Source organism: bacterium, from assembly GCA_037147175.1.
Classification (GTDB): Bacteria; Cyanobacteriota; Vampirovibrionia; order Gastranaerophilales; family UBA9971; genus UBA9971.
In genome coordinates, this window is the sequence record JBAWVS010000020.1 from 1 (window position 1) to 44568 (window position 44568).

A 44568-nucleotide genomic window follows, 5' to 3' on the forward strand; every position below is an offset into this window, starting at 1 on the left:
AATCGCCAAAATCGTCATTGCGAGCATAGCGAAGCAATCTATAAAAAATAAAATGGATTGCCAGGTTGAGTTTAAAACCTCTCTTCGTAACGAAGCGTAAATTTAATAAGCAATTCGAGTTAATTAGCAATTTCATTAGAAGGTATTTATGGTTATAAAAAAAATTATAAAAAAATTTTTAGATCCGGTTGATTTAGAAGTTTATCCTGATGCAATCATCATCATAAATGCAATCAATGATATTATAGGCTGGAATAGCAATGCTGAAAAGATTTTTGGTTATCTTGAAAGTGAAATTGCGGGTAGAAATATAGCTATCCTGTTTGATAATTGTGTTGAAAAAATTCATGATGCGCTTGATCAAAATACGAGCCAGATTATAACCGCAAAAAACAGGAACGGTGAAGATATAATAGTTGAAATTTCCTGTAGTCCGTTCAATAAAAATGGAAAAAATATAATTTCCGTAAAAGATATAACTAAAAATCAGAAAGTAATAGAAAAACTTCTTTTAGAATATGAAAAAGTTTCCAAAATAGCGCAAAACAAAAACGGTTTTATCGCAGCGCACTCAAATGAACTAAAAAAGCCTATCCATTCTATTATTGGTTTTTCGCAGGGGATGATTGACGGAGTTTGCGGACAAATAGACGAAAAGCAGGAAAAATATATTTCAATTATTAACAAAAACGCTATTAACCTGCTTACTTTGGTAGAAAATATGATTATTCTCTCCAAAATAGAAGCTGAGCAAATTCAAACGGAGTATAAAGTTTTTGATGTTACAGAACTCCTTGTATCTATTAAAAATGATATTGAACATTTAATTAAGGAAAAAAATATCAACTTTGACATTGATTTTAGCGAACTGGAAAGAAAAAATATTTATTCCGATGAAAGCCTGCTAAGGCAAATTCTGTTAAATCTTTACACAAATGCAGTCAAGTTTACTGATGTCGGTCAGGTGCAAATATCAATGAAACACCCTGACATGGAAACAGTCAAAAATTTGGGAATTCATAGAGTTCCTTATTTTACCGAAAAATCATATATTATGTTTTCAATATCAGACACGGGCATAGGCATTTCAGAAGAAGACCAGCAGGGAATTTTTGATGAATATAGTCCATCAGGTAAAATAATGACAAGAAAGTATGGCGGAACGGGTTTAGGTCTGGCTATAACAAAAAAATTGACTGATATTCTGGGCGGAAATGTTTTTTTAACAAGTAAGTTGAGCCATGGTTCAACATTTTACTTTATAATTCCGGTAGAAAAAATCATAACCCCTTTAATTAACAAAACAGAAGAATAAAAATCAAATAATTTTAATTTAAAATTATTTAAAGGCTTGTTAAAGTAGTGCGGTTTGGTTTCTGGAATTTAACTGTTTACGATAAAACCTGTCTGGGATTTAATTGTTTCATCATTAAATCCATAAAGCCTTGCAGGGCGCTTGGACGAAGCTTTAGTAAATTCTTCGTATTCATTTAGAATTTCAAGAGAAATCATTTTTTTTCTGAAATTTCTTTTATCAAGATCTGTATTTAAGATAACTTCATAAGTTTTTTGAAGCTGTGTTAAAGTAAATTTCTTGGACAGCAGCTGGAAGGCTATAGGTGTGTATTCCAGTCTTTCTCTAAGTCTTTTTATTGCATAATCAATAATATCTTTGTGGTCAAATGCAAGTTCAGGCAAACTATATACAGAATGCCAGTTGATTTGTTGAATATTAAGTCCTGCTTCTGCTTCAAGCTTTAAATCATCCGATCTTATGAGTGCAAAATAACTTACTGTTATAACCCTTGCGTTTGGATAACGGTAAGGATCACCGAAAGTGTATAATTGTTCAAGATAAACGTCTTTGACGTGAGTTTTTTCATAAAGAACACGTTTAGCCGCATCATCAAGGTTTTCGGACAACCTGACAAAACCTCCCGGGATTGCCCATTTGTCTTTATACGGTTCTAAGCCCCTTTGAATCAGAAGAACTTCAAGTTTTTTCTTTCTGATGGTAAAGATGACTATGTCGACCGTAACTTCATGTGTTTTTGATTCAAACATAAACCCGCTCTTTTTTGATACACTTAGAGGTAAGTTATATTATACTTTTCATTTGAATTAAAAGTTAATACTCTGTTTGATTTAAATTACCATAAACCTTTTTTATATAATATAATCATAATTATAAGAAGTAATTGTAAAAATTGTTAAAATTAAGTTATTCAAGACTTTTAATAAATTATGTAAAATAATTTTTACGTATACAAAAATTATTTGGAGCGTTCTTATATGTTGGAATCAATGTTTTTAGATCAACCCGTAGAGTTGGCTTTAGAAAATTATTTAAAAGAATATTCACAATTTAATATTGAACCGGAAATTATAAATGTTGAAAATTCTTTATCAAGAATATTATATGAAGATATTCTTGTAAAATATGATATTCCTTGTGCAGACAAAGCTTTAATTGATGGATATGCCGTTAACTCAAAAGATATATCCGAAGCAGAGGTTAATAATCCTGTAACTCTAAGGATTATCGGGGAGGCAAATGTTGAAAGTCCAAACACATTTGTTGTTTCAAAAAATGAAGCTGTAAGAATTTCAAAAGGGGCAATAATGCCTGAAAATGCAGACTCTGTGATTAAGCCTGAAGACACTTTGACAGAAACAGATAAACCCTCGTCAAAAGGGAATAATCACGCAGGGAAAAAATTAAAGGTGTTTGCAAGTGTAATAACAGGTTTTGAGGTCGCAAAAAAAGCTGAAGATTCCAAAGCAGGCGATGTTTTTATACTTAAACAAAGAAAAATACGCCCTCAGGATATTGGCGGAATCCTCGGACTGGGGTACAGGCAGATAAAAGTTTTTAAAAAACCTGTAGTAGCAATTATTCCGACAGGTAATGAACTTGTTTCTATTGATATTGAGCCTGATCCTACACAAATTATATCCTCAAACAGTTATGTCTTAACCGGATTTATAGAGCAATTAGGCGGCATTGGAAAAATAGCAAATATTGTTAAAGATGATTTAAAACAAGTTAAGAAAGCTGTTTTAAAAGCGCTGGAAGTTTCTAATATGGTAATTGTTTCCGGTGGTTGCTCTACAGGTGTAAAAGATTATACTTTGAAAGCTATACAAAGTATCGAAGGTGCAAAAATTCTTTCACACAGCGTAGCAATGAAACCCGGAGGTCATGTTTTGCTTGCGATAGTTAATGGCAAGCCTGTGATAGGGTTGCCTGGTCATCCTGTCTCTAATCTTACAAGCTTTCATGTGTTTGCGAAGCCTGTTCTCAGGAAAATTTCGGGAGATCCGAGATCTTTTTGGCAAATAACCAAAGACACTCCATCAATGCAAGCAACTCTTACAAAAAATATTAAATCTCCTGAAGATAAAGAAGATTATGTAAGAGTAAGGCTCAAAGAACTTGGAAACGGTAAAATTTCCGCATATCCATTTACAGGAAGGTCATCTTTTCTTTCAACGCTTGTAAAATCGCACGGAATTATAAAAATCCCTTCTGACTGCACTGCTTTGTACGAAGGTGACGTTGTAGAAGTAATGTTGTTTTAATATCTCAAAAAGGTTGGATATGCGATGAAAAAAACAATTTTAATATGTTTATTGTCTTTACTAATAATTAATTTTGCCTGCGCTCAGGAATCAGGACAACTTAATCAGAAAGTTATTGCAAACGTTATAACTGATGCAAAAAACACACTTGGTACAACTTATTCGGAAAATTCCATAAAAAAAGCCGAAGCCTTAATAAAATCAAATAATTATGCAGCGGCTAAGCAAACGGTTGATTCTGTCAGTCAATGGGTTTCTGATGCAGCAGAGTATCATACAGCTCTTTTTAAAACACTGAAAAAAGTAGAAAACTCGGATGTACAGGCAAATATTGAAAGAGATCTCGCAATAAAATTTGCGACTATGCGTGATAAGCTTTTATTTTTGCAGGCTCAAATTTTTATTCATAACGGACAAAAAAGAGAAGCTGTAGACAATCTTTCTGCTGTAGTAAACTCTCAACCTACTTCTGAACTGGGTTTTAAGGCTTATAAGCTATTGCAGAATATTGGTTTTACTTATGGGGTCGAGATATTGCCTATAAAAACAGATGCAATTCAGCCTTAGTCTTGAGTGTTGTTTTAAGGAGAAAAAAATGGTCTTAAATGAAATACAGGAAAGATTTTCGATAAGAAATTTTGCGGATAAACAAATTTCCGATGAAGTGCTGAAAGAAATTCTGGAAGCGGGAAGGCTTGCTCCTTCCTGGATAAATACACAGCCATGGCATTTTATAGCAGTAAAAGATGCAAGAAATAAATTGCTTTTGTCTCAACTGGCTCACGGGCAGAAACATGTTGAATTTGCGCCTGTTGTTGTAGTTTGTTGTGGAGATAAAAGTGCGTGGGAAAAAGAAAATTTCAGGGAAACAATGCAAAAACGAGGATTTCTTGAAGAAAGAATAGAAATCCTGCTGAATAATCCTATTTTTAACCCGACTTTGATTAGTGAAGATGCAGTTATGACAAGAACCCTTGAAGAATTGACATACGCTATAGCTTATATGACTCTGGAAGCAAAGGCTCATGGTGTAGGAAGCTGTATAATCGGTGCAATAGGAAATGATTTGACAGGTTCAGTACCGGAAGTTTACGAACTGACAAAGAAAACTCTTGATTTGCCGGAGGATTTAACTATTATGACTTTGCTGCTTCTGGGATATCCTGCTGAAACTCAAGAAATACCCGTTAGAATTCGCAAATCCTTTGATGAAGTTGTTTCGTATGAGATTTATGGAAGATAAAAAAGCGTGGTGTCCTTTAAATTCCTTTGAATTCAGGTTTTCTTTTCTCTATAAAAGCTTGCATACCTTCTTTTCTGTCTTCGCTTGCAAAAGAAAGTCCGAACAAAATTTGTTCTTTTCTGTCAGCAGAGTCTTTATCAAGAGAAATTCCTGCTTTTAATGCTTCTTTTGCGTATTCCAAAATCAAAGGTGATTTTTGAAGCAATTCTTTTGCAAGTTCAGTAGCAGAATTTAAAAGATTTTCCTGAGTTGTGATTTTGTCAATCAAACCTATTTTTAGAGCTTCTTGCGTATCAATAAGTTTTCCCGTCAAAATCATATCTCTTGCATTATTATAACCGACAAGGCGCGGCAATCTGTAACAACCTCCCCAACCGGGGATTGCACCGATAGATATTTCCGGCTGTCCTAATTTTGCTTCTTCAACTGCAATTCTGTAATCACATGCTAAGGATAATTCGCATCCTCCACCAACTGCAACTCCATTTATCGCAGCTATGGTAATGCATTTCAGGCTATCAACTTTATTAAACACCGACTGACCAAGTTTGGAAAACTCTTCTGCTTCAAACTGTCCCATATTTATCATTTGTTTTATATCTGCACCTGCAACAAAAGCTTTCCCGTTTCCTGTAAAAATTAAAACATTTATAGATTTATCTTTGTTTATTTCATCAAGAATTGCAGAAAGTTCGTTTAAAGCTTCTATGCTGAATTGGTTGATTTTTTCAGAGGTTTTTATGGTTAGTACCGCTATATTATCTTGTTTTTCAAGAGAAAATTTTCTTGTTTCCTGTGATATTTCTGTCATTTGAATCTCCATATTTTTAGTAAATTTTATTTTGTATAATCGTAAAAGCCTGAGCCTGATTTTTTACCAAGTTTTCCCTGTTCTGTCATTTTTTTAAAAATAGGGGCAGGTTGATATTTTTCCGAGTTGAAATCATTCTTTAAGGTTTCCATTATTGCCTGACAAACGTCTATCCCTATCATATCAGCTAATGCAAGTGGTCCGACAGGATGATTTGCCCCTAACATCATTGCTTTGTCAATGTCTTCTGCGGAAGATACACCTTCTTCAAAAATCAGAGCGGCTTCGTTTATCATAGGAATTAAAACCCTGTTTACTATAAAACCGGGGGATTCTTTAACTTCAACGGGTTCTTTGTTCAAGGAAATAACAAATTCTTTTGAAATATTATATATTTTTTCGCATGTTTGCTCTGTTTTAATTAATTCTACAAGCTTCATTACGACAGGGGGGTTAAAAAAGTGCATTCCTATGACATTTTCAGGCTTTTTATACAGATTTGCAAGGTCTGTAATCCTAAGTGCCGAAGTGTTTGAGGCAACTATTGCGTCTTCTGAAGCAAATTCACAGAGCTGAGAGAAAAGTTTTTTCTTGATTTCGATATTTTCACTAATAGCCTCAATAATAAGCTGGGAATCTTTAATTTCACTAAATTCAGTTGACAGTTCTAAGTTCTGGAGAATTTCTATGCGTGTTTCATCAGTTATAACTTCTTTTTCTACGCTTTTCAGAAGATTTTTTTCGATTTTAGATTTTGCTTTATTCAAAAAATCTAGGGAAATATCCGTAAGCTTTACTTTATATCCTGATAAAAGGGCTACTGTGGCTATGCCGGAACCCATTATACCAGCACCTATTACTGAAATATTTTTAATTTTCATTTTATTAGTTCTCCGTTTTTATACTCATTGCAATACCCATTCCTCCTCCTATGCACAGAGAAGCTATGCCTGTGTGTAAATCCCGTTTTTTAAGAGCATGTAGAAGGGTTACAACTATTCTTGCTCCGGACGCGCCTATGGGATGACCTAGAGCGACCGCTCCTCCGTTTACATTCACAATATCAGGATTTATGTTTAAATCTTTTAAAACAGCTAAAGATTGAACTGCAAAAGCTTCGTTAAGTTCGAAAAGTTCAATATCTTTTATATTCTGATTTGTTTTAAGCAGGAGCTTTTTTATTGCTTCGACAGGTCCAATGCCCATAACTGAAGGATCAACGCCTGTAGAAGCAAAGCCGGTAATTTCAGCAAGCGGTTTTAGGTTATTTTCTTTTACAAATTTTTCGCCTGCAAGAAGTAAAACTGCTGCTCCGTCATTTATTCCGGAAGAATTTCCTGCCGTAACTGTTCCCCTTCCGTCAGTTTTAAATGCCGCTCTTAATCCTGAGAGTTTCTCAGCTGTGGTTTCAGGTTTTATGTATTCGTCAGTTTTAAAATTTTCGGTTGATTTGCCTTTTTTAATCTGTACAGGTACAATTTCTGTTTCGTATTCTTTTTCCGAAGCAAAAGCAGCTTTCTTTTGGCTTATTGCCGCAAAATTATCCTGTTCTTCTCTTGAAATATTATATTTTTCAGCAATGTTTTCGGCGGTTATTCCCATATGATAATCATTAGCAGCACACCATAGACCGTCATTAATCATTGAATCAATTAAATTAGAATTGCCAAGCTTTAAACCCTCTCTTGCACCTTTTAAAATAAACGGTGATTGGGTCATGTTTTCAGTTCCGCCTGCGATAATTGCATCAGCTTCGCAGAGAACTATGCTCTGATAAGCAAGTTGAAGTGCTTTCATTCCCGAACCGCAGACTTTATTTATTGTAAAGGAAGGTACGCTCTCAGGAATTGCGCACTTTAAAGCTATTTGTCTGGAAACATTTTGACCCAGTCCGGCAGAAAGAACATTTCCGAAAATTACTTCATCAATTTTTTCGGGAGAAATCCCGGAATCTTCCAGAACTGCTTTTGTAACGACAGTTCCTAATTCAACAGCGGAAGTATTTGCTAAAGAGCCTAAAAACGAACCTATTGCCGTTCTTTTTGCAGAGATTATATAAACTTTTTGCATGTTTCACCTTTATTTATAGTCATTATGTACAGGAGCATAAAACTGAACTCCTAATTAAACCTGCATTACAGGCTTCTTTTGCGAGCTGCTCCCTAAAATCGGGATGAGCTATGTTTATCAACAATTTAGCTCTTTCTTCTACGTTTCTTCCTCTTAGGTTTGCCACTCCGTATTCTGTTACTACGTAGTGAACATCATTTCGTGAAGTAGTAACACAAGCACCTTCATCAAGTTTTAATACGATTTTTGAAATTGTATCGTTTTTTGTAGTCGAAGGCATAGCGATTATTGATTTTCCCCCCGGAGAAATACTTGCCGCTCTCACAAAGTCGACTTGTCCTCCAACAGCGGAATACTGCTTGTAACCTATGGTATCTGCGCATACTTGCCCGAAAAGATCAACTTGAATGGCCGAGTTTATTGACATAAGTTTATCTACCCTGCCTGCAACAAGAATATGATTTGTGTAATCAACAGGCTGCATATTTATAAGATCATTTTTATGAACAAAATCATAAAGTCTTTTTGTCCCCATAAGGAAAGAGGCTGTAAACTTGCCAGGATTAAGATTATTAAGTTTGTTAGTAATTATTCCTTTTTTATATAACTCAAGTACTCCATCAGAAAACATTTCTGTATGAATGCCCAGGTCTTTTTTATCCGTCAAAAAATTAATTACCGCATCGGGAATTGCTCCTATTCCAAGTTGTAAATTAGCTCCATCAGGAACTAAAGAAGCAACATTTTTTCCGATTTTCTTTTCTACTTCCGTAATGGAAGGAGGCTGTAATTCAAATAGTTCCCTGTCAGTTTCTACAATATAATCAAGTTCGGAAATATGCACCGTTGAACCGTAAGTAAACGGCATTTGTTTATTTACTTCCGCTATTACTGTCTTTGCATTTTCAACAGCAGCTTTTGTGTAATCAACAGAAACGCCGTAGCTTAAATATCCGTTTTCATCAGGAGGAGAAAGCTGTACGAGCGCAACATCCACAGGAAGAATTTTTTCCTGAAACAGTCGGGGTATTTCGGAGAAAAAAACAGGAGTATAATCTGCCCTGTTTTCAGAAATCGCTTTTCTCGAGCCCGGCCCAGCAAAAAGAGAATTGTGCCTAAAGTGAGAATCCATACCGTCTTTGCAATATTCTGATTTGCCTAGTGCAACCATGTGGACAATTTCAACGTCTTTTAACCGGTCTTTCTGACTTGAAAGATTTTCGGTAAAATGAAACGGTTCTCCTGCCGCATGACCCACTACTACCCTGTCTCCGGAGTTTATTGTATTTATAGCCTCATCAAGAGTTACTTTTTTACTTTCGTATAAATTTTTCCAGCTCATTATAAACCTTTCTTACTCATCAATACAGGCAAGCTTTTTAGCAAAAGTTCTTTTGGCTTCCATATTTGCTAAACGGCTTATCATAATTCTTTGCGCCTGTGGAGAGCCTGCCCCATGCATTGATTCGGTGAGGTATCCGACAGCCGCCCTTCCAAGAGTGAGGTTTTCTATGAGTCTTAAAAGTTTCATTTTGTTTTTTACATTAATACCTTCGGCTCCTGCGAGGTATTTTTCAACCCATTTTGAAGTTTCAGGATTTGTTAAGTCTTTAGCCGAAGGAAGAGTCACCATAAGTCCGCCTGCTATATCTTGCAGAAGCCTCGCAATTTCATAAGGAAATCTTGTTACGTTCTGTTTGCATACATTTGCAAGCAGTAAGTCTATTAAATAGTTTCCTGCTTCAGTTTTTTTACCGCAGGCAGAACATGCCATTCCGCAGGAAAAAAGAGTTTCATTCAGATGATTCATTTCGACAATTTTATCTTTTATATGAGAAACTTTTTCAACTCCGTTATATTCAGCGATTACAGAGGCAGCACCAATTAATACATCACCGACACCGACTTTGCAGCCGCCATAACTTTGTCTGTGATAGCCTGCAAAATATTCGACAAGCACTCCGCTGAAATCATACTCGCCGTCCATATAAATATTTTCGTTTGGGACAAATACATCATCTAAAATCACCAGACATTCTTGTCCGCCATAACAAGCATTTCCTGAATCAATTTGACCTTCTTCGCTTTCATCAAGCTTTCTAAGATCACATGATTGTCTTCCGTAAACATAAATGACACCTTCCGCATCAGCAGGAAGAGAACAGCAGACAGCATAATCTTTATCATCTTCTCTCATTGCCACTGTAGGCATTATAAGCATGTCATGAGAATTTATTGCACCTGTCTGATGGGCTTTTGCTCCTCTTATTACGATTCCGTCAGGTCTTCTTTCGACAATCCTTACATACATGTCGGGGTCTTTTTGTTCGGAAGGGCGTTTGCTTCTGTCGCCTTTTACGTCTGTCATACAGCCGTCAACAACCCAATCGTTGTCTTCGACTTTTTTCATGTAATTAATGAATCTTTTATGATATTCAGTGCCGTATTTTTGGTCTATCAAATGCGTTGTGGCAAATACAGCGTTGAAAGAGTCCATCCCGACGCATCTCTGGAAGCATGTTCCTGTTTTTTGCCCGAGAATTCTTTGCATTCTTATTTTATTCATCAGATCTTCCGTACTCTGGTGAAGATGGCAAAAACGGTTTATAGTTCTTCCTGTAATGCAGGATTTTGCAGTCATAATTTCTTTATATTGAGGATCGTGCGCAAGGTCATAAGTTAAAGCGACAGAATTTATAGAAGGTCTGATTATCGGGTGGTCAACAGGATTTTTAATTTTTTCACCGTTAAAATATACATTTAAAGGTCTTCTTTTTCTAAGGCTTTTAATATATTCTTCGCCTGTCATAAGTTTATTTTCTGCAGTTAAAGTCATTTTCTCTCTATACCCTTTATTAATAGTGAATTAGTTTATTTTAAAATAAAATTTTTTAAAAATCGATTAAATATATTTCGAGTCAAATTTTTTATTCAAACCTGAACTTGATTTTAACTTTAAATTCTTCTTCAAAAAGGTCTTTTTTGCTTTCAGCTTTGTCAATTTCAAGAGAAAAATCAGGCATATTAAGTTTTAACATAACAAAAAGATTTTGAGAAAAAAGATCATAAATACAATCTAAATCAGTAACCAGCGAAAGATGGGAGTTATCAAGAGCATCTGCAAATCTGACAAATGCACTTAATTTTCGGGTGAGTGCTTTTGCGGGTTCAGATAAAGCGGCATAATTTTCATGGCTTTCTTTTGGTTTTTTTCCGCGGTGATAACGGGCTATATTTGCGATTATTTCTATTTCTTCATCAGAAAAACCCTGCGGTTTCTCTTCTTTTATTATTTTAGCTGAATTTTTATGGTGACCTTTTGCAGAAATATAATAGCCAATATCATGAAGAACCGCACCTGCCTCCAGCAAATCTCTTTCTCTTTCAAAGAAATCGTGCAGAACGCCTTGTGTTTTATCAAAAAGGGTTAATGCAAGTTTTTTAACCTGATTGGAGTGATCAGGATTGAGTTCGTATTTTCTTAAAATATATAAGATGCTTTTTTGTTTTGTTGTATCAAGCATTTTTAAGCTCTTCATTTTCTCTTTGGTATATGATAGCCTAAAAAGCTGTTTTCTTAAAATATATTTATTTTTCTGCGATGATTGCAACCCAGGTATCTTCCTGCAAAACTTCAACAATTTTTAATCCGTTTTGAATGCAGGAATCCTGTACATCTTTTGATTTTCCCAATATTATTCCGCTCAAAATTAATTTTCCGCTTTGTTTCATAAGCGCAACAAGTTCCGGCATGGCTTCAATAAGGACATGAGCAAGTATATTTGCCACGACTATTTCGTATTCGCCTGATATATCAGTCGCTACACCTGTATAAAATGTGCATTTGTCAGCTAAATCATTTTTTTTAGCGTTTTCTTCTGCCACATAAATTACAGAAGCATCATTATCAACCCCTACAGCAAAATCAGCACCGAGTTTGATTCCTGCAATGGCAAGAATCCCCGAGCCTGTGCCTACATCAGCTATTTTTATCAGGCTGTCTGTTGATGGGTTTGACGTTTTAATAGTTTGCTCTAATGCCTGAACGCAAAGTCTTGTTGTCGGGTGAGTTCCTGTTCCAAATGCACTTCCGGGGTCTAAGTTTATAATTATTTCGTCATTATTGGCTTTGTATTCTTCCCAACTTGGACAAATTACCACTTTCTTGGAAATTTTTAGAGGATGCCAGTATTGTTTCCAGCTGTGAGCCCATTCATCATCAGAAATTTCCGCCAGAGAAACCGTCCATTCGCCTAAATTTTGTGCTTCAATTCCTAGAGAAACAAGTTTGGTTCTTTCTTGAAGTAATGTATCTTGAATAAAATCCTGATTTACAGGCATATTTTCAATAAAAGTCTTATAACCTTTGATTATGCCTGTATTTTCTCTGGTCAAAATTTCGTCATCATAATATTTTTCGTCTGTTACAACACCGCTACATCCTAATTTTTCAATTAAAACGTCAGAAACATATTCTACCCACGCAGGATTTACTTTGACAGTCAGTTCTATTGATTTACTCATTCAACAAATACGCCCATTCTGCGGAATTTTTCATGCCTGTCGGCTTTAGTTTCTTTTCCTGACAGTGCACTCAATTCGTTAATACTTTTAAGGACAGTATTTTTCAATTCTGTGGCGGTAAAATCCCAATCATAGTGCGCTCCGCCAAGAGGCTCCTGAATAATTCCATCAATTATTTCCATTTTTAATAAATCATTTGCAGTTATTTTAAGGTTTTCTGCTGCCGTGCTTGCCATATCAGCACTTCTCCAGAGAATAGAAGCGCAACCTTCAGGGGAAATTACTGTATAAAGAGAATGTTCAAACATATAAACCCTGTTTGAAACTGCTAAACCAAGCGCACCGCCTGAGCAGCCTTCGCCTAAAATCACCGAAATAATAGGAGTTTCTAATTTAGCCATTTCTCTTAAGTTAACAGCAATAGCCGTGCCCTGACCTGTTTGTTCGGCTTTTATCCCGGGATAAGCCCCAGGTGTATCAATAAGGGTTATGATAGGCAAATTAAATCTGTCTGCGTGATAAAAAAGTCTTAATGCTTTGCGGTATCCTTCCGGCTGAGGCATTCCAAAGTTGTATTCAATGTTTTCTTTGGTTGTTCTGCCTTTTTGTGTACCAATAAGCATAACAGATTTGCCTTCTATCTGGGCAACTCCTCCTATAATAGCTCTGTCATCTGTTCCTGCTCTGTCTCCGTGAAGTTCAACCCAGTCTGTTGTTATTAAAGAAACATAGTCAAGAAACGTAGGTCTTTTTGGATGTCTTGCAATTTGAAGCTTTTGAGAAGGCGTAAGACTCGAATAAAGCTGTTTTTTGAATTCAAGAGCCTGAGCTGTAAGTATTTTTATCTGGTCATCAAGATTTATGCCTGTTTCTGAACTTAATGTTTCAAGTTCTTCTATTTTATCTTCTATTTGATATATTGATTTTTCAAATTCTAAAGGGGTAAATTGTTTATTCATTTTTTATTTTTTCCTCAAATTTTATAGACGAGATATCATTTGCGAGTGGGCAGGATGATATAAAGTTTAGACTTTGACACGTACAGGAGCGTGTATTTTTAATAATTTTTCCAATGTTTCTTTTAGCTCTTTTCTGTGAGAAACCATATCCACATGTCCGTATTTAAGCAGATATTCGGCTGTCTGGAAATCAGGCGGAAGTTTTTGTCTTATGGTCTGTTCAATAACTCTTCTTCCGGCAAAACCTATTCTTGCGCCCTGTTCTGCAATTATTATATCGCCAAGAGTACCAAAGCTGGCAGTAACACCGCCAAAAGTAGGTTCTGTCAGTACAGTGATATAAAGAACCTTTTGCTCATTGGCTCTTGCAACAGCGCAGCTGGTTTTAGCCATTTGCATAAGACTAAGACAGCTTTCCTGCATCCTCGCACCACCTGAAGACGTTAAGGCAATAATAGGAATATTTCTTTTTATGCCTTCTTCTATAAGCCGTGTAATTTTCTCTCCGACAACACTTCCCATACTTCCGCCCATATAGGCAAAATCCATAACGGCAAGTGCTACTTCCCAATCGGAAATTTCCCCAATGCCGGTAACAACAGCTTCATTAAGATTTGATTTCTTTTTTGCATCCACCTGTCTGGTTTTATAACGCATTGTATCTACAAAATCCAGAGGATCAGAAGGAAGCATGTTACTGTTTATTTCTTTGAATGTATCTTCATCCAATAACTGCTCTATGCGGTCTCTTGCTCCAATCCTGAAATGATAATCACATTTGGGGCATACCAGCATATTTTGTTCCAATTCCTTTTGAGGAAGGCTTGTATTGCAGTTATAACATTTTTCCCATAGTTTTAATAAATCATCTCCCGATATCTTTGATTCAACAAGGTCTGCATTTAGCTGTTTATTTCTTCTATTTTCAAACCAGTCTCGTAAGCTCATAATTATATAATTCCTCTCTCATTATTTTTAAATTTGTCGATTAATAAATTTTTATTAATTAATTTTCCGTAACGTGCAATTTATCAAATTCAAGTTTAGATCGGTCTGATCCTAATAACATGTTAAGATCAAAAGTTGATGTACTTCTTTTTGTATCATAACCTATTCTTACTTTTATATCATCGGGGCCAAACCAGCAAAATAATTGATTTTCTGCAAGAAGCTTGCTATCCCAGTTATCTTTTGACAGATTTAAACTTGTTTCATAGCCTATAGTTGCATATTTGTTAAGTTTATATCTTGTTTTTAAAGTGACATTGCTTTTTCCATAATAATATCTGTCGGCTAATAATGGTGTCTTCCCGTAAATGCCGCCCTGATAATAAGTTACCCATGCGTATAGCGGACCATTTTCCACAGTGACTGTAGGACCTGCCCTTAGTACTCCATAAGTATCGCCTGTTCCGTAGACAGCTATATCAAACTGGGAATTTGCTCCTATGGATGCATGTTCTCCAAGCTTGTATAGGGGAACATTGTTGTATAGATTACCCTGTACCTGATATCTGCCTGTACTCCAACGATGATCAGCCTGTATATATGCTGCGCTTGATCTTAAGTCAAAATCAAAATTATTAGCAGAAACCAGTTTTCTGTTATCAACCGCTTCAATAATAAAATCAGGTAATTGTCTTCCAAAAAAGCCATTTTCTATATAAGTATTTTTTCCGTACTGAATTTTTGTTGTAGGACTAAAAGGAAGCTGCTGCTCACCTTCTATAACAAATTTCTTTTTTAATGAAGCGTATGCCAGTTCTGTCCTGTTTGTATCGGAGGTAAATCTTGTCAAAACCCCTGCTCCTGCACCCCTATCAAGTGCTATGATCGGAACAAGCTTAAGAGTTTTTCCGTTTGGCAAATTAAATAAAGGCCCCCAACCTCCATATCCGCCCAAGTTTGGCTTTCTGCCTAATTCAGGGAAATTTGTCTCAACCTGATTTGTTTCTTTGTTTGATGTCAGAGTCAAGCATGGAATTTGAGCTATTTTGTATTTATTAATGGTTACAGTAGAATTCAACAGGGTTATTATATCTACATCTTTGTCTCTTTTAACAAGAACTTTTTTGGAATGAATAATGTATTTATTTTTAAATCCTGATTCGGAATTTTTATTTATGGGTTTTGAAACAATAGAAGGGTCGGTTATGTATTTTGTTCCCGAAGTGGAAAGAACATAACTCAGGCTTTTATCGCTAAAAGTAGCTTTTCCTGTGTAAACATCAGTATCTTTTTTGCTTTCGTCACCTTTTTTGGGGTAGATGTTTGCTGTTTTTGAATCAATTTGTATCTGGCTTATGATGGTCTTGGGGTGATTAATAAGGACAGAGTCCTGTGTAAGGTCAATCCTTGCAAAATCCCCATTAATTACATTTTTTCTGTTTATTATTTTAACGTTTTTTTCGGCGATAATTAAGTCGTTATCTCTGTCATAAGTGACTTTATCAGCTTCAAGAACTGTTTCTTCCCCATCAATATGAATTTTTACATTTCCGGTTGCAACAATCTCGTCTTTTTCCTGATAATAATTCATAAAATCACTGCTAATATTAACGGCAGCATTTCCTTTTAAAGGTTGTGCCGTTGTTTCAGCAGCCGCTTTTTTTGGTTTTTCTTTTGCAAAAGAACTTCCTGTAAAAGAAAATCCGAGAAAAAATAGCAATAATATTATTAAAAACTTTTTAATCAAAGTATGGTGCATCCTTTATTAAAGATTACGTTATAAAATTATTTAAGTTTAATTTAAATCATGTAAAAATTTAATCATGTCTATTAAAATATAGTCATGATTAAATTTCCACATAATTTTCAATAATTTTATTCAATTATTAAGTATTATACATATATGATTAATAAAACAGATATGTTTAATCGCCTCATTTACTTAGAAAACAAGAGATATTAGTCGTATTTAATCTTATAAACAAGTATAGTTATATTCATAATCATACTTGCAAGGTTTGCAGCAATTACCGGCGGTGATTTTATCAACAGACCGTAAATAAACCAGCAGGTAACTCCTGCTAAAAACATTGCAAACATTTCAAAAGAGATATCTTTGACAGATTTTGTCTTTATAATCTGCAATAATTGCGGAACAAAACCGCTTGTTGTAAGTATTGCAGCAATAAAACCTAAAATGTTAATAATCGTAGTGTTCATAATTTACATTCTTTTTTTGTTTTGAAATTATTAATAATATTATACCTTTATTAACGTACATGTTAAAAGACCTTGCAAAATATTTTGCAAGGTCTTTTACTATTGAAAACTTCAGTAATATACCTAAATATATAAAATTCGGTTATTAGCTTTCACTTGTTGAAGGTCTTCTATTTCCAAATCTGGTATTTTTTGGTCTTTTTTTGAATTTTTCTGCATTTGCTCTGTTGCGTTCAGCTTTTTCTTTTTTCTGATTATTTTTAGCCAAAATATTATCCTTAATAATTATTTCTGTAACAATCAGAACAGTAAACAGGTCTGTCACTTTTTGGTTCAAAAGGAACAGTTGTTTCTATACCGCACGCCGCACAAACAGCTTTGAATTGAGGTCTTGGACCTCTTCCGCCGCCGCCACCGCTTCTTCCGCCGCCGCCTCTGGTGTCTTGCATTTTTCTGTTTGCTCTACATACAGGACATCTTTTTGGGGTGGAATATCTTTTTTGTTGATAAAATTCCTGATCTTCACCACTGAAGATAAAGCCTTGACCACATTCTACACATTGTAATTCTTGGTCTTCGAAGTTTTGCTTGAACATTTTGATTCTCTTTCCTTAAAGTTAAAATATTTTTTACCAGTTCTATTATTAACCATCTACAAAATAAAGTAAAATCAAAATTATTTCATTAATAATTTTTTAATATAATTTTTTATATATTTATTGTGGAAAAACTTTTACCCTTCTGGAAAAATCGCTATTTTTGTCAGATATATTATTGTAACAAAATCGTTACAATTTTAAATATATTTTATTTATTCAATATATTATTAGTTCTTAAACTGACAATAATTTAATTTTTTTTAAGATATTAAATCTTGATAAACTAGTTATACTGTGGAGAAAAGAGTAATGGTAAACCAAATTATATGAATAACTTGAACTTAAGAAAAAATTATCAGGTATACTGGTCTATAGTACCTAAAATTGCTGTAAAAGACTCGTATTCACTAAGCCTTGTGTATACTCCGGGTGTAGGCAGAGTCAGCATGGAAATTGCAGAAAACATTGAAAAATCTTTTGAACTCACTAACAGAGCAAATTCTGTAGCTGTTATTGGAGTTGCCGATAGCAAATTCCAGAAAGAAAAGATAGATTCTTTTTCTGAAATTCCCTCTATTGTGATGAAAGCAGCTCTTTATAATAAATTTTCCGGCATTGATGCCCATCCCCTTCTTTTAGAAAGTTCTGAAATTAGTGAAATCGCTGAAATTATAATAAATCTTGCACCAACTTTTGCAGGATTTGTTTTGACAGGACTTTCAGCAAATTATTCGGCTCAAATTAAGGAATTACTAAAAAACGAAAAATTCAATCTGCCTGTTGTCGATGATTTAGAAGATGATAAAAAAACAGCCATGCTTTTAAGATCATTAATTGGTGAAAAAACTACAGAAAACTTCGAACTCCCTGCTGAAACAGAAAAACTTTCGCTTGAGGAAAAATCTGTTGAGCTTCATAAAAGAGCAAAAGGGGTTATTAAAATTGAAAATAACTTTAATAATGAAAATATTTCTGATGAAACAAAACGAATTTCTGAAGAAATAAGCAAAAATCCGGATGCAGCGTACCAATTAACACCAAAAGGAAATTTAGTAGCTGTTATAAGCGATGGTTCTGCCGTGCTTGGATTGGGGAATATAGGAGCAGAAGCTGCATTACCGGTTATGGAGGGAAAGTCAGTACTTTTCAAAACTCTTGGCGATGTTGACGCCATGCCAATTTGTTTAAAAACTCAAAATACAGATGAATTAATCAAAATTATAAGTAAATTAAGTCCGATTTTGGGTGGGATAAACCTTGAAGATATTTCTGCCCCGAGATGTTTCGAGATAGAAAACGCTCTTATTGAGAAGTTAAATATACCGGTATTTCATGACGACCAGCATGGGACTGCGGTTGTTGTGCTTGCAGGATTTATAAATTCTCTTAAGCTCGTAGGTAAAAAGGCTGAAGAAATTAAAGTTGTTGTAAATGGAGCAGGTGCAGGAGCAACAGCAGTTGCAAAGCTTTTGCTCAACTATGGCGTGAAAAATCTCATTCTTTGCGACAGAACAGGCGCTATCTATAATGGAAGAACCGAAGGCATGAACTTCTTCAAACAGGAAATGGCTGAAATTACTAATCCTTGCAAAGAAAAAGGGCTATTTAAAGACGTTATAAAAAATGCAGACTTTTTTATCGGGCTTTCGTCAGGAAATATTGTTAATCAGGAAATGATAAAATCTATGGCAAAAAAAGCCGTTGTTTTCGCTCTTGCAAACCCTATTCCCGAAATTATGCCAGAAGAAGCACTTAAAGCGGGAGCTTTTATTGTTGCAACAGGGCGTTCAGATTACAAGAATCAGGTGAATAATTCTCTGGCATTTCCGGGAATATTTAGAGGAGTTCTGGATGTCAGAGCGGAAAAAATTACTGATGAAATGAAAATAAGTGCAGCTCACGCAATAGCAAATTTAATTCAGGAGCATGAGCTTAACTCCGAATATATAATTCCGCATGCGCTGGATTTAAAAGTTCCTCCTGCTGTTGCAAAAGCAGTTGCCGAAACAGCCATAAAAGCAAATATCGCAGGGATTAAAATTTAAGATTTGTCTACATCAAACAAATGAGATTGTTAAAAAAAATTAAGAAATATTAAAGTTTCTTAACAGAATACCGATTATACAACTATAGCCTGTATTCTGAGAATTTTTTAAGGATCGGTATAGAAATTTATGAATTTGTGTTTGACTAATTTAAGAAAAAACATATCTCTGGTTAAGCCCGTAAAATCAGGAAATAGAGATATTAATTGTCTTATTACCCAGATTAAGATGCTGATGTCTGAGAGTTCTGATAAAAATATTATTCTGGATCTTACAGAAATTAATTTTCTTGATTGTATCAAAGTAAGCGCAATTATTGGTACATATCATTTTTTGGATTTGAATAATAAAAAAATATATATAATAGTAGGAAATAAAGAAGTTAAAGATTCTATTAAAACACTTAGCTTTGATAATATTGAAATAATCTACAGCAGAAATAATTTTGCTCTTGAAAGCATTGCTTAATAAAAAAATAAATCCTTACAGATGCTGCTTTTGCACCTGAATAATAAAAAAATCTAAAATTGTTTTTATAAAAATAGCAATTTTAGAAGGCTCGGTGTTTTTATATATATATGAGAGGTGAATAAAAAAGGGTATCAAAAAGGTATAAAGTTTTTTAATCAGGGATTAACGGAAAGAGTTACAAAGTTTATTAAAAACCATCAAATACTAAACATTAACTATCTTAAATTATAGTTTAGTTCTTATTTTTTACATCAAAAAACTAAGACTAAAGGCTAATTTCGGGGGAACTTTAGCAAAAACGATTTAAGGTAAATTGGGGAAAGAAAGAGGAGAGGCAGATTATGACAACGATTACAAGAATTTTTTCAACATTTAACTCAAGCGGCGGATCTTATTACGGAAAAGGAAACGAACAAAAAGAACAAGCAAATATCGATTCGATTTGGGGTATCCCATCATTCAAATCAAATTTTTTGGTAGATAATTTTGAAGGAAATAACAACGGAGTCAACGGAATTAAGTCCTTTCAAAAGGCTGCTTTTGCCGACTCTATACCGGCTCCGTTTGGTGCTAATATCGATCTGCTAAAAACCGAAGGTAAAAATAATAATCCATTTGCCTCACTAAATCAAAATAATGCGATGCTTCTTTCAAATTTGATGCACGGAGTTGATTCAAATAGAAATAGAAACTTTTTATCTTTAACAGGAAATCATCATGAACATAAACGCGGTAATCATATAAATCAACAATTTGGCAGTCAGACAGCAGGTCTTCATATTATTTCTCCAAATGGAATGTTAGGCAACATTCGTTAGGTCATAAAAATCTCAAATAAAATTTAAGCAAATAAACTACTCCTCAGGAAAGAGGCTGTGATAGCCGGTAGTTATCGGTGGGTAATAAGGTAAAATTTTTAATCTCCTCAATACCTCACATACCTCTTTCATCTCTAAAAGTAAAGGTCCCCCCTTTACTTTTTTTTTGCAGTTTTTAAAAAACGTAAAAGTTTAACAAAGAATTTTTAATTCCGTTTACTAAAATTTGCATTTCATAATTACCTTCAGGCCAGCCTTTGGTGGGGCTTTTTATTGAGAGAAGAATTGTTTTAGACCCTGATTCATTAAATTTCGCTGAATTGACAGGAAGAATTTCTCCTTTATTATCAATAAAACTCCATTTAACATCAATATTATCTGTTTTTTGGGTATTAATCAGCTCAACAGAAGCAAAAATCATTGGAGTCTCGCTATTAAAGGCTTGCATAATCCCAATAGCAGAATTTTTTACAATATCGGCTCTGTCAGTGAGCGAAAATCTTCCGATAATATCGTTTCCCAGACAAGGCTCAGCCCATTTGTTTAATTTGTTTCTTATCTCATTATTTTTAGAAGTATCATTACTGTTAAAAACATAATTTACATAATTTTCTGCGGCTTTATTTTTTATATTTGCCTTTTCATAAGATTCTGCAATGTTTAAAAATAAATCATTCCTGCTGTTATCAAGAGTTAAAGCTTTTTCAAAAACGCCTGAAGCTTTAAGATATAAGCCTTTTTTAAAATAAGCCTGCCCTAAATAGAGATAAAATTTTGGATTTTTCAAGAAAAAATCTTCGTATTCATTAAAAAACTTTATAGCTCCGTCTACATTACCGGACTCCAACAAATCAATACCTGTTGATAAAGATAAAGTTTTGTTAATTTTTATAAATTTGTTTGCTGCCGAACTTTCAGAAGTTATTTTGATAACATCATTCGAATTGTTTTTTAACAAACACCCTGATAATAAAAATGCTGCCACTGTCAGAAAAATTAAAATCTTTTTCATTTATCACCGATCATTTATTTTATATTAATTTTAGCAAACAATTCAGATATAGTTTTAATTTTTTAATGATTGTATTATATTATAATATATTATTGTATTATTATAACTATAGACATACTGAAAGTGGGAAATTTTGACAGTCGCAATTTATCCTGGAAGCTTTGATCCTATAACAAACGGGCATCTTGATGTTCTTGAAAGAGCTTCCAAAATATTTAATAAAGTAATAATTGCAGTGCTGGGAAATCCAAACAAAAATTCCTTCTTATCTGTTGAAACAAGAGTAGAACTTATAAAAAATTCCGTTTCACACCTGAAAAATGTTGAAGTGGATAATTTTGTAGGTTTAACAGTAGAGTATGCTAAAAGTAAAGGTGCAAATGTACTTATAAGAGGATTAAGAGCTGTATCTGACTTTGAGTACGAAATGCAGATGGCTCAAATAAACCAAAATCTCGGTCCGCAGCTTGACAGTATTTTTCTTGTGCCAAAGGTGGAAAACAACTTTGTATCATCCAGCATAGTAAAAGAAGTTGCTTTATTAGGCGGAGATATTTCACAATTCGTACCGGAACCCGTTAACAAATATTTTAAGATGATAAACAACAAATAAAAAAGGTAGGATCTAATTATGGCTATAGGAAGTATTTACAAATTATTAGACAAACTGGAAATGATGGTTCTTAAAGGCATACCAATTCCTTTTACACCATTTGTGATTGTAAATCATGAAAAAATTATTGATGTACTTGATAAAATCAGAGCCTGTATCCCCAGCGAAATACAAGAAGCTCACAGCATAATCAAAAGAAGCGAAGACATCCAAACAGAAGCTCAAAGAAGAGCTGAAAATATCCTCATCGAAGCTAAAGAAAAAGCTGAACGCATTCTTAGTGAATCAGAACTTTTGAAAGCTGTTCATTCAGAAGCTGATAGAGTAAGAGGAGAAGTGATTTCCGAGGCTGAAGCACTCAGAAAGAGATCAGTGGAAGAATCTGAAGCAATAAGAGCTAAAGCTTTAGCTGAGTCTGCGGCTATCAGAGATGGTTCCGACAGATATGCAGAGTCTATTTTATTAAAGCTTGATAAAGATCTAAGCGAAATGTATTCAGTTGTAAAAAATGCGCAAAACCATCTTTCAAGAACAAAAATAGAATCTATAGACTACACAAGCCCTCAACACGTTATTGATGATGAAGAAGAGCATCTCATTTCTTATAAAAGTAGAAGATAAATTCGTTAAATCCCCGTTTTAAACCAAAAACGGGGATTTAACTATAATTTCATTTATTTAAACTATCTATTATTTAAATAATCTGCTTCATTGTTTTATGTAAATCATGTAAAATATCAAATAGGAATATAATATTATTGATTTTATAAAATATATTATATGTTTAAAATGGAGATTCCCAGCAGCTATGTTAAATGATTATATTTTAAGGAAACAGTTTTAACTTATGAATGAGATGATAATATTTGGAATATTTGGGATATTTGGAATTGGCTTAATTATTACACTTTTATATAAGTTTATTGTCCCTGTATCTGAAAAGAACGGAAGCCTTTATGATGTGGAAGGCAATTTGAGCCAGGATAAAGTCATTGAAAAGGCAAATATGTATTATGAAATGGGGCAATTAAGCAAAGCAATATCTTTGCTTGAAGATTACATAAAGAAAAGTCCTGATGATTTGACAATAAGAGCTGTACTTGGAGATTATTTAATAGAAAAAAATCTTATAAGCAAAGCTGAGAAGCACTTTAACCATATAGTAAAAAATGATCCAAAAGACAGAAATGCATTAGAAAAATTGGCTGATTGTTATTATTATGAAGAAAAAAATAATAAAGCAATTGAACTTTATTCAGTAATCCTATCAGCGTTTCCTGATAATCAGGAAGTAAGATACAAATTTGCGGATTCTCTGGCAAAAGCAGGAAAAGTTGATAATGCAATAAAAGAATTAAGAAAAATATTAACAAAAGATCACTTTAATATTGAAGCAAGAAAAAAACTTTCAAGTCTTTTCTATAATAATGGTGAATTTAAAAGAGCCATTTCTGAATTGGAAGAAATATCCAGGATAGATGGACGAGATATTGATCTATTTAAAAGAATAGGTCATATATATTTAAAAATTGGAGACTATATAAACGCAGCGTTTATATACAGAAAAATTATAGATCTTGATGATTCTGAAATAAATATCCATTTTGATCTGGCAAATATTTATATGAAACTCCAAAACTACGATAAAGCAGCAAAAATTTACAATGATTTAATAGAAAAAGGTTATGAAGTTACACCTGAAATGAGTTATGACCTTGCAAACATTTATTTTGCAGCGGCTAATTATGATAAAGTAATTTCAATGTGCAGACAATTATTAATGATGCATCCTGATTTTGAAAAAGCTTCTTTCCTAATAGCACTTTCTTATAAAAATCTCAAAAAATATGATGAAGCAATTAGTGCCTATAAAAAATTAATCAGAGAAGCCGGCACTGCTGAAAAAGAAGAAAAATACAAATATGAAATAAGTGACCTTCTTTGTGAATTGGGTCAGGAAGTCTTTAAGAGAAGAGACTATCAGACGGCGCTTGATAAGTATATTGAGGCTGTAAATTTTAATCCTAAAAATCCGGAAATTTATTATAATCTTGGAAAAATAAATCATGCCGTAAAAAATTATGAGGTGGCAATTTCTCATTTTAATAAAGCTCTTGAATTATCTAATTCTGATATAAAAATCTTACTGAATATAGGTGAGATTTATGAAGAAATCGGTGAACATAATACGGCAATTAATTATTATTATGATGCGGTAAAACTTTATCCTGAAGATTATAAGGCAAGGCATTCTCTCGGAGTGGCTCTAGGGACAGCAGGATTTAGCGATAAGGCACAAGAAGAACTGCAAAAAGCTATTGAAATTGAACCGGATAATCCTGACTCTTATTATCATCTGGCACTGGTTTGTGAAGCAAAAGGAAGTTATGTAGAAGCTAAATCAAACTATAAAAAAGCTCTTGAGATAAATCCGAATCATATCGAAGCAAAAAATAATCTGGGAATTATTATAGAAGAAGAATCAAAATAAACTGTTAATGAATAATTTGGAAAATAAAAAAGTTTTATCAGGACTGTCTCTAAAAGAACTTGAAAAATTTATAATTGAAAACGATGAGCCGGCTTTTAGAGCAAGACAGCTCCAATATTGGCTTTATAAAAAAAATGCTGATAATTTTGAAAAAATGAGTAATTTGTCAAAAGATTTTCGAAATAAACTTCAAGATATTGCAATAATTTCTGACATCAAAATAAAACAAAAACTGGTAAGCAAAGACAGGACTATAAAATACCTTCTTGAATATCCTGACGGGAATGTTGTTGAAACTGTTTTAATGAGTTTTGATAAACGTCCGAATTTAACAGCTTGCGTCAGTACACAAGTCGGATGTGCAGTCGGTTGCACTTTCTGTGCAACAGGAAAAAGAGGTTTTATCAGAAATCTTAAAGCAAGAGAAATTGTCGATCAGATTCTAACAATTCAAAGAGATACAGGGCTTACTGTGACAAATCTGGTTTATATGGGGCAGGGAGAACCGCTTCTTAACTATGATGAAACTATTGAGTCAATAAACATAATTAACTCCGAGCTTGAAATAGGAATGAGGCGTATTACTGTTTCTACCAGCGGAATAGTTCCAAAAATATATCAGCTTACAGAAATGAACAGGCAGCTTATTCTTGCTTTATCACTTCATGCACCTGATCATGAGCTAAGAAAAAAGTTGATGCCCATAGAAGAAAAATATCCGGTTGATGAAGTCATAAAAGCAATGAAACATTACGCAGAAAAAACAGGAAGACGTGTAACTATTGAGTATACTTTGATAGAGGGAGTTAATGATTCTGTTGAACATGCAGAAAAAGTAAACAAGCTGTTAAAAGGCTTAAAATACAATATAAATCTCATCCCCTACAACCCTGTATGTGGTGATATGTTCAAAAAACCTTCTATGGAAAGAATAAATAAATTCAAAAACGTTCTTGAAAAAGTTGAAAGAAAAGTTACCGTGAGACTGGAAAGAGGTACTGATATAGCAGCCGCTTGCGGACAGCTTGCAGGTCAGGTCTTATGACTTTAATTTATATCTTTTTACAAGATAGGATTTAATAATTTTTTTCTATAAACAATTTCAAAAATTCCAGAGCTTCTTCACTGGCAAAAAATTTTATTTTACGTCTTTTCCACAAAGGGTTGGCATTGATTTTTAGTACTTCGGTTTTTTCCCCGTTTGAAATCCCTATATAAACAAGACCGATTGGTTTTGTAAGAGTTGCACCTGTTGGTCCTGCTATTCCGGTTATTCCTACACCAATATCAGCTATAAAAAGTTTTTTTGCTCCTTCTGCCATTGCAGCAGCAGTTTGTTCGCTTACGGCTCCGTAAGTTGTCAGTATTTCTTCAGGAACTTTGAGCATTTCTATTTTGGATTCGTTGGAATAAGTTACCAAATTAAGCTTAATATATGCAGAACTGCCTGAAATATCTGTTAATCTCGAGCTAACTAGCCCCCCTGTGCATGATTCTGCTATAGAAATCGTCAATTTTTTCTCCAGTAGAAGTCTTCCGATGATTTCTTCAATATTTTTCACTATATCGTTGCTATTCAACTTTTTTATTTCCCTTGAAAATTAACAATTATTAATAATACTTGTAAAAGCTCGTCTTCTTGAATAATATTACATCATTCAATTACTTTTTACACCCGATTTTAATTTATTTTTATGAATATAATAAAGTTATAATAGCTGATTGAGACAGATAAAAAATTTATGAATAATCATGATCTTTCTAAGGTGATAAAGTCCTTTGGGCTTGTTTTTGGCGATATTGGGACAAGTCCTATATATACAGTAACAGTTATTTTCCTGTTATTAAAACCGACTGTGTTTAATATAACAGGGATAATATCTTTAATTCTCTGGACATTAACAATACTGGTAACTGTAGAGTATTCATGGCTTGCAATGAGCCTTGGCAAAAAAGGTGAAGGCGGAACCATAGTACTCAGAGAACTACTTACGCCTCTGTTAAAATCAGTAAGAAAAGCAGGCTTTGTCACTCTGCTCACATATATAGGGATTTCCTTACTTATTGGCGATGGAGTTATTACTCCTGCAATCAGTATTTTGTCGGCTGTGGAAGGTTTGAGGCTTGTTCCGGGATTTGCTGATATAAACCAGAATATTCTTATTACGATAGCTGCTATTATTGCAATAGCTTTATTTTGTTTTCAAAAAAAAGGTACGGAAAAAGTTACAAGAGCCTTTGGACCTATTATGGTTTTATGGTTTTTAGCGCTTACTGTTTCGGGATTAATTTCTGTATCTCATTATCCTGAAATATTAAAAGCTGTAAATCCCTATTATGCTGTTAAATTTTTGACTACACAGGGTCTTATGGGATTCTTTGTGCTGTCTGAAGTAATTCTTTGTGCTACGGGAGGAGAAGCCCTTTATGCGGATATGGGGCATCTTGGGAAAAAACCTATTATACAGGCGTGGTCAGTAGTATTTTTTGCGCTTGCAATATGTTATTTAGGGCAGGGCGCTTTTCTTGTCCACAACCCTGAGGCAAAAAATGTTTTATTTGCCATGGTATACAACCAAACACATTTTTTGTATGTGCCTTTTCTCGTATTAAGTATTCTTGCAACGATTATTGCATCTCAAGCTCTTATTAGTGCGATGTTTTCAATAGTTTATCAGGGTATTAACACCAGAATAATGCCTATGTTTAAAGTTGATTACACTTCTCAAGAATTAAGAACACAGATTTATATAGCTACAGTTAACTGGTTTCTCTTATTTTTTGTAGTAATGATTATGTTTCAATTCAAAGAATCAAGCAATTTAGCAGCGGCTTATGGTCTGGCTGTAACAGGAACAATGTCTATTACAGGTATTATGATGTCCTGGATTTTCTTCCTGAAGAAAAATTATTTAAAATTTTCTTTTGCAGTAATTGTTACCATAGTTGATATTATGTTTCTTACGGCAAATATGTTTAAAATCCCGCATGGCGGCTATTGGTCAGTAATTATTGCTTTTATTCCTTTTGCGACAATTTTAATTTACACAAGAGGACAAAGAAAGCTCTATAGCAAACTTCATCCTGTGCCACTTGATAAATTTCTTGTTAAATTTAATGAAATCTATAAAAATGAATGCAAAATTAACGGAGCTGCTTTATTTTTTATAAAAGATATAGACCGAATTCCGCCATATATATACAATACAATCTGCTCAAACAATATAATCTATCAGGAAAATATATTTGTATCTATAAATATTCTGGATGAGCCTTTCGGAATCGATTGCTGTTTTAAGGATGAAGTAACAGAAGGCTTGAAAAATTTTGAAATTCAGGCTGGTTATATGGAACTGCTTGATCTGGAAAAAATACTTCATAATGCAGGAATTCAGGATAAAGTTATATTTTATGGTATGGAAGAAATTATGACTGATAATTTAATATGGAAATTCTTTGTATTAATAAAAAAAGTAACCCCTTCTTTTGTACAGTTCTATTCCATTCCGTCAAGAAAATTGCACGGTGTTGTAACACGTGTAAATATTTAAAAACTGAAATTAAAATGTTTTAATGAATTTTGCAGGAAACTTAATAATGACAGATAATTCCTCATTGGAAAAATATATAGCTTATACTGAAAATTTAAAAGAAAAACTCGATGTCTACTTCAAAGATCAGAAAGAATTTCTTAAGTGCAAGGCAGGCTGTGATATATGTTGCAAATCGTCTTATTATCCCGTATCAAAACTTGAATATGAATATATAAAAATCGGTTTGAGTGAAAATTTTACCGCTGAAGAGAGAGAAAAAATCAATCAAGCAGCAATTAATATTCTTAAAGAAAGAAGAATCTTTATGAAAACAAATCCTAATCTTATGGAGTATGCGTACAGTTGTCCTCTTTTGCTTAATGGTGCTTGTGGAATCTACAAATATAGAGCGTTATTGTGCAGATCTCACGGATTAATTTATAAAGACGTTGATAAACCCAACAAAAATAATGCTCCGCATTGTATGAGTCTCGGATTAAATTATTCTGATGTCTATGATGAAAAAACCAGACAATTTTCTACAGAAAAAGCAATTTCACTCGGCATTAAAGCAACACCAAAAATTTATGATCTTTCATATTCAGTTTTAATGAAAGATGCCGGAGATATAGATTTTGGGGATGTAAGGATGCTCTTTGAGTGGATATTAATGGATATTCCAAACTATGAGGAATTGCTCAAATAACACCACAATGTCTATTTTTTATATATCCTTCCTATTAAATTTGAAAGAAATTTAGAATTTTTCTCTTTGATTATAGTGGGTATGAAGTAATTTATGGGAAGCCTCTCCAAGAGGTTTTCCTAAAAATTCTTCGTAAAGTTTTTGAATATCTGTATTTTTGTGAGATTTCCTTAGTTCTTTTTTTGCATCAATTGCGTACACACTTTGTAATCTGGCTTTAATTCTTTCGATGTCTGTATTTAACGGCTGACCTCCGCCTGCAATACATCCGCCTGCACAGGTCATAATTTCTATAAAGTGATAATCAGCTTCGCCTGATTGTATTTTGTCCATTAATATTCTTGCCTGACCTAATGAACTGGCTACAGCAATTTTAACATCAAGTCCTTTTATGTTAATCGTAGCTTCTTTAACACCATCTAAGCCTCTAACTGCTGTAAAGTCAATATTTTCAAGTTCTTCACCGGTAATTAGAAAGTATGCTGATCTTAAAGCAGCTTCCATTACGCCGCCTGAAGCTGCAAATATATCACCTGCACCTGAAGCTAAGCCAAGCGGGTTGTCAAATTCTGATTCTTCAAGTTTGCTAAAGTTAATGCCGCTTGTTTTAAGTAATTTTGCCAGTTCTCTTGTGGTAAGAACCGCATCAACATCTCTTAAATTGTCGTTTTGAAGCTCCGGTCTTTGTGCTTCGAATTTTTTAGCAGTACAAGGCATTATTGAAACAACATAGATGTCTTTTGGGTCAACTCCTGCTTTTTTAGCCCAATAACTCTTAATTACCGCTCCAAGCATCTGATGAGGAGATTTGCATGTTGACAGGTTCGGAATTAATGACGGATAAAAATGTTCAATAAACTTTATCCACCCAGGTGAACAGGAGGTCATCATTGGAAGAACACCGTTATTTGTTATTCTGTGAACAAGTTCGCTTCCTTCTTCCATAATTGTTAAATCTGCGGCAAAGTCTGTATCAAAAACCTTATTAAATCCGAGTTTTTTAAGTGCTGTTACCATTTTTCCCGTAGAAATTGCGCCTGCTTCCATTCCCATTGCTTCACCGATAGTAACTCTTATAGCAGGAGCAGGTTGGGCGATAACAACTTTTGTAGGATCTTTTAGCGCGGCTCTAACATCTTCGATTGCACATTTTTCGGTTAAAGCGCCTGTTGGACAAACCATAATACATTGTCCGCAGTTTATGCAGGTGGATTCGCCGAGAGCGCAGTTAAAAGAAGGAGCTACAATGCTTTCAAAACCTCTTTTTGTGAATTCAATCGCATTTACGGTTTGAATTTGTTCGCAAACTTTTACGCATTTTCCGCAAAGAATGCATTTATCGGCATCTCTTACAATTGAAGGTGATGATAAATCAATCGGATTATGTCTTTTTCTTCCTTGATAAGGTATTTCAGAAATCCCATATTCTTCGGAAAGATTTTGGAGCGAGCAGAAACCGCTTCTGTCGCATTTTAAGCAGTCTTGCGGATGATTGGCAATCATTAATTCAATAATTGTTTTTCGAGCATCGATTACTCTGTTAGAGTGGGTCTGTATTTTCATTCCTTCTGCAACAGGGTTTGTACAGGATGCTACGAGATTTCTCGCACCTTCGATTTCTACAACACAAATTCTGCAAGCACCTGTAGGTGTGCATTTTTTTAAATGACATAATGTCGGAATATTTATTCCTGCTTGATTAGCAGCATCAAGAATTGTAGTCCCTTTTGATACTTTTATATCATCTCCGTTAATATTTATAGTAACTTTTTGTTCTATATTTACGTTTAATGTTTCCATAACTAAAATTTACCTCTATTATTTCGCTGCTATTGCTTTGACAGGACAAAGCTGTACGCATTGATCACATTTTATACAGACTGCGGTTTGAATTTTATGTGGAGATTTTCTTTCTCCCACAATTGCGCCTGTCGGGCATTTTGTTTTACAAATACTGCATCCGATGCACTTGCTTTCGTTAATTTCATAATTAATAAGGCTTTTGCAGTGTCCTGAAGGACATTTTTCATCATAAATATGCGCGTCATATTCGTTTTTGAAGTATCTTAATGTGCTAAGTACAGGGTTTGGAGCAGTTTGACCCAATCCGCAAAGCGAGGTATCCCTGATAACACCTGCAAGATGTTGTAAATGTTTAATGGCGTCTATTTTTTCCTGTTTATCTATATCTTTGGTAGTAATTTTTTCCAAAAATTCAAACATTCTCATAGTGCCTTCGCGGCAAGGGGTACATTTTCCGCAGGATTCCTTTGTGCAGAATTCCACGAAATATTTTGCCACGTCAACCATACATGTTCCTTCGTCCATAACTACAAGACCGCCTGAACCCATCATTGCGCCTACTGTTTTCAATGACTCATAATCGATTTTTATGTCCAGATGCTCTTCAGGGATACAACCGCCTGAAGGACCGCCTATTTGTACTGATTTGTAATTTTTATTGTCAATAATTCCGTTGCCGATTTCGTAAATTATTTCTCTGAGAGAAATTCCCATCGGTACTTCAACAAGTCCTGCATTATTGATTTTTCCTGTTAAAGCAAAAACCTTTGTGCCTTTTGAAGAGTCAGTGCCGACGCTTGCAAACCATTCACCGCCGTGTCTTAAAACACCGGGAACATTTGCAAGTGTTTCCACGTTGTTAATTACTGTAGGACAGCCAAAAGCTCCGCTTTCTGTAGGGAATGGAGGGCGAGGATTGGGCATCCCTCTTCTTCCTTCTATAGAACCTATTAATGCTGTTTCTTCACCGCATACAAAAGCGCCTGCGCCTTTTTTAATTTTTATTTCAAGGTTATATCCGCTGCCAAGAATATTGTCTCCAAGCAAATTATTTTCTTTAGCCAGTTTTATGGCATTTTCAAGTCTTTCAATCGCTAAAGGATATTCTGCCCTGACATAAATATATCCGTAACTTGCTCCAATAGCGTAAGCAGCTATAGTCATACCTTCCAGAAGGGCAAACGGATCGCCTTCAAGAACGCTTCTGTCCATAAATGCGCCCGGATCTCCTTCATCAGCGTTGCATATCATGTATTTTTTCTGGTTGTCAGGATCTTTAGGGTGGCTTTTGTTTCCGAATTCCCATTTCATTCCTGTAGGGAATCCGCCGCCGCCTCGTCCCCTCAAACCTGATTTTTTAACTTCGTCAATTACTCCTAAAGGCCCTGCGGCAAAAGCTTTTTTTAATCCTTCATATCCTTCGAAATCAAGGTAATCCTGCAATGACTCGGGATTAATATGCCCGCAATTTTTTAACACTAGTCTTCTTTGTTTTTTGAAAAACGGTAATTCATTTATTGAAGGAACTTCATTAAGATCATCTTTGTCTATAGCTTTTTCTGTAGGATATTTCCCGATAATTAATTTGTGATTATTAATATTATCAACAAGGACAGATTTCAATAAACCTTCAACATCTGCTGAGGTAACATCTCCGTATGATAACTTAGGATAATCAGGTTTTGCTATGTCTACAATGATTTCTCTTTTGCAATATCCGACGCATCCTGTGGGAATTATTTCAGCTTCAATATTTAAGTTTTTAATTGTGGTTAAAATAGCTTCAAAAACAGATTTGGCTCCTGCTGCAAGTCCGCAAGTCCCCATCCCAACATAAATTTTAGTTTTATTGCTCATTTTATTCAAATCCTCTCAGATAATTTTCAAATTTTATTAAAATTGACCGTCAGTTATTTTGATTTTCTGTATGTATTAATTAACGAAGTAACATCTTTTTGCTGTAATCTGCCGTAAAATTCTTCATCAATTGTAATAACAGGTGCAATTGAGCAAGCTCCGACACATGCTACAGTCTCAAGAGAGAAAAGTCCGTCCTCAGTAGTTTCACCGGCTTTAATATTTAATTCTGACTCGATTTTTTCAAGAATTTTATCAGAGCCTTTTACGTGACAGGCAGTCCCTCTGCATACTCTTATTATATGAAGCCCTAACGGCACTAATCTGAACTGGTTATAAAATGTTGCTATGCCGTAAACATTACTGGTCGGTACATTTAGGTATTCAGATATGAATATAAGGTTTTCCTTGCTAAGATAGCCATATTTCTCCTGAACATCCTGAAGTAAAGGGATCACATTTTCTCTTTTTTTTGTAAATTTTTCAAAGATTTTTTTAAGGTCTTCAGGTAAATTTTTACTGCTCTGGCTGTTGCAGTTACAATTTGTGCAATTCGACATATTTTTCACCATTCACTAAAAATTTTAACAACATTATTTTTTAGATACCTCAATCGTGATTATGTTCACAATTGAACAATACAATTATAATACAAACTGACAAAATAATTAAACACTTTTTGATTGATATTCTATAATTTTAAAAAAACATTCAGGGCCGCCGCCTATGTGCTTTATCAGTGAGGGAAGACCGTTTGGTTCTTTTCCTACCGAAAAATATGTAATGTCTTTGCGACTATTAATTACCATTTTATAGTCACTTCCCTCAAAACCGGCTATTGAACCAAATTCGTCACCGATAATTAAAATATCTTTATCAGAAATCTTGTTTGGATTTGCCAAATTTTCTAAAATCCATTTTATCGAATCTGTTTTATCTGACACTCCTAATTCTATATGCTTAACATCGCTTGTTATTCGTGCATTTTTGAGTCCCAAAAGTCTTGCATTATTTTCCATTAAGCTAAATGCGCCTTTTATTCCTTCTTTTAAGCCTACGGTTTTTAATTTCTTTTCAGTTTCAACTATTAAGTTGTCAATTTCTGATTTTAAAGGATTTTCCCATTCGGGAATAAGATCCAGTTTTCTGCGATTTAATCGATCATAAATTATTTCCAGCTGTATATTATATTTTGTTTCAATATCATGTTTTGTTTTTTCAGTAATTTTATCAAGCAGTTTATTTTTTTCGGCATTTATATTAAGACGAAAAAGTATAACAGGCTGAGAATTTTGATCAAAACCAAAAACTTCCGAGCCTCTATTAGTGCAGATAAACAGATTTTTTTTGCAAAGTCCTTTTATGTGCGAAGAAAACTGCTTGTCTATATTCTCAAAGTTCGTACCTGTTATAACAACTATATACACTCCGTTATTCAGAAGTTTTTCAAGTGATTCTATAAGTTCGGAAACATCGTCATTTCTGGTATGAACTGCTGTTCCATCCCAGTCAAAAGCAATTATTTTGTAGCTTTTGTTCAATTCTTTATATTTTTCTATGTTACATGCAGATTTTTTCATGTTTAAAATATAAATAGCTTAATAAATCTTTTAAAGCCCTAATTAGATATTTATACCGCTTATAAAAATTAATCGAAAAATGAAAAATATATAACCAAAGAGGTATAGTTTATTAGCTGAGTTTTTTGGAAAAAACCAGGCTTTGCCTGTTTATCGAAAATAAACTCGATTTGTATAAAATATAATATTAAAAAGGTTGATAAATAAACATGAAACCAATAGAACTTCTTGCACCTGCAAAAAATCTTGAGTCAGGAATTGCCGCCATAAAATGCGGGGCAGATGCTGTTTATATCGCAGCTGAAAAATTCGGAGCAAGAATATCCGCAGGTAATTCTCTTGAAGATATTGAACATCTCATTGTTTTTGCGCATAAATATCGTGCAAAAGTTTATATAACAATTAATACACTCCTAAAAGACAGCGAAATCCGACAGGCTTATGAATTAATTCATAAACTTTACCAAATAGGAGCTGATGCAATAATAATTCAAGATATGGGTTTGCTTGAGCTTGATTTGCCTCCTATTCCATTATTTGCAAGCACTCAGGCAAATAACACAACTCCTGAAAAAATAGAATTTCTTGAAAAAATCGGGTTTCAACGAGTGATTTTAGCCAGAGAGCTTTCTTTGGAACAAATTAAAAAAATCAGAAAAAAAACAGGAGTTGATCTTGAATTTTTTATTCATGGCGCGCTTTGTGTTTGTTACAGCGGTCAATGTCAGATGAGCTACGCAATTGGCGGAAGAAGTGCAAACAGGGGAAATTGCGCACAGCCGTGCAGAAAAAAATATTCTTTAGTTGATTCCAAAAATAAAATTATTTCACAGGATAAGCATTTGCTCTCTTTAAAAGACTTAAACCTTTCTGTTTATCTTGAAAATCTTATAAATGCAGGGATTTCTTCTCTCAAAATTGAAGGAAGGCTCAAAGATATAAGTTATATTAAAAACATAGTCAGCTATTACAGACAAAATCTTGATCTTGTTCTTGATAAAAACTCTCTTGTAAAAAGTTCTATCGGAAAAAGTATAATAAGCTTTTCGCCTAATCCGAATAAAACTTTTAACAGAGGGTATTCAGAGTATTTTCTTAATGAAAGATCTGGAAAAATTTCTTCTGTAAACACACCTAAATCAATGGGAGAAGAAATTGGAAAAATTGATTTTGTAGGAAAAGATTATTTTACTATTTCCAAAAACATAAAACTGAATAATGCCGACGGGATTTGCTTTTTTGACAAAAATCTTGAGCTTAAGGGAACAATAATAAATAAAGTTATTGAAAATAAAATTTTCCCCGATGACATAAAAGAGATTCAGCCCAACACTTTTATTTACAGAAACCTTGATCATGAATTTTTGAAAACTCTTAAAAATTCAAAAATAGAAAGAAAAATAGGTGTAAATCTTTATTTATCTCAAGAAAATGAGGATTTGATTTTTGTAGCAATAGATGAAGAAGGTGCAAAGGCTCAAATCAGCCTGAAAAATAATTTTGATACAGCACAAAACAAAGAAAAAGCCTTAGAAACACTGGAAAAACAACTGTTAAAATTAGGGGAAACAGATTTTTACGCTGATTCTATTGAAATAAATCTTAAAGAAGCTTATTTTATACCTGTAAAAGAAATTAACGAAATACGAAGGCAGCTCATAAATAAGCTGGAAGAAGAAAGAAGTGAGTTACATCAGCAGCAAAAAATTAAAATAGAAAAAAATAACTTTCCGTATCCCGATAAAAAGCTTGATTACTTCGGAAATGTTTTGAATAAACACGCAGAAGTGTTTTATAAGAGGCATTGTGTTGAAGAAATTCAGTCTGCTGCTGAATCAGGATTGGACATGACGGGTAAAAAAGTTATGACAACAAAATATTGCCTTAAGCATCAATTTAATATTTGCCCAAAAGTTAATTTACAGTCAGATCATTCAGAGCCGCTTTATCTTATTGATGAAAATAAGCATGAATATGAGCTTAAATTTAACTGTGCAAAATGCGAAATGGAAATTTATTTCTGATAATTTTGACTTAAATACTCGAATAGCTAAATCGCCAAAATCTTCATTGCGAGCGCAGCGAAGCAATCTATAATAAACAAAATGGATTGCTTCGTCGAGTCTAAAGCCTCTCCTCGCAATGACGTGTAAATTAAATTAGCAATTCAAATTTAAACTTCTACTGAATTAACGGAAGTTTTTTCGGGTTTTTGGACGGAGACGGATTTGGATTCACTTATATGCGTGCGGCATGACATTAATTGTTTACGCATTTCAGGGTCGAGTCCGTTATCGTTTATAAGTTTTTCTATAAAACCGCTGTTTAATTTAAATGATCTTTCATGAAGTCCTGCAGCATCTACGATATCTTTTATTTTTTCCGAATCGTAGCTATAAGAAGGTCTTGAATAACTTACAAGAGTTTCGCCTGATACAGCTCTGATTTCTTTGCCGTTTTCTTCAAAATGAACCTTAAAGATGGATTTAATATCGGCCATTTCTGCCTGAAGCATTTGAATAGTATGTTGAACCCTCAGATATCTTTCCATAAGATATTCAATATTGTTTAATTGCGATAACTGCCAGTTTCTTTTTTTGTCATAAAAAATCTTTAAATGAGGATAAACATAAGCTAATCCTTTTGCGTCTGCCATCGCTCTGTGTCTTAGAGGGAAATCAATATTAAATCTGTTCATTAATGATTCAAGACCATGCGACGGGTCATCTGGAAAAACTTCTTTGTACATTTGATAAGTGTCAATTCTGTGGTTTTTTACGGTATTTCCGTAAAGGTCTTCGCATGCTCTGTTTATGAAACTGTAATCAAATATTACATTATGTCCGACAATAGGATAATCCTGAATAAAATCCAGTATTTTAGGCATTACTTCTTCAATTGTCGGTGCATCTTCCACCATTTCCGGTGTTATATGGTGAATGCTTATGCTTGATGACCTGATTTCTTGTTTTGGGTTAACCAGTGTTTCGAATTCTTCAGTAATCACATTGTTTACGAGTTTTACCGCAGCAAATTCGATTATTTTTTCTCTTTTATAATCCAGACCTGTTGTTTCTATGTCCAGTACTATCTTAATATCCTGATTTTCTAAATTCATAATAAAATTCTTTACCACACGCTCTTTTAATAGAATGATACCACATTTACAAAAATTTGCGCATTATTGGCAAGTTGTTTTCGTATTATTATATGTTTCAATAAATAATCTAAAGGAGGTCTTAATAATGGATAAAAAAAGTGTTTTGAAATTAACCGGATCAATCTTAATTTGTCAAAGTGCAGGTATAATCGGCAGTTTTGCGACAGGAGAAAAAGCTTTAACGTGGTATAATTCTCTGAACAGACCCGAGTTTAGTCCTCCAAATTGGCTTTTTGCACCTGTATGGATAATTTTATATTTATTAATGGGCATATCATTGTTTATGGTTTTAAAAACGGAAAATTGTTCCGGGAAAAAGCACGCTTTAATAATATTTGGTATACAGCTTTTCTTAAATGCCTTATGGCCTCCGGTATTTTTTGGACTCAAATCTCTTATGGGCGGATTTTTTGTTATAGTTTTGCTTTTGGTCTTTGTATTTATAACTTTTTATAAATTTTATAAAATAAGTAAAGTAGCAAGTTATTTATTGATTCCTTATATATTCTGGGTCAGCTTTGCGTCAGGTTTAAACTTGTCGGTATGGCTGTTAAATTCTTAGAGTTTATCTTACTCTAATTGCAAGTTAATTTTCTTCTTGTCATGTTGAGCAAAGCGAAATATCTGTCCCTTTTGGGTTTTAAGCCCAAAACAGATTGCCACGTCAGCTCTTCGAGCTTCCTCGCAATGACAGCTTGATTAATTTATTTAGCAATTGGAGTTATCTAGCAATTCAAGTTATCTTGTTAAAAATATAAAAAAAGAGCCGCTTATATAAGCGGCTCTTTTTCTTGTGTAATTTTTTTATTTTTTTGTACTATAAAGATTTGCAACTTCGGGGTTGATTGATAACCAGGTAAGTGAAGCCGCTTTTTCTTCGGCATCTTCAGGCAAATTAGTGATAAAAGTTCCGCCGTATCTTCCTCTGGAAAATTTTACGATATCTTGTTCGGAAAGTCTTTGCAGGGCTTTTCTTATGGTGTTGCTGCTTACTTTAAGATCAAGAGCCAGTTTTCCCATTGCAGGAAGTTTATCATCAAGCCTATAATTTTCTTTAATATATTGTTTAAGGTGAATTTCAACTTTTTCGTAGTTGTAAAGGCTTGCTTGGAAAGCAGGTGCGAATATTTCACTTTCTTTACCGGTCATTAATTGTTTGTCTGACGGTAAACGCAAAATAAATGTGCCGTATCTGCCTCTTTTTGATTGAAGAATGCCTTGTTCAACAAGTCTTTTCATTGCATCATGAACAGTTTTTATGCTTACTTTTAATGTATCAGCGAGTTCATAATGAGAAATTAATTTATCACCGATTTTGTAACCTTGAACTATAAGTTCTTTAAGATCCCTTTCCACTTGGTCTACAAGTGTATCAGTATCAACTTCGTTTGATGCTTCCAGTTCGACTTCAGAGATTTGAGGTAATGCTTTAAGTCTCCAGGTTGATTTGTTTCCTTTCAATCCTTTTGATTCAATTATGTCAATATTTGAAAGATATTCAAGCGCTAATCTTGTAGTGTTTGGTGCGCTTCCAATGATTTTTGACAATTCTCTCGAAGAAGGAAGCAGATCGCCTAATTCATATCTGTTTTGGAAAATTAATTTTTTTAATGCTTCAATGGCGTTTTCTCTTTTTGAGGTTTGTTTTCTTAATTCTTTTTCAGGATTGTTTCTATCACATATAAATGTGCCGATACGTTGTTTTGATTCAACATAGCCAAGGTCTTCAATAAGCCTGATTGCTGTTTGAACTGTACCTATACTTAAATTTACTTTGCCTGCAATAATATTTTTTTGAGGTAATAACTGGTTTGCTCTGATTTTATCTTCTTTTAAGCCTGTATTAATCCAGTTAACAAGCCAATCTGCAAGAATACTGTCTTTTGTTTTTTCAGAATTCCTGAAATCAGGAAGTTTATCAGGCAATGCAGATATATCTATTCTTAGCAGGTTTGATTTCTTAATATTTTTCTTATTATCAAGACCTAATAATTCTTCCGCGTTTCCCGAGTTTTCTTGAGTCCATAATGCTTCGCTCATAATTATCTTCCTTTCCTCCTGCCGTATTCAAAACTACAATTCTAAATTTCTAACTAAATAACAAAATAATTAATAAATCGTTTAATATTTTCCCTTATTAATATTAAAACAATAATTTAATAAAAATTGCTTAAGTTGAAAAAAATAATAATTAAAATATGTTAAATTATTTAAACAATGATTAAAAACATTGTTATAACTGCAATTTCAAAGATTAAAGATTTTGTTATTATTATTAAGATTTATAAACTCTTATATTAAATAATCAACTACATGTCAAAAAGTCATGTTTAAAAACAGTAATTAATGGATTAAAGTCATGTATCTTCTTTAATTTTATTCTTGAAAAGGTTTTGTTAAACAAAAAAAAACCTCCAAGGGGGTTTAGAGGTTCTAGTTCAAAATAGAGAGTTAGAGGTCATATTTTTATTATGAAATTATTATAATTCTAAAATTATTTAAACGGTATATTTTTAAGCGTAATATTTACACTTATTCACAATAGGGTAAAAAATACACTTAATATGTTTTTATTATTAAATTGTTTTAATGATTCTTAATATATAAGGAATAAAAAGCAATTTTGTATATAGAGAATACTTTAACTAAGAGGAAGAATCGTTATAGAATTAAGGAGAGGCAAAAATGTCATTTTCAAGAATAATAGCAGGATCTATTAAACATAAGTCCACGCTGGCAGGGAAAAGCGTAGCTGCATACACAAAAAAAACAGCAGTTCAGACAATTATCAGTACTGACAAAGTTGTCGATAATCTTAAAATTCCTGATGGAGTTCCGGATGTAATAAAAAATTTAGTTAATAAAGTTACAAAAAAATATCCTGAAGTTAAATTTGAAATAGAAAAATACACAGAAATACCTAAAGGTCTTGATGGAACGAGCTTGCTTTACCCTTTTAAGGTAATCGCCAAGAATGAAGAAGGCACCAGAGTAGCAGCAAGTGAGATGTTTAGATGGTTTGATGATCAAATAAAAAAAGCGGGAACTTCAGGTATTAATTCATGTAAAGAGACTCTTGGAGAACTTGTTGAAACTATTGCAAGAAATGTAACCAGACCTCTCAGGAATAATTTGACACAGACAGAGGTAGAGAACGGCTATAAAAAAGGCTATTCACAAGTTAAATCTAAATTACAAGGGGCTTGGAGCAATTATATGCAATCAGAAAAAGAATTTTCTGCATTATCAATGGAAAGTTATCTCAGGTACATAACTGAACATGATAAGCCTTCACCATTTATTTTTCCAAAAAAGTAAAGAAATCAAATTATGAATTTAATAAATAATTAAAACAGCCTTCCCCATGTGTTCTATAAAGAAATTTTTGTGTGTGCTATAAAGTAGTACATACCGCTTTAAAAATAAATTTTGGATTATAACAACCGACAAAAAAGCGGTATTCGATAGTAGGAGCGTTATTTTCGGAAACGATGAGTTTTCGAAAATATAAACTCATTTTATTTTAACTAAATTCGAAGCGTGGATTTTTTTAATGAGTACTTTGAAAATCAATTCTAAAACTATTATTTGTTTATTATCTATAGCACTTTTTGCAAGCGGAGGAGTTGCTGTTAGCCAGCAGCAAACCGTTAATATTCTTTCGCAGAATCAACCTGATTATGTTTCAAGCATTAATCAAAATGACGTTGAACTGAAAATTAATGATGAAAATAAACTTAAAATCAACGTAACGGAACCAGTTAAACAGATTGACGGTCAGCTGTTCAAATCCAAAGACGAAATGATGAGCCAGTATTTTCAAGTTCAGAAAAAAATGGATATAGATGATATTAAAGTTCTCTGGGAATCAACTATAGACAGAAATCCTATAATTAAGTTTGCGCTAAAAAAATTAGCCATGCCGGCTGAACAAAGAAGAGTGCATTCTTCAATAATGGCAAAAACGGTAAGTACTTTAATAAGCGGAGCATCAATTTTGCCGGGATTATTGGGTGCTGATCCCCTGACTTCAAGTGCCTCATCAGCGGCAGGAACTCTTGCCGGCAGAGTGATTTCTTCAAAAGAAAGACCCAAACAATTTCCTTTGACTGATACGGAATTAATACATCTTGCCAGACTTGTCGAAGATTTGCAGGACAGAACGATTAAAAATTACTATGAATATAAAAGCGGACTCGAGTCCTTAAAGACAGCCAGACAAGAAGTCTTAAAACAAAATATGGCATATTCTGTTGCTTTTCGAGCTAAAGACCCATTGGCATTAATGGCAGCTAAGGCTTTATATGATAATGCAATTAAGGATGAAATGGATTTAAAGCAGGAAGTCAAGACTCACAGGCTTGAATTAGAGAGACTTGCAGGAACCGATACACTAAATAACCTTACTTTAGGTAAAATTTTGATTTCTGATATCAAAGAAAAACCGGTGGCTCTTCTTCAACCTGTAGCTAATTTAAATACAAACAATTATTCGGATAAAAGCGTCAGGGAATTAGCACAGGAAACCGGTTCTGAGTTGGATCAGGATAAAAAAGACATGGTCTCGGATCTTAATATTCTCTGGAATTCTGCGGTGGAAAAAAATGAAACGATAAGATTTGCTATTTTGAAACTTTCAAATCCCGACGGAAAAATTGAAAAAACAAGTGCGGTCAAAAAAATACTTTCTCCCCTGGCAAGTGTGGCCTCTATTATTGGAGTCGGTGCAGGCGATACTGTAACTGCTACAACTACACTTTTGAGCGGAAGCATGTTGAATTCACTTCTTTCTTCTGATAATGCAGAATTAAATGCCCATCTCTCTAAAGTTACAGATTCTGATTTGGTATTATTGGCTCAGGAAACAGATAATCTTCAGTTAAAGCTTGTTAACTTGTATTGTAATTATATAGGGGCATTATCAAATCTGAATTTTTCTGATCAAGTTTTAAAAAACAGAAAAAAATATTATGAATCGGTGCAAAAAAATTCACCTGATCTTAAGGCAGTTGCAGATGTGTTCTACAGAGAATCAATCGCAGATCAATACAAATCAAGACAAAAAGTCCTTAGTGCAAGAATTTCACTCGAGCAATTTGTAGGAAATGAAGCGTTAATTTCTGTAGATAAAAGTCTTAAACAAAGATTATCAATTGCACCCTGAAAATAAACATGAAATAACTCGAGTCGCCAATTAATTAAAATTATTGCAAATATTGATTTTTGAGAATGTCATCCTGAGCAAAGCGAAGGATCTGTCCAATTTATGATTTTAGCTAAAAATGCTTACTGGACAGATTCTTCGGGTTAAAACCCTCAGAATGACAATTCGTAAAAATAAATTAATTGGCGACCGGGATGAAATAGCTGATCTTGTTTAAAATATATAGAATAAAAAGCAGTTTTGAAGATATGTTAAGTTAAAGTTTTTGGAATGTTAACTTTTACTAATGCTATTATGGTAAAAATATAGTATAAATTTGAGTTTATATAACTAATTAGGCATGTTTATGTTTTTTGTGGATTTAATATCCTGGATAATATTAATATATTTAACATATTTTATAGTTTATAACATTGTTATTATTTATAATTCTTCGAGAGGAAGATTGTTTGATGTTGCCAAAAAAGACTATCTGGCAAAGTTTCAGCAAAACTTAACAGTTGTAATCTATTCGCACAACAATTCTAACAAAGTTAAAGAGCTTATAGAATCACTAAATAAACAAGATTATGAAAGATATAAATATTCAATAAATATCCTGCTTGATAATTGCAATGATGAGAATACAAAACTTCTTGAAATAATAGGCGGAACAAAATTATGGCGAATGAGTACGGATGTTAAACCCCTAGGCAAATTTAAAGCACTAAGCTGGCTCTTTGAAAGGATTTTGGCATGCGAAAATACTAATGCTTTTGTGTTTTTAGATGCAGAAAGTCGAATAAAAAGTGATTTTCTTCAAAAAGTTAATGCGTCTGTTCATTACAATCCTGTCATTGTCGGAGAAGTTTTATATAAGAAGAACAATTTTTTAAACAGAATATTAAATTTCAGAAATAAACTAAAAAACAGAATTATAAGACATGGAAGATTTTATTCTTCTCTTGGAAATACGATTGATTCGGATCTTTTTATTATAAGACAGGAAATCCTCGAAAAAATCAAATTCAAAAAAACAGAATACGGTTTTGAAGAATATGAATATTCAATTAACTTAAAAAATAATGAAATTCCTGTTTTATATTCAAATGAAATAACAGTAACAAAACCTGTTAATGAAACTTTAAAAAGCATTGCAAAAAAAGATTATGAAAGAAGATATAAAGGCTTAATTACTCTGAAAAATAATCTTCCGCTTTTATTTTCAAGCTCTAATATTGGTGTAAAAGAACTTATTCTCTCACATATCTATCCGTCAAATACAATTTTTGTATTATGGACTGCTGCGTTGATGTTTATTTATAAAATTTATCCTGTAACTTCTTTTTCGCAGACAGTAAGTTTTAAATATCTTGTCTGTCTTTTGGCTTCTAAGTTCGTAGTAGACGCCTATTCCATGATTACGGCAAGATGCGGGTTTAATGATTACAAAAATGCTTTTGCACTATTTTTTATTACTCCTGTATTGTATGTGAAATCCGTATTTAAAGGTTTTTTGTCAAATTCTCAACCAAAACCTATTAAGAAAAAAAACAAAAAAGTAATAGCAGAAACTTTAAACTATGATAAAAACACAGTAAATGCCACGATTACAAATGGGAGAAAAGAACTTCCATGTAAGCTTGAGATTGTAAAAACAGATGAATATTCTCAGGTGGTTTTTATTTTCAATAATAAGAGGCTTAGTTCCTCCAAACAGCCCCGCATTAATTATGCTGTCGAAGAAATTATAGGAAAACTTAGAAGTCACGGATTTGCGCTAAAAATTTGCGCAAACTGCGGATATTTTTACATGCCGGAATCTATAATATCGCATTCTGACGGTGAACAGGGATATTGCCTTTATAATAATTTCAAAAACGCCTCAAAAGAAAAGGAATACGCCTATATTTGGGATGGATGTTTAAATATAATTCCCTTTCAGGCAAAAAATTATATTCTTCAGCAGTTGGGTGTTGAAAATAATAAAACAAGAACTTAGAAGCTTTCTTGTGAAAATTTTGACAGCAATCCCAATATAAGCCCTCAAAGCTTAAATATTTTAATTATTATGAAATTATTAATTTAATCAATAAATTCATATTGCAGGTATATAATTAGTATATCCAAAACACTTGTTGTAAAAATAATTATCTTTCTTATTATATTTTGTATAAGACAGGTTTAAAAGAAAGGAAGCAAAAATGAATCAATCTAACACAAGTTAATAAAGCTTATTTTTAAACAAGTCAAAGTAATTTAAATCTTGAGGTTAAGACTAATGAGTGAGCGGATAGACGGCATATTGTTTGATGTAAAAGAATCTATAGATGATTTTGGTAATGAAATAAAATTATTAATGGCGGAAGTCAAATTATTA

At 33.4% G+C, this 44568-nt stretch carries 40 protein-coding genes; 18 read left to right on the top strand and 22 right to left on the bottom strand.

What is annotated here, in order from left to right; translation table 11 throughout:
• Positions 1-148 precede the first annotated feature (148 nt).
• Positions 149-1315 (top strand): PAS domain-containing sensor histidine kinase, encoded by a 1167-nt coding sequence (locus WCG23_06290; protein MEI8389478.1) that lies wholly within the window; start codon positions 149-151, stop codon positions 1313-1315.
• A 68-nt stretch (positions 1316-1383) separates the two neighbouring features.
• Here the strand turns inward: WCG23_06290 and WCG23_06295 are convergent, their stop codons facing one another.
• Entirely contained in the window at positions 1384-2064 is a 681-nt protein-coding gene (locus tag WCG23_06295) for an NUDIX domain-containing protein (protein ID MEI8389479.1), read from the bottom strand.
• 228 nt (positions 2065-2292) lie between these two features.
• Here WCG23_06295 and WCG23_06300 point away from each other — a divergent pair, with 228 nt between their 5' ends.
• Genes WCG23_06300 through WCG23_06310 form a run of 3 tightly spaced genes read left to right on the top strand, consistent with a single transcriptional unit; the run spans position 2293 to position 4825 of the window.
• Positions 2293-3582 carry a molybdopterin molybdotransferase MoeA gene (locus tag WCG23_06300; GenBank protein MEI8389480.1) on the top strand — a complete coding sequence of 430 codons (1290 nt, stop codon included), beginning with the start codon at positions 2293-2295 and terminating at the stop codon, positions 3580-3582.
• A gap of 24 nt (positions 3583-3606) precedes the next feature.
• Positions 3607-4149: a hypothetical protein gene (locus WCG23_06305; protein ID MEI8389481.1), complete on the top strand. Its 543-nt coding sequence runs from the start codon at positions 3607-3609 to the stop codon at positions 4147-4149.
• 28 nt (positions 4150-4177) lie between these two features.
• Positions 4178-4825: a nitroreductase family protein gene (locus tag WCG23_06310; protein ID MEI8389482.1), complete on the top strand. Its 648-nt coding sequence runs from the start codon at positions 4178-4180 to the stop codon at positions 4823-4825.
• 16 nt (positions 4826-4841) lie between these two features.
• On the opposite strand, the gene WCG23_06315 is transcribed toward WCG23_06310, so the two are convergent.
• From WCG23_06315 to WCG23_06375, 13 genes are all read right to left on the bottom strand, one after another.
• Entirely contained in the window at positions 4842-5636 is a 795-nt protein-coding gene (locus WCG23_06315) for an enoyl-CoA hydratase-related protein (GenBank protein MEI8389483.1), read from the bottom strand.
• Positions 5637-5662: 26 nt separating this feature from the next.
• Positions 5663-6511 (bottom strand): 3-hydroxyacyl-CoA dehydrogenase NAD-binding domain-containing protein, encoded by an 849-nt coding sequence (locus WCG23_06320; GenBank protein MEI8389484.1) that lies wholly within the window; start codon positions 6509-6511, stop codon positions 5663-5665.
• A gap of 10 nt (positions 6512-6521) precedes the next feature.
• Positions 6522-7706, bottom strand: coding sequence for an acetyl-CoA C-acetyltransferase (locus WCG23_06325; GenBank protein ID MEI8389485.1), 1185 nt, complete (start codon positions 7704-7706; stop codon positions 6522-6524).
• A gap of 22 nt (positions 7707-7728) precedes the next feature.
• Positions 7729-9048 (bottom strand): acetyl-CoA hydrolase/transferase C-terminal domain-containing protein, encoded by a 1320-nt coding sequence (locus WCG23_06330; protein MEI8389486.1) that lies wholly within the window; start codon positions 9046-9048, stop codon positions 7729-7731.
• Positions 9049-9060: 12 nt separating this feature from the next.
• A complete protein-coding gene (locus WCG23_06335) occupies positions 9061-10542 on the bottom strand; it encodes a 4-hydroxyphenylacetate 3-hydroxylase family protein (GenBank protein ID MEI8389487.1) in 1482 nt (493 codons plus the stop codon).
• 91 nt (positions 10543-10633) lie between these two features.
• Positions 10634-11230: an HD domain-containing protein gene (locus WCG23_06340; protein MEI8389488.1), complete on the bottom strand. Its 597-nt coding sequence runs from the start codon at positions 11228-11230 to the stop codon at positions 10634-10636.
• A gap of 64 nt (positions 11231-11294) precedes the next feature.
• Positions 11295-12230, bottom strand: a complete 936-nt coding sequence (gene prmA, locus WCG23_06345; GenBank protein ID MEI8389489.1) for a 50S ribosomal protein L11 methyltransferase — start codon at positions 12228-12230, stop codon at positions 11295-11297.
• The gene (locus tag WCG23_06350) at positions 12227-13189 is read right to left on the bottom strand and encodes an acetyl-CoA carboxylase carboxyltransferase subunit alpha (GenBank protein ID MEI8389490.1); all 963 of its coding nucleotides are present in this window, start codon (positions 13187-13189) and stop codon (positions 12227-12229) included. Before WCG23_06350 ends, prmA begins: the two co-directional genes overlap by 4 nt.
• 66 nt (positions 13190-13255) lie before the next feature.
• Positions 13256-14137, bottom strand: a complete 882-nt coding sequence (gene accD / locus WCG23_06355) for an acetyl-CoA carboxylase, carboxyltransferase subunit beta (GenBank protein ID MEI8389491.1) — start codon at positions 14135-14137, stop codon at positions 13256-13258.
• A 58-nt stretch (positions 14138-14195) separates the two neighbouring features.
• Positions 14196-15884, bottom strand: a complete 1689-nt coding sequence (locus tag WCG23_06360; GenBank protein ID MEI8389492.1) for a hypothetical protein — start codon at positions 15882-15884, stop codon at positions 14196-14198.
• A 212-nt stretch (positions 15885-16096) separates the two neighbouring features.
• Positions 16097-16357, bottom strand: a complete 261-nt coding sequence (locus WCG23_06365; GenBank protein MEI8389493.1) for a SemiSWEET transporter — start codon at positions 16355-16357, stop codon at positions 16097-16099.
• A 145-nt stretch (positions 16358-16502) separates the two neighbouring features.
• Positions 16503-16625 carry a hypothetical protein gene (locus WCG23_06370; protein ID MEI8389494.1) on the bottom strand — a complete coding sequence of 41 codons (123 nt, stop codon included), beginning with the start codon at positions 16623-16625 and terminating at the stop codon, positions 16503-16505.
• 10 nt (positions 16626-16635) lie between these two features.
• The gene (locus WCG23_06375; protein MEI8389495.1) at positions 16636-16953 is read right to left on the bottom strand and encodes a CxxC-x17-CxxC domain-containing protein; all 318 of its coding nucleotides are present in this window, start codon (positions 16951-16953) and stop codon (positions 16636-16638) included.
• Positions 16954-17771: 818 nt separating this feature from the next.
• Between WCG23_06375 and WCG23_06380 the strand changes: the two genes are divergently transcribed.
• The 3 genes from WCG23_06380 to WCG23_06390 all read left to right on the top strand — a co-directional run bounded on the left by WCG23_06380 (position 17772) and on the right by WCG23_06390 (position 20290).
• Positions 17772-19001: an NADP-dependent malic enzyme gene (locus WCG23_06380; GenBank protein ID MEI8389496.1), complete on the top strand. Its 1230-nt coding sequence runs from the start codon at positions 17772-17774 to the stop codon at positions 18999-19001.
• A 129-nt stretch (positions 19002-19130) separates the two neighbouring features.
• Entirely contained in the window at positions 19131-19469 is a 339-nt protein-coding gene (locus WCG23_06385; protein MEI8389497.1) for an STAS domain-containing protein, read from the top strand.
• Between the two features lie 344 nt (positions 19470-19813).
• Complete coding sequence (locus WCG23_06390; protein MEI8389498.1) at positions 19814-20290, top strand: hypothetical protein; 477 nt, start codon at positions 19814-19816, stop codon at positions 20288-20290.
• A gap of 175 nt (positions 20291-20465) precedes the next feature.
• Here WCG23_06390 and WCG23_06395 read toward each other — a convergent pair whose 3' ends face one another.
• Positions 20466-21302, bottom strand: coding sequence for a hypothetical protein (locus tag WCG23_06395; protein MEI8389499.1), 837 nt, complete (start codon positions 21300-21302; stop codon positions 20466-20468).
• A gap of 130 nt (positions 21303-21432) precedes the next feature.
• Between WCG23_06395 and coaD the strand changes: the two genes are divergently transcribed.
• From coaD to rlmN, 4 genes are all read left to right on the top strand, one after another.
• Positions 21433-21915, top strand: coding sequence for a pantetheine-phosphate adenylyltransferase (coaD, locus tag WCG23_06400; GenBank protein MEI8389500.1), 483 nt, complete (start codon positions 21433-21435; stop codon positions 21913-21915).
• 18 nt (positions 21916-21933) lie between these two features.
• Complete coding sequence (locus WCG23_06405) at positions 21934-22536, top strand: hypothetical protein (GenBank protein MEI8389501.1); 603 nt, start codon at positions 21934-21936, stop codon at positions 22534-22536.
• Between the two features lie 226 nt (positions 22537-22762).
• The gene (locus WCG23_06410) at positions 22763-24406 is read left to right on the top strand and encodes a tetratricopeptide repeat protein (protein MEI8389502.1); all 1644 of its coding nucleotides are present in this window, start codon (positions 22763-22765) and stop codon (positions 24404-24406) included.
• A 7-nt stretch (positions 24407-24413) separates the two neighbouring features.
• A complete protein-coding gene (rlmN, locus tag WCG23_06415) occupies positions 24414-25451 on the top strand; it encodes a 23S rRNA (adenine(2503)-C(2))-methyltransferase RlmN (protein ID MEI8389503.1) in 1038 nt (345 codons plus the stop codon).
• A gap of 31 nt (positions 25452-25482) precedes the next feature.
• On the opposite strand, the gene WCG23_06420 is transcribed toward rlmN, so the two are convergent.
• A complete protein-coding gene (locus WCG23_06420; GenBank protein ID MEI8389504.1) occupies positions 25483-25986 on the bottom strand; it encodes a nicotinamide-nucleotide amidohydrolase family protein in 504 nt (167 codons plus the stop codon).
• A 162-nt stretch (positions 25987-26148) separates the two neighbouring features.
• On the opposite strand from WCG23_06420, the gene WCG23_06425 reads away from it, so the two are divergent.
• Complete coding sequence (locus WCG23_06425; GenBank protein MEI8389505.1) at positions 26149-27957, top strand: KUP/HAK/KT family potassium transporter; 1809 nt, start codon at positions 26149-26151, stop codon at positions 27955-27957.
• Positions 27958-28003: 46 nt separating this feature from the next.
• The gene (locus WCG23_06430; GenBank protein ID MEI8389506.1) at positions 28004-28645 is read left to right on the top strand and encodes a hypothetical protein; all 642 of its coding nucleotides are present in this window, start codon (positions 28004-28006) and stop codon (positions 28643-28645) included.
• A gap of 51 nt (positions 28646-28696) precedes the next feature.
• Here WCG23_06430 and WCG23_06435 read toward each other — a convergent pair whose 3' ends face one another.
• The 4 genes from WCG23_06435 to WCG23_06450 all read right to left on the bottom strand — a co-directional run bounded on the left by WCG23_06435 (position 28697) and on the right by WCG23_06450 (position 33885).
• Positions 28697-30445 (bottom strand): NADH-dependent [FeFe] hydrogenase, group A6, encoded by a 1749-nt coding sequence (locus tag WCG23_06435; protein MEI8389507.1) that lies wholly within the window; start codon positions 30443-30445, stop codon positions 28697-28699.
• A gap of 18 nt (positions 30446-30463) precedes the next feature.
• Entirely contained in the window at positions 30464-32305 is a 1842-nt protein-coding gene (gene nuoF, locus WCG23_06440; protein ID MEI8389508.1) for an NADH-quinone oxidoreductase subunit NuoF, read from the bottom strand.
• Positions 32306-32358: 53 nt separating this feature from the next.
• Positions 32359-32865 (bottom strand): NADH-quinone oxidoreductase subunit NuoE, encoded by a 507-nt coding sequence (gene nuoE, locus WCG23_06445; GenBank protein MEI8389509.1) that lies wholly within the window; start codon positions 32863-32865, stop codon positions 32359-32361.
• Between the two features lie 108 nt (positions 32866-32973).
• Positions 32974-33885: an HAD hydrolase family protein gene (locus WCG23_06450; GenBank protein ID MEI8389510.1), complete on the bottom strand. Its 912-nt coding sequence runs from the start codon at positions 33883-33885 to the stop codon at positions 32974-32976.
• A gap of 209 nt (positions 33886-34094) precedes the next feature.
• Here WCG23_06450 and WCG23_06455 point away from each other — a divergent pair, with 209 nt between their 5' ends.
• Complete coding sequence (locus WCG23_06455; GenBank protein MEI8389511.1) at positions 34095-35909, top strand: U32 family peptidase; 1815 nt, start codon at positions 34095-34097, stop codon at positions 35907-35909.
• Between the two features lie 149 nt (positions 35910-36058).
• On the opposite strand, the gene WCG23_06460 is transcribed toward WCG23_06455, so the two are convergent.
• Positions 36059-37003, bottom strand: coding sequence for a 3'-5' exonuclease (locus WCG23_06460; protein MEI8389512.1), 945 nt, complete (start codon positions 37001-37003; stop codon positions 36059-36061).
• A 127-nt stretch (positions 37004-37130) separates the two neighbouring features.
• Here WCG23_06460 and WCG23_06465 point away from each other — a divergent pair, with 127 nt between their 5' ends.
• Positions 37131-37607 carry a TspO/MBR family protein gene (locus WCG23_06465; GenBank protein MEI8389513.1) on the top strand — a complete coding sequence of 159 codons (477 nt, stop codon included), beginning with the start codon at positions 37131-37133 and terminating at the stop codon, positions 37605-37607.
• Between the two features lie 242 nt (positions 37608-37849).
• Here WCG23_06465 and WCG23_06470 read toward each other — a convergent pair whose 3' ends face one another.
• Positions 37850-39085: a GntR family transcriptional regulator gene (locus WCG23_06470; protein ID MEI8389514.1), complete on the bottom strand. Its 1236-nt coding sequence runs from the start codon at positions 39083-39085 to the stop codon at positions 37850-37852.
• Positions 39086-39730: 645 nt separating this feature from the next.
• Between WCG23_06470 and WCG23_06475 the strand changes: the two genes are divergently transcribed.
• From WCG23_06475 to WCG23_06485, 3 genes are all read left to right on the top strand, one after another.
• Positions 39731-40363 (top strand): hypothetical protein, encoded by a 633-nt coding sequence (locus WCG23_06475; protein MEI8389515.1) that lies wholly within the window; start codon positions 39731-39733, stop codon positions 40361-40363.
• Between the two features lie 235 nt (positions 40364-40598).
• Positions 40599-42209 (top strand): hypothetical protein, encoded by a 1611-nt coding sequence (locus tag WCG23_06480; GenBank protein ID MEI8389516.1) that lies wholly within the window; start codon positions 40599-40601, stop codon positions 42207-42209.
• Between the two features lie 346 nt (positions 42210-42555).
• Positions 42556-44190 carry a glycosyltransferase family 2 protein gene (locus tag WCG23_06485; protein MEI8389517.1) on the top strand — a complete coding sequence of 545 codons (1635 nt, stop codon included), beginning with the start codon at positions 42556-42558 and terminating at the stop codon, positions 44188-44190.
• Positions 44191-44568: the final 378 nt, after the last annotated feature.

What these genes read in the sequence shown, in the direction of transcription:
- WCG23_06455 (MEI8389511.1), top strand. Translation starts at nt 34,095, where the DNA reads ATGAAACCAATAGAACTTCTTGCACCTGCAAAAAATCTTGAGTCAGGA.
- WCG23_06305 (MEI8389481.1), top strand. Translation starts at nt 3,607, where the DNA reads ATGAAAAAAACAATTTTAATATGTTTATTGTCTTTACTAATAATTAAT.
- WCG23_06315 (MEI8389483.1), bottom strand. Translation starts at nt 5,636, where the DNA reads ATGACAGAAATATCACAGGAAACAAGAAAATTTTCTCTTGAAAAACAA.
- WCG23_06290 (MEI8389478.1), top strand. Translation starts at nt 149, where the DNA reads ATGGTTATAAAAAAAATTATAAAAAAATTTTTAGATCCGGTTGATTTA.
- WCG23_06310 (MEI8389482.1), top strand. Translation starts at nt 4,178, where the DNA reads ATGGTCTTAAATGAAATACAGGAAAGATTTTCGATAAGAAATTTTGCG.
- prmA (MEI8389489.1), bottom strand. Translation starts at nt 12,230, where the DNA reads ATGAGTAAATCAATAGAACTGACTGTCAAAGTAAATCCTGCGTGGGTA.
- WCG23_06480 (MEI8389516.1), top strand. Translation starts at nt 40,599, where the DNA reads ATGAGTACTTTGAAAATCAATTCTAAAACTATTATTTGTTTATTATCT.
- WCG23_06395 (MEI8389499.1), bottom strand. Translation starts at nt 21,302, where the DNA reads ATGAAAAAGATTTTAATTTTTCTGACAGTGGCAGCATTTTTATTATCA.
- WCG23_06460 (MEI8389512.1), bottom strand. Translation starts at nt 37,003, where the DNA reads ATGAATTTAGAAAATCAGGATATTAAGATAGTACTGGACATAGAAACA.
- WCG23_06335 (MEI8389487.1), bottom strand. Translation starts at nt 10,542, where the DNA reads ATGACTTTAACTGCAGAAAATAAACTTATGACAGGCGAAGAATATATT.
- WCG23_06450 (MEI8389510.1), bottom strand. Translation starts at nt 33,885, where the DNA reads ATGAAAAAATCTGCATGTAACATAGAAAAATATAAAGAATTGAACAAA.
- WCG23_06475 (MEI8389515.1), top strand. Translation starts at nt 39,731, where the DNA reads ATGTCATTTTCAAGAATAATAGCAGGATCTATTAAACATAAGTCCACG.
- nuoF (MEI8389508.1), bottom strand. Translation starts at nt 32,305, where the DNA reads ATGAGCAATAAAACTAAAATTTATGTTGGGATGGGGACTTGCGGACTT.
- WCG23_06390 (MEI8389498.1), top strand. Translation starts at nt 19,814, where the DNA reads ATGACAACGATTACAAGAATTTTTTCAACATTTAACTCAAGCGGCGGA.
- WCG23_06430 (MEI8389506.1), top strand. Translation starts at nt 28,004, where the DNA reads ATGACAGATAATTCCTCATTGGAAAAATATATAGCTTATACTGAAAAT.
- WCG23_06325 (MEI8389485.1), bottom strand. Translation starts at nt 7,706, where the DNA reads ATGCAAAAAGTTTATATAATCTCTGCAAAAAGAACGGCAATAGGTTCG.
- WCG23_06300 (MEI8389480.1), top strand. Translation starts at nt 2,293, where the DNA reads ATGTTGGAATCAATGTTTTTAGATCAACCCGTAGAGTTGGCTTTAGAA.
- rlmN (MEI8389503.1), top strand. Translation starts at nt 24,414, where the DNA reads ATGAATAATTTGGAAAATAAAAAAGTTTTATCAGGACTGTCTCTAAAA.
- WCG23_06330 (MEI8389486.1), bottom strand. Translation starts at nt 9,048, where the DNA reads ATGAGCTGGAAAAATTTATACGAAAGTAAAAAAGTAACTCTTGATGAG.
- WCG23_06350 (MEI8389490.1), bottom strand. Translation starts at nt 13,189, where the DNA reads ATGAATAAACAATTTACCCCTTTAGAATTTGAAAAATCAATATATCAA.
- WCG23_06405 (MEI8389501.1), top strand. Translation starts at nt 21,934, where the DNA reads ATGGCTATAGGAAGTATTTACAAATTATTAGACAAACTGGAAATGATG.
- WCG23_06425 (MEI8389505.1), top strand. Translation starts at nt 26,149, where the DNA reads ATGAATAATCATGATCTTTCTAAGGTGATAAAGTCCTTTGGGCTTGTT.
- WCG23_06470 (MEI8389514.1), bottom strand. Translation starts at nt 39,085, where the DNA reads ATGAGCGAAGCATTATGGACTCAAGAAAACTCGGGAAACGCGGAAGAA.
- WCG23_06410 (MEI8389502.1), top strand. Translation starts at nt 22,763, where the DNA reads ATGAATGAGATGATAATATTTGGAATATTTGGGATATTTGGAATTGGC.
- WCG23_06340 (MEI8389488.1), bottom strand. Translation starts at nt 11,230, where the DNA reads ATGCTTGATACAACAAAACAAAAAAGCATCTTATATATTTTAAGAAAA.
- WCG23_06385 (MEI8389497.1), top strand. Translation starts at nt 19,131, where the DNA reads ATGAATTTGTGTTTGACTAATTTAAGAAAAAACATATCTCTGGTTAAG.
- WCG23_06380 (MEI8389496.1), top strand. Translation starts at nt 17,772, where the DNA reads ATGCTTTTAAGATCATTAATTGGTGAAAAAACTACAGAAAACTTCGAA.
- WCG23_06295 (MEI8389479.1), bottom strand. Translation starts at nt 2,064, where the DNA reads ATGTTTGAATCAAAAACACATGAAGTTACGGTCGACATAGTCATCTTT.
- WCG23_06465 (MEI8389513.1), top strand. Translation starts at nt 37,131, where the DNA reads ATGGATAAAAAAAGTGTTTTGAAATTAACCGGATCAATCTTAATTTGT.
- nuoE (MEI8389509.1), bottom strand. Translation starts at nt 32,865, where the DNA reads ATGTCGAATTGCACAAATTGTAACTGCAACAGCCAGAGCAGTAAAAAT.
- WCG23_06435 (MEI8389507.1), bottom strand. Translation starts at nt 30,445, where the DNA reads ATGGAAACATTAAACGTAAATATAGAACAAAAAGTTACTATAAATATT.
- WCG23_06485 (MEI8389517.1), top strand. Translation starts at nt 42,556, where the DNA reads ATGTTTTTTGTGGATTTAATATCCTGGATAATATTAATATATTTAACA.
- WCG23_06375 (MEI8389495.1), bottom strand. Translation starts at nt 16,953, where the DNA reads ATGTTCAAGCAAAACTTCGAAGACCAAGAATTACAATGTGTAGAATGT.
- accD (MEI8389491.1), bottom strand. Translation starts at nt 14,137, where the DNA reads ATGAGCTTACGAGACTGGTTTGAAAATAGAAGAAATAAACAGCTAAAT.
- WCG23_06365 (MEI8389493.1), bottom strand. Translation starts at nt 16,357, where the DNA reads ATGAACACTACGATTATTAACATTTTAGGTTTTATTGCTGCAATACTT.